The organism is Streptomyces sp. NPDC059897, assembly GCF_042730865.1.
In the GTDB taxonomy this organism is placed as follows: Bacteria; Actinomycetota; Actinomycetes; order Streptomycetales; family Streptomycetaceae; genus Streptomyces.
Window position 1 is genome coordinate 112,789 of the sequence record NZ_JBHWKQ010000017.1, and the last position, 43,125, is coordinate 155,913.

40 protein-coding genes (1 of these 40 only partly in view) are annotated in these 43,125 nt (G+C 71.9%); 26 read left to right on the plus strand and 14 right to left on the minus strand.

Annotation, left to right across the window (positions count from 1 at the left end; translation table 11 throughout):
- The 10 genes from ACFV9W_RS20610 to ACFV9W_RS20655 form a co-directional block, all read left to right on the plus strand.
- Positions 1-311, plus strand: the end of a protein-coding gene (locus tag ACFV9W_RS20610; protein WP_385762854.1) for a Rossmann-like and DUF2520 domain-containing protein. The gene continues 634 nt to the left of window position 1, outside the view; the window shows 311 of its 945 coding nt (coding positions 635-945); its start codon lies beyond the left edge, outside the window; the stop codon is at positions 309-311.
- 71 nt (positions 312-382) lie between these two features.
- Positions 383-1,342: a pantoate--beta-alanine ligase gene (gene panC, locus ACFV9W_RS20615; RefSeq protein ID WP_385762938.1), complete on the plus strand. Its 960-nt coding sequence runs from the start codon at positions 383-385 to the stop codon at positions 1,340-1,342.
- The gene (locus ACFV9W_RS20620; RefSeq protein WP_385762856.1) at positions 1,339-3,054 is read left to right on the plus strand and encodes an L-aspartate oxidase; all 1,716 of its coding nucleotides are present in this window, start codon (positions 1,339-1,341) and stop codon (positions 3,052-3,054) included. The genes panC and ACFV9W_RS20620 overlap by 4 nt, the downstream gene beginning before the upstream one ends.
- Entirely contained in the window at positions 3,051-4,049 is a 999-nt protein-coding gene (gene nadC, locus ACFV9W_RS20625; RefSeq protein WP_385762858.1) for a carboxylating nicotinate-nucleotide diphosphorylase, read from the plus strand. Before ACFV9W_RS20620 ends, nadC begins: the two co-directional genes overlap by 4 nt.
- Positions 4,049-4,846: a type III pantothenate kinase gene (locus ACFV9W_RS20630; RefSeq protein ID WP_385762860.1), complete on the plus strand. Its 798-nt coding sequence runs from the start codon at positions 4,049-4,051 to the stop codon at positions 4,844-4,846. Before nadC ends, ACFV9W_RS20630 begins: the two co-directional genes overlap by 1 nt.
- A gap of 88 nt (positions 4,847-4,934) precedes the next feature.
- Entirely contained in the window at positions 4,935-5,534 is a 600-nt protein-coding gene (locus tag ACFV9W_RS20635; protein ID WP_385762862.1) for a hypothetical protein, read from the plus strand.
- A 13-nt stretch (positions 5,535-5,547) separates the two neighbouring features.
- Complete coding sequence (locus tag ACFV9W_RS20640) at positions 5,548-5,736, plus strand: hypothetical protein (protein ID WP_385762864.1); 189 nt, start codon at positions 5,548-5,550, stop codon at positions 5,734-5,736.
- A gap of 126 nt (positions 5,737-5,862) precedes the next feature.
- Positions 5,863-6,279: a BlaI/MecI/CopY family transcriptional regulator gene (locus ACFV9W_RS20645; protein ID WP_385762866.1), complete on the plus strand. Its 417-nt coding sequence runs from the start codon at positions 5,863-5,865 to the stop codon at positions 6,277-6,279.
- Positions 6,280-6,288: 9 nt separating this feature from the next.
- Positions 6,289-6,849, plus strand: a complete 561-nt coding sequence (locus tag ACFV9W_RS20650) for an amino-acid N-acetyltransferase (RefSeq protein ID WP_385762868.1) — start codon at positions 6,289-6,291, stop codon at positions 6,847-6,849.
- A 248-nt stretch (positions 6,850-7,097) separates the two neighbouring features.
- Complete coding sequence (locus tag ACFV9W_RS20655; protein WP_266711306.1) at positions 7,098-7,433, plus strand: Lsr2 family protein; 336 nt, start codon at positions 7,098-7,100, stop codon at positions 7,431-7,433.
- Here ACFV9W_RS20655 and ACFV9W_RS20660 read toward each other — a convergent pair.
- Entirely contained in the window at positions 7,412-8,059 is a 648-nt protein-coding gene (locus ACFV9W_RS20660) for an SCO3374 family protein (protein WP_385762871.1), read from the minus strand. The two genes, ACFV9W_RS20655 and ACFV9W_RS20660, sit on opposite strands and share 22 nt — an antisense overlap.
- A 430-nt stretch (positions 8,060-8,489) precedes the next feature.
- On the opposite strand from ACFV9W_RS20660, the gene ACFV9W_RS20665 reads away from it, so the two are divergent.
- The gene (locus ACFV9W_RS20665) at positions 8,490-11,018 is read left to right on the plus strand and encodes an ATP-dependent Clp protease ATP-binding subunit (protein WP_385762873.1); all 2,529 of its coding nucleotides are present in this window, start codon (positions 8,490-8,492) and stop codon (positions 11,016-11,018) included.
- 73 nt (positions 11,019-11,091) lie between these two features.
- Here the strand turns inward: ACFV9W_RS20665 and ACFV9W_RS20670 are convergent, their stop codons facing one another.
- On the minus strand, positions 11,092-14,121 hold the full coding sequence (locus ACFV9W_RS20670; RefSeq protein ID WP_385762875.1) for an NACHT domain-containing protein: 3,030 nt from the start codon (positions 14,119-14,121) through the stop codon (positions 11,092-11,094).
- 432 nt (positions 14,122-14,553) lie between these two features.
- On the opposite strand from ACFV9W_RS20670, the gene ACFV9W_RS20675 reads away from it, so the two are divergent.
- On the plus strand, positions 14,554-15,261 hold the full coding sequence (locus tag ACFV9W_RS20675; protein ID WP_385762877.1) for a M23 family metallopeptidase: 708 nt from the start codon (positions 14,554-14,556) through the stop codon (positions 15,259-15,261).
- Between the two features lie 22 nt (positions 15,262-15,283).
- Here the strand turns inward: ACFV9W_RS20675 and ACFV9W_RS20680 are convergent, their stop codons facing one another.
- Positions 15,284-15,865: a TetR/AcrR family transcriptional regulator gene (locus tag ACFV9W_RS20680; RefSeq protein WP_385762879.1), complete on the minus strand. Its 582-nt coding sequence runs from the start codon at positions 15,863-15,865 to the stop codon at positions 15,284-15,286.
- A 141-nt stretch (positions 15,866-16,006) separates the two neighbouring features.
- On the opposite strand from ACFV9W_RS20680, the gene ACFV9W_RS20685 reads away from it, so the two are divergent.
- Positions 16,007-17,557, plus strand: coding sequence for an MDR family MFS transporter (locus tag ACFV9W_RS20685; RefSeq protein WP_385762881.1), 1,551 nt, complete (start codon positions 16,007-16,009; stop codon positions 17,555-17,557).
- A 101-nt stretch (positions 17,558-17,658) separates the two neighbouring features.
- On the opposite strand, the gene cseC is transcribed toward ACFV9W_RS20685, so the two are convergent.
- The 5 genes from cseC to ACFV9W_RS20710 all read right to left on the minus strand — a co-directional run bounded on the left by cseC (position 17,659) and on the right by ACFV9W_RS20710 (position 22,167).
- Positions 17,659-19,035, minus strand: a complete 1,377-nt coding sequence (gene cseC, locus ACFV9W_RS20690; RefSeq protein WP_385762883.1) for a two-component system sensor histidine kinase CseC — start codon at positions 19,033-19,035, stop codon at positions 17,659-17,661.
- 31 nt (positions 19,036-19,066) lie between these two features.
- Positions 19,067-19,795 (minus strand): two-component system response regulator CseB, encoded by a 729-nt coding sequence (gene cseB, locus ACFV9W_RS20695; protein WP_385762940.1) that lies wholly within the window; start codon positions 19,793-19,795, stop codon positions 19,067-19,069.
- Between the two features lie 45 nt (positions 19,796-19,840).
- A complete protein-coding gene (locus ACFV9W_RS20700; protein WP_385762885.1) occupies positions 19,841-20,509 on the minus strand; it encodes a hypothetical protein in 669 nt (222 codons plus the stop codon).
- A 32-nt stretch (positions 20,510-20,541) separates the two neighbouring features.
- Complete coding sequence (locus ACFV9W_RS20705; RefSeq protein WP_385762887.1) at positions 20,542-21,093, minus strand: SigE family RNA polymerase sigma factor; 552 nt, start codon at positions 21,091-21,093, stop codon at positions 20,542-20,544.
- 174 nt (positions 21,094-21,267) lie between these two features.
- Positions 21,268-22,167, minus strand: a complete 900-nt coding sequence (locus ACFV9W_RS20710) for an A/G-specific adenine glycosylase (protein ID WP_385762889.1) — start codon at positions 22,165-22,167, stop codon at positions 21,268-21,270.
- Between the two features lie 137 nt (positions 22,168-22,304).
- Between ACFV9W_RS20710 and ACFV9W_RS20715 the strand changes: the two genes are divergently transcribed.
- Positions 22,305-23,882 (plus strand): sensor histidine kinase, encoded by a 1,578-nt coding sequence (locus ACFV9W_RS20715; RefSeq protein ID WP_385762891.1) that lies wholly within the window; start codon positions 22,305-22,307, stop codon positions 23,880-23,882.
- Positions 23,870-24,547, plus strand: a complete 678-nt coding sequence (locus ACFV9W_RS20720; RefSeq protein WP_385762893.1) for a response regulator — start codon at positions 23,870-23,872, stop codon at positions 24,545-24,547. The genes ACFV9W_RS20715 and ACFV9W_RS20720 overlap by 13 nt, the downstream gene beginning before the upstream one ends.
- A gap of 12 nt (positions 24,548-24,559) precedes the next feature.
- On the opposite strand, the gene ACFV9W_RS20725 is transcribed toward ACFV9W_RS20720, so the two are convergent.
- Entirely contained in the window at positions 24,560-25,225 is a 666-nt protein-coding gene (locus tag ACFV9W_RS20725) for a phosphatase PAP2 family protein (RefSeq protein WP_385762895.1), read from the minus strand.
- Between the two features lie 186 nt (positions 25,226-25,411).
- On the opposite strand from ACFV9W_RS20725, the gene ACFV9W_RS20730 reads away from it, so the two are divergent.
- The gene (locus ACFV9W_RS20730; RefSeq protein ID WP_385762897.1) at positions 25,412-26,218 is read left to right on the plus strand and encodes a hypothetical protein; all 807 of its coding nucleotides are present in this window, start codon (positions 25,412-25,414) and stop codon (positions 26,216-26,218) included.
- 79 nt (positions 26,219-26,297) lie between these two features.
- Here the strand turns inward: ACFV9W_RS20730 and disA are convergent, their stop codons facing one another.
- On the minus strand, positions 26,298-27,422 hold the full coding sequence (gene disA / locus ACFV9W_RS20735) for a DNA integrity scanning diadenylate cyclase DisA (RefSeq protein WP_385762899.1): 1,125 nt from the start codon (positions 27,420-27,422) through the stop codon (positions 26,298-26,300).
- 93 nt (positions 27,423-27,515) lie between these two features.
- Positions 27,516-28,922 (minus strand): DNA repair protein RadA, encoded by a 1,407-nt coding sequence (gene radA, locus ACFV9W_RS20740; RefSeq protein WP_385762901.1) that lies wholly within the window; start codon positions 28,920-28,922, stop codon positions 27,516-27,518.
- Positions 28,923-29,119: 197 nt separating this feature from the next.
- On the opposite strand from radA, the gene ACFV9W_RS20745 reads away from it, so the two are divergent.
- Positions 29,120-30,799, plus strand: coding sequence for a hypothetical protein (locus tag ACFV9W_RS20745; RefSeq protein ID WP_385762903.1), 1,680 nt, complete (start codon positions 29,120-29,122; stop codon positions 30,797-30,799).
- A gap of 25 nt (positions 30,800-30,824) precedes the next feature.
- On the opposite strand, the gene ACFV9W_RS20750 is transcribed toward ACFV9W_RS20745, so the two are convergent.
- Positions 30,825-31,694 (minus strand): hypothetical protein, encoded by an 870-nt coding sequence (locus ACFV9W_RS20750; protein ID WP_385762905.1) that lies wholly within the window; start codon positions 31,692-31,694, stop codon positions 30,825-30,827.
- Between the two features lie 80 nt (positions 31,695-31,774).
- Here ACFV9W_RS20750 and ACFV9W_RS20755 point away from each other — a divergent pair, with 80 nt between their 5' ends.
- The 4 genes from ACFV9W_RS20755 (at position 31,775) to ilvD (ending at position 36,273) form a co-directional block, all read left to right on the plus strand.
- Positions 31,775-32,707, plus strand: a complete 933-nt coding sequence (locus ACFV9W_RS20755) for a Ppx/GppA family phosphatase (protein WP_385762907.1) — start codon at positions 31,775-31,777, stop codon at positions 32,705-32,707.
- Between the two features lie 143 nt (positions 32,708-32,850).
- A complete protein-coding gene (locus ACFV9W_RS20760) occupies positions 32,851-33,675 on the plus strand; it encodes a sugar phosphate isomerase/epimerase (protein ID WP_266711285.1) in 825 nt (274 codons plus the stop codon).
- The gene (locus ACFV9W_RS20765; protein WP_385762909.1) at positions 33,672-34,280 is read left to right on the plus strand and encodes a TetR family transcriptional regulator; all 609 of its coding nucleotides are present in this window, start codon (positions 33,672-33,674) and stop codon (positions 34,278-34,280) included. The genes ACFV9W_RS20760 and ACFV9W_RS20765 overlap by 4 nt, the downstream gene beginning before the upstream one ends.
- A gap of 139 nt (positions 34,281-34,419) precedes the next feature.
- Complete coding sequence (gene ilvD / locus ACFV9W_RS20770; RefSeq protein ID WP_385762911.1) at positions 34,420-36,273, plus strand: dihydroxy-acid dehydratase; 1,854 nt, start codon at positions 34,420-34,422, stop codon at positions 36,271-36,273.
- A gap of 33 nt (positions 36,274-36,306) precedes the next feature.
- Here ilvD and ACFV9W_RS20775 read toward each other — a convergent pair whose 3' ends face one another.
- The gene (locus ACFV9W_RS20775; RefSeq protein WP_385762913.1) at positions 36,307-38,421 is read right to left on the minus strand and encodes a PQQ-binding-like beta-propeller repeat protein; all 2,115 of its coding nucleotides are present in this window, start codon (positions 38,419-38,421) and stop codon (positions 36,307-36,309) included.
- A gap of 126 nt (positions 38,422-38,547) precedes the next feature.
- Between ACFV9W_RS20775 and ACFV9W_RS20780 the strand changes: the two genes are divergently transcribed.
- The 5 genes from ACFV9W_RS20780 (at position 38,548) to proC (ending at position 42,559) form a co-directional block, all read left to right on the plus strand.
- On the plus strand, positions 38,548-38,862 hold the full coding sequence (locus ACFV9W_RS20780) for a peptidase (RefSeq protein ID WP_385762915.1): 315 nt from the start codon (positions 38,548-38,550) through the stop codon (positions 38,860-38,862).
- Positions 38,863-38,920: 58 nt separating this feature from the next.
- Complete coding sequence (locus tag ACFV9W_RS20785) at positions 38,921-39,421, plus strand: EamA/RhaT family transporter (protein ID WP_385762917.1); 501 nt, start codon at positions 38,921-38,923, stop codon at positions 39,419-39,421.
- A gap of 643 nt (positions 39,422-40,064) precedes the next feature.
- Complete coding sequence (locus tag ACFV9W_RS20790; RefSeq protein WP_385762919.1) at positions 40,065-40,829, plus strand: ABC transporter ATP-binding protein; 765 nt, start codon at positions 40,065-40,067, stop codon at positions 40,827-40,829.
- A 61-nt stretch (positions 40,830-40,890) separates the two neighbouring features.
- Positions 40,891-41,628, plus strand: coding sequence for an ABC transporter permease (locus ACFV9W_RS20795; protein ID WP_385762921.1), 738 nt, complete (start codon positions 40,891-40,893; stop codon positions 41,626-41,628).
- 106 nt (positions 41,629-41,734) lie between these two features.
- The gene (gene proC / locus ACFV9W_RS20800) at positions 41,735-42,559 is read left to right on the plus strand and encodes a pyrroline-5-carboxylate reductase (protein ID WP_385762923.1); all 825 of its coding nucleotides are present in this window, start codon (positions 41,735-41,737) and stop codon (positions 42,557-42,559) included.
- A gap of 249 nt (positions 42,560-42,808) precedes the next feature.
- Here proC and ACFV9W_RS20805 read toward each other — a convergent pair.
- A partial coding sequence (locus ACFV9W_RS20805; RefSeq protein WP_385762925.1) for a hypothetical protein occupies positions 42,809-43,125 on the minus strand: 317 nt, incomplete at its 5' end.

A 43,125-nucleotide genomic window follows, 5' to 3' on the forward strand; every position in this document is an offset into this window, starting at 1 on the left:
CCATGGAACTGCTCCGCGAGGCGGGCGTCGGCGCCCCCGACCGGATGCTCGGCCCGCTCCTCGGCGCGGCGCTCGACAACGCGCTCAGGTCCGGCGACGCGGCCCTCACGGGCCCGGTGGCGCGCGGCGACGCGGGCACCGTCGCCGCCCACATCACGGAGCTGCGCAAGCACGCCCCGCAGACGGTGGCCGGGTATCTCGCGATGGCCCGTGCGACCGCCGACCGCGCGCTCGCGCACGGACTGCTGAAGCCGGAGCTCGCCGAGGACCTCCTGGGCGTCCTCGCGACCGGTGCGGAGGAGACCCGATGAGCCCCACCGATTCCATGGCGGCGAGCCCCGCGAGGACGTCGCGCACGCGGCTCCTCCACAAGGGCGCGGACATGCGGGCACGCACGCGTACCGGGCAGCGCGTCGTCGTCATGACGATGGGCGCCCTGCACGAGGGCCACGCGACGCTGATCCGCTCGGCCAGGGCCCGCGCCGGGGCGGACGGCGAAGTGGTCGTCACCGTCTTCGTGAACCCGCTGCAGTTCGGCGCGGGCGAGGACCTCGACCGCTACCCGCGCACCCTCGACGCCGACCTGAGGATCGCCGAACGGGCGGGGGCGGACGCCGTGTTCGCGCCCTCCGTCGACGAGGTCTACCCCGGCGGGCAGCCCGAGATCCGCATCACGGCGGGCCCCATGGGGGAGCGGCTCGAAGGCGCCTCGCGCCCCGGCCACTTCGACGGCATGCTCACCGTGGTCGCCAAGCTGCTGCACCTCACGCGCGCGGACGTGGCCCTCTTCGGCCAGAAGGACGCGCAGCAACTGGCCCTGGTGCGCCGCATGGTGCGCGATCTGAACTTCGACGTGGAGATCGTCGCCGTGCCCACGGTCCGCGAGGACGACGGGCTCGCGCTCTCCTCCCGCAACCGCTACCTGTCCCCGGCCGAGCGGCGCACCGCGCTGGCCCTCTCCGACGCGCTGTTCACGGGCCGCGACCGGCATGCGGCGCAGGAGGCCCTGCGCGCGCGTGCCGCCGAGAACCCGACCCCGCGCACGCGGGCGAAGGCGCTCGGCAAGATAGGCGAGGCCCGGGCGGCCGCCGACGCGCACGCCGTCGCCACGGCGTCCCCGGGCCGGCCCTCGGCCGTCCTCGCGGCGGCCCGCCTGATCCTCGACGAGGCGAAGCGGCTCCAGCCACCGGTCGAGCTCGACTACGTGGCCCTCGTCGACCCGCGCGACTTCACCGACGTGACCGACGGCTTCGAGGGCGAGGCGGTGCTCGCGGTCGCCGCGCGCGTGGGCAGCACCCGCCTCATCGACAACCTGCCGCTGACCTTCGGAGGCCACGAGTGAGCAGCACCGGCATAAGGCTCCACGCCCCCGCCCCCGGCTGGAACGTCGCGGCGGACGTCGTGATCGTCGGCTCCGGCGTCGCGGGACTGACCGCGGCGCTGCGCTGCCAGGCCGCGGGCCTGCGCACCGTGGTCGTCACCAAGGCCCGCCTCGACGACGGCTCCACGCGCTGGGCGCAGGGCGGCGTCGCGGCGGCCCTCGGCGAGGGCGACACCCCCGAGCAGCATCTGGACGACACCCTGGTCGCCGGCGTCGGCCTGTGCGACGAGGCGGCCGTGCGCACCCTCGTCACCGAGGGCCCCGACGCCGTACGCCGCCTGATCGAGACGGGCGCGCACTTCGACGAGTCCGCCGGGGGCGACCTGGAGCTGACCCGTGAGGGCGGCCACCACCGTCGCCGCATCGCGCACGCGGGCGGTGACGCGACCGGAGCCGAGATCTCCCGCGCGCTGGTCGAGGCAGTACGCGCGCGTGGTGTGGAAACCGTCGAGAACGCCCTGGTCCTCGACCTGCTGACGGACGCCGAGGGCCGCACGGCCGGTGTCTCCCTGCACGTCATGGGCGAGGGCCAGCACGACGGTGTGGGCGCCGTCCTGGCACCCGCCGTGGTCCTCGCGACCGGCGGCATGGGCCAGGTCTTCTCGGCCACCACGAACCCCCACGTGTCCACGGGCGACGGCGTCGCGCTCGCCCTGCGCGCGGGCGCCGAGGTGAGCGACCTGGAATTCGTCCAGTTCCACCCGACCGTGCTGTTCCTGGGCGCGGACGCCGAGGGCCAGCAGCCGCTCGTCTCCGAGGCCGTGCGCGGCGAGGGCGCGCACCTGGTGGACGCGGACGGCGTGCGCTTCATGGTGGGCCAGCACGAACTCGCCGAGCTGGCGCCCCGCGACATCGTCGCCAAGGGCATCACGCGCCGCATGCAGGAACTCGGCACCGAGCACATGTACCTGGACGCGCGGCACTTCGGCGCCGAGATGTGGGAGAACCGGTTCCCCACGATCCTCGCCGCCTGCCGGGCCCATGGCATCGACCCGGTCACCGAGCCCATCCCGGTCGCCCCCGCCGCGCACTACGCCTCCGGAGGCGTCCGCACGGACCTCTCGGGCCGCACCACGGTGCCGGGCCTCTACGCGTGCGGTGAGGCCGCCTGCACGGGCGTCCACGGGGCGAACCGGCTGGCCTCCAACTCCCTTCTGGAAGGCCTCGTCTACGCGGAGCGCATCGCGGACGACATCACGCGCCTGCACGCGGAGAACGCCCTCCACGCGCGCGTGCCCGCACCCGTGGAGCACCCGCCGACGCCGACGCACCCGCTGCTTCCCCCGGAGGCACGGTTCGCCATCCAGCGCGTGATGACGGCGGGCGCGGGCGTCCTGCGCTCCGCCGACTCCCTCGCCGAGGCCGCCGCCCAGCTCGGCCGCATCCATGCCGACGCGGTCAACTCCCTGACGGAGAACGGCAAGACCGCGGAGCCGGGCGTCGACACGTGGGAGGCCACCAACCTCCTGTGCGTGGCCCGCGTCCTGGTCGCCGCCGCGCGCCGCCGCGAGGAGACCCGCGGCTGCCACTGGCGCGAGGACCACCCGGACCGCGACGATGCCACGTGGCGCCGCCACATCGTCGTACGCCTGAATCCGGACCGGACCCTGGCCACGCACACCACACCCACAGCAGACTTCCCGGCAACGGCCAAGAACCCTCAGGAGCAGTGACCGACGTGAGCGCCACCCCCGACCTCCCCCTGGCAGCCGCCGGCAGCGAAGGCTGCGGCGACAACTGCGGCTGCGCGCAGGGAGATTCCGACGACGTCATGGAGTGCGGCCTCGACCCGTCGCTGGCCCAGCTGCTGCTCGACGCGGGCCTGCACCCGGTCGAGATCGAGGACATCGCCCACATGGCGATCACCGAGGACCTGGACGGCGGAGTGGACGTCACGACCGTCGCCACGATCCCCGAAGAGGCCGTCGCCACCGCCGACTTCACGGCCCGCGAGGCGGGCGTCGTGGCGGGCCTGCGGGTCGCCGAGGCGGTCGTCTCCGTCGTGGCCACGGACGAGTTCGAGGTCGAGCGGCACGCGGAGGACGGCGACCGGGTCGAGGCGGGGCAGAAGCTGCTCTCCGTCACCACCCGCACCCGCGACCTGCTCACCGCCGAGCGCACCGCGCTCAACATCATGTGCCGCCTCTCCGGCATCGCGACCGCCACGCGCGCGTGGGCGGACGTTCTGGACGGCACCAAGGCGAAGGTCCGCGACACCCGCAAGACGACGCCGGGCCTGCGCTCCCTGGAGAAGTACGCGGTCCGCATGGGCGGCGGCGTCAACCACCGCATGTCCCTGTCCGACGCGGCCCTGGTCAAGGACAACCACGTGGTCGCCGCCGGTGGCGTCGCCCAGGCCTTCCAGGCCGTACGCGACCGCTTCCCCGGCCTGCCGATCGAGGTCGAGGTGGACACCCTGCACCAGCTGCGCGAGGTCCTCGACGCGGGCGCCGACCTGATCCTCCTGGACAACTTCACGCCGGGCGAGACCGAGGAGGCCGTGGCGATCACCGACGGCCGCGCCCTCCTGGAGTCCTCCGGCCGCCTCACCCTCGAGAACGCCGCCACGTATGCGAAGACGGGCGTCGACTACCTCGCCGTGGGTGCCCTCACCCACTCGTCCCCGATCCTCGACATCGGCCTCGACCTGCGCGAGGCGGACGCCTGATGCTGCTCACCATCGACGTCGGCAACACCCACACCGTCCTCGGCCTGTTCGACGGCGAGGAGATCATCGAGCACTGGCGCATCTCCACGGACGCGCGCAGAACCGCCGACGAACTCGCCGTCCTGCTCAAGGGCCTGATGGGCATGCACCCGCTGCTCGGCGAGGAACTCGGCGACGGCATCGACGGCATCGCCATCTGCTCGACCGTCCCCTCGGTCCTGCACGAACTGCGCGAGGTCACCCGCCGCTACTACGGCGACGTGCCCGCCGTCCTGGTCGAACCCGGCATCAAGACCGGCGTGCCGATCCTCATGGACAACCCCAAGGAGGTCGGCGCCGACCGCATCATCAACGCGGTCGCGGCCGTCGAGATGTTCGGCGGCCCGGCGATCGTCGTGGACTTCGGCACGGCGACGACCTTCGACGCGGTCTCCGCGCGCGGCGAGTACGCGGGCGGCGTGATCGCCCCCGGCATCGAGATCTCCGTCGAGGCGCTCGGCATGCGCGGCGCCCAGCTCCGCAAGATCGAGCTGGCCAGGCCGCGCAGCGTCATCGGCAAGAACACCGTCGAGGCCATGCAGGCGGGCATCGTCTACGGCTTCGCGGGCCAGGTCGACGGGGTCGTGAACCGGATGGCCAAGGAGCTCGCGGACGATCCGGACGACGTGACCGTCATCGCGACGGGCGGGCTCGCGCCGATGGTCCTCGGCGAGTCCACGGTGATCGACGAGCACGAGCCGTGGCTGACGCTGATCGGACTCCGTCTCGTGTACGAGCGGAACGTTTCGCGGCTCTGACAGGCGGGGCGGACCGGGCGGACCGGCGAGGCACGCCGGAAATTGCCGGTTAAGCGGATTTGTCCGTAATTGGCCTTACCGTCATTTCATGCCCACGCCCTACGGAAACCGTGGCGGCATGGCGTTCGGTGCAGAAGAGCTGCGTGTGCTCCGACGCGCCCTCGCCCTCGCCCTCCACCCCAGCCCCACCTCGGACGAGGACGTCCGGGCCTGTCTGCGACTCGCGGAGTCGGTCGACGAAGCGGCCCGGGAAGGCATCCGCATGCGGGCCTTCCTCCGCTCCGACCTCGACCGCTACCGGGCCGCCCTGCCCGGCTCCGCTCCCGGCTATCTGAGCCTGCTCAAGGAGGCCCTGGCGGCGGGCCACAGGCCCGGCGCCGACGACCTCGCGGCGCTGCGCGCGCTGCCCGGGAACCCCGGCGCGGCGGCCCTGCTCGCCCGCTGCCGCGACCTGGCGGAACAGGGCGTACGCGACAAGCTCGACGAGCGGCACCGGCCCCGCGTCCCGGCGTCCCGCGGCTACCTGCTCGCCCTGCCCGGCGGCCTGTCGGCGGCGGACGGCGACAAGCCCGCGAGGCCGGCCCCCGAGACGCCTCAGCGCCCGGTCCCCACCCCCGCCGAGGTCTTCCCGCCCAAGCGCCGCCCCGCCCAGCCCCCGGCCCCGTCGCGGAGACTCGCGGTCGGGTAGCTACTCTGGGGGCATGGACTACGTCTCCGCGCTCGTGCCCCCGGTCGTGATGGCCGCGTTCTTCGTCGGCCTGATCGTGACCATCGTGAAGTCGCAGGGCGGCGACAAGAAGACCAAGGAAGACGCGGCCGTCGACGCCGCCATCGCGCGCGCGGAGGCCGCCCGGCAGGGCGGCGGCACGCAGCGGGACGCGACCGCCTGACAGCGGCCGCGACCGGCACGGAAACCGCAGTGAGGGGCGCCCATCGGGCGCCCCTTTTGTCATTGCTTGGCGATCGTCGCCACGTCCCGCGTTGAATTACCGACTTCTCCCACTATTGTGCTTCTCGTGCCGCGCCCCTTGGGAGAACTCGAAGACGCAGTGATGACGCGGGTGTGGAAGTGGAACCGCCCGGTCACCGTGAGGGAAGTCCTGGAGGACCTCCAACAGGAACGGTCCATCGCCTACACAACCGTCATGACCGTATTGGACAATCTCCATCAGAAGGGCTGGGTACGCCGCGAAGCGGAAGGCCGGGCCTATCGATATGAGGCGGTCTCCACGCGGGCCGCGTACTCGGCCGCCCTGATGAACGAGGCCTGGGCGCAGAGCGACAACCCGGCCGCGGCGCTCGTCGCGTTCTTCGGGATGATGTCGCCGGAGCAGCGCGAGGCCCTCAGGGATGCCATGCGGATCGTCTCGCCCGAACTGCCGGCGGAAGTCCCCTCGGCCCCCGAGGAAGCGGGCGACGGGGCCGGGCGATAGCGTCCGGACATGCCAGCAGAGCTCCCCGAAGTCGGGCCGACCGTCGAATCGCCCCGTAAAGCAGTGACCGTACGCAGGGCGCGGACGGCCGATGTGCCGGAGGTGCGCCGGCTGCTTGACGCGTACAGCCGACAGGGGATCCTGCTCGACAAAGCCACCGTGACGCTTTACGAGGACATCCAGGAGTTCTGGGTCGCGGAACGCGACGACAACGCCGCGGTCGTCGGCTGCGGCGCACTGCACGTCATGTGGGAAGACCTCGCGGAAGTCCGCACCCTCGCGGTGGACCCGCAGGTCAAGGGATCGGGCGTCGGACATCTGCTGCTCGAGAAGCTTCTTCAGACCGCGCGCTGGATCGGTGTTCGGCGGGTTTTCTGCCTCACCTTCGAAGTCGAGTTCTTCGCCAAGCACGCCTTCGTGGAGATCGGCGAGACACCTGTCGATACGGTCGACACCGATGTCTACAGTGAGCTCCTGCGTTCCTATGACGAGGGCGTGGCTGAGTTCCTCGGTCTCGAACGAGTGAAACCGAACACCTTGGGCAACAGCCGGATGCTTCTGCATCTGTGATCGCCGCCGGGCGTTATTCCGGCATGCGTGCTTGCAACGGTTCCCTATGTCCGAATCGCGCATGTTTTTGGTCCCGGTGGGCAGTGTTCAACTCCGGGATCTCTCCCTGATCTCAGCCAGGGGTTTGTGTTTTTCGGGCAAAAGCGGTTTGCTTTCGGCGTACTGCAGTACTGCATATAACAAGGGGACGGCGAATCAGCGGCCGTGGTCGCGGGGCCGCCCTTCAGATTTCGATGAAAGGAAATCCGGTGGCACAGAAGGTTCAGGTCCTTCTTGTCGATGACCTCGACGGTGGCGAGGCGGACGAGACCGTGACGTTCGCGCTCGACGGCAAGTCGTACGAGATCGACCTCACCACCGCCAATGCGGACAAGCTCCGCGGCCTCCTTGAGCCGTACCTCAAGGGCGGTCGTCGCACCGGTGGCCGCTCGAGCGGCCGGGGCAAGGCGCGCGCCACGTCCGGCGGCGGCAACCAGGACACCGCGCAGATCCGCGCGTGGGCCAAGGAGAACGGCTACGAGGTCAACGACCGCGGCCGTGTTCCCCAGTCGATCCGTGAGGCCTACGAGAAGGCCAACGGCTGACGGGACGGCCGCATTGGTCGCTTTGTTGACGTGGTCGCGGGCGCGCCGGCGCCGCGACGCAGCCGGGCCCGGTGGCAGTACGTCGCCGCCGTGTCCACGAGGCGTACGAGATCGGGGGCGCCCCCACCGCCCCCCACGACCGACCAGGTCGAGACGGCCGTCAGGGTCGTCAGGGCCGGTAGCACCGGTTCCACCTCGCAGCCGGGCTCGGGGGGCCGCACCCAGGCGGCGGCCTCCTGCGAGCCGGACCAGCCCGGAGGCGTCGGCGCGTCGATGAGACCACCCGCCCCGACGGCGACGAGGTCCAGGGGCAGCGCCCCCCACTCCAGCCAGTCGAGCAGCCCCGGCAATTCGTCCGCGCTGCCCGCGGCGACGAGCAGCCGCATCGTTTCCCCGCACACGGCCACCGGTGACCGGGGATCGAGTCTGCGCAGCATCGCGAAGCCGGCGTCGGCCGGCACCTCCAGGACGTCGAAGCGCAGCCCGGTGTGCAGCAGCGCGCCGTCGGGCCCTGCCGCGGTCGCCCAGCCGAGCTCGTCCTCGTACCACTGCCGGGCCGGATCGCGTCCGGGGTCGGTCAGTGGTTGCCGGGGAGCGGGAACGGTCGTGCCGGAGGTGGTGACCATGCCAGGAGCAACAGCCACCGACGCCCCGGGGTTACGCACTGTCGCCGAGTGCATGCGTAGTGTGTCCGGAAAAGGGGCGTACGGAGGCGTTGGGCGGCGCAAAGATGTTCGCCCGTAGCGGAGGGAACCGGGGCGCGCCGCATGGAGTGTCAGTCCGTACGGGTAAGACATCCCTAGTGGGAGGGGCGACACGTGCGGGACGGGCAGTCTGCGTTCGCCATCGGCGTACTGATGGTGGGGGTATCTGCCTGGCCTGCGGGAACATCGTCTCGCACCATCGGGTTGGAGCAGTTGTCGGCGTTCGGGGCAGGAGACCATGAACGGGTGTCGGCAGATGGAATGAGCGGTCCCCGCTTGCGGGACTAAGCTGCGGAAGGACAGGGAGGGGACCGACCCCTAACTGCCTGACCGCTCTGAGGAGCGATTAACGATGTTCGAGAGGTTCACCGACCGCGCGCGGCGGGTTGTCGTCCTGGCTCAGGAAGAAGCCCGGATGCTCAACCACAATTACATCGGCACCGAGCACATCCTCCTGGGCTTGATCCACGAGGGCGAGGGTGTCGCCGCTAAGGCCCTGGAGAGCCTCGGGATTTCGCTCGAGGCGGTCCGCCAGCAGGTGGAGGAGATCATCGGTCAGGGCCAGCAGGCCCCGTCCGGCCACATCCCCTTCACCCCCCGTGCCAAGAAGGTCCTGGAGCTGTCGCTCCGCGAGGCCCTTCAGCTGGGCCACAACTACATCGGCACGGAGCACATCCTGCTCGGCCTGATCCGTGAGGGCGAGGGCGTCGCCGCCCAGGTCCTGGTCAAGCTGGGTGCAGACCTCAACCGGGTGCGGCAGCAGGTCATCCAGCTGCTCTCCGGTTACCAGGGCAAGGAGACCGCCGGCGCCAGTGGCGGTCCTGCCGAGGGCACGCCCTCCACGTCCCTGGTGCTCGACCAGTTCGGCCGCAACCTGACGCAGGCCGCTCGTGAGTCCAAGCTCGACCCGGTCATCGGGCGCGAGAAGGAGATCGAGCGCGTCATGCAGGTCCTGTCGCGCCGGACCAAGAACAACCCGGTCCTGATCGGTGAGCCCGGCGTCGGCAAGACCGCCGTCGTCGAGGGCCTCGCTCAGGCCATCGTCAAGGGCGAGGTGCCCGAGACCCTCAAGGACAAGCACCTCTACACCCTCGACCTCGGCGCGCTGGTCGCCGGCTCCCGCTACCGCGGTGACTTCGAGGAGCGCCTCAAGAAGGTGCTCAAGGAGATCCGCACCCGCGGCGACATCATCCTGTTCATCGACGAGCTGCACACGCTGGTCGGTGCGGGTGCCGCCGAGGGCGCCATCGACGCGGCTTCCATCCTGAAGCCGATGCTGGCCCGCGGTGAGCTGCAGACCATCGGTGCGACGACGCTCGACGAGTACCGCAAGCACCTGGAGAAGGACGCGGCCCTCGAGCGCCGCTTCCAGCCGATCCAGGTCGCGGAGCCGTCGCTGCCGCACACGATCGAGATCCTCAAGGGTCTCCGTGACCGCTACGAGGCCCACCACCGCGTCTCGATCACGGACGAGGCCCTCGTCCAGGCCGCGACGCTGGCTGACCGGTACATCTCGGACCGCTTCCTGCCGGACAAGGCGATCGACCTGATCGACGAGGCCGGTTCCCGGATGCGCATCCGCCGGATGACCGCGCCGCCGGACCTCCGCGAGTTCGACGAGAAGATCGCGGGCGTGCGTCGCGACAAGGAGTCGGCCATCGACTCCCAGGACTTCGAGAAGGCGGCCTCTCTCCGCGACAAGGAGAAGCAGCTGCTCGCCGCGAAGGCCAAGCGCGAGAAGGAGTGGAAGGCCGGCGACATGGACGTCGTCGCCGAGGTCGACGGCGAGCTGATCGCCGAGGTCCTCGCGACCGCCACCGGCATTCCGGTCTTCAAGCTGACCGAGGAGGAGTCCTCGCGTCTGCTGCGCATGGAGGACGAGCTCCACAAGCGGGTCATCGGCCAGAAGGACGCCGTCAAGGCGCTCTCGCGGGCGATCCGCCGTACGCGGGCCGGTCTGAAGGACCCGAAGCGTCCGGGTGGTTCGTTCATCTTCGCCGGTCCGTCCGGTGTCGGTAAGACCGAGCTCTCCAAGGCGCTCGCCGAGTTCCTCTTCGGTGACGAAGAGGCGCTGATCTCCCTCGACATGTCGGAGTTCAGCGAGAAGCACACGGTCTCGCGTCTCTTCGGTTCGCCCCCCGGTTACGTGGGCTACGAAGAGGGCGGTCAGCTGACCGAGAAGGTGCGGCGCAAGCCGTTCTCGGTGGTTCTTTTCGACGAGGTCGAGAAGGCCCACCCGGACATCTTCAACAGCCTTCTGCAGATCCTGGAGGACGGTCGCCTGACCGACTCCCAGGGCCGCGTCGTGGACTTCAAGAACACGGTCATCATCATGACGACCAACCTTGGAACCCGTGACATCTCGAAGGGCTTCAACCTCGGCTTCGCGGCCCAGGGCGACTCGAAGTCCAATTACGAGCGCATGAAGAACAAGGTGTCGGACGAGCTCAAGCAGCACTTCCGCCCCGAGTTCCTCAACCGTGTCGACGACGTCGTCGTCTTCCCGCAGCTCAGCCAGGGCGACATCCTCGAGATCGTCGACCTGATGATCTCGAAGGTGGACGAGCGCCTGAAGGACCGCGACATGGGCATCGAGCTCTCGCAGTCCGCCAAGGAGCTGCTCTCGAAGAAGGGCTACGACCCCGTGCTCGGCGCGCGTCCGCTGCGGCGCACGATCCAGCGCGAGGTCGAGGACAGCCTGTCGGAGAAGATCCTCTTCGGCGAGCTGCGCCCGGGCCACATCGTGGTCGTGGACACGGAGGGCGAGGGCGAGAACAAGACCTTCACCTTCCGCGGCGAGGAGAAGGCGGCCCTGCCGGACGCCCCGCCGATCGAGGACGCGGCTGCCGGTGGCGGCCCGAACCTGAGCAAGGAGGCGTAACCCCTCCGGGGCGAGCCTGATCCGGGTGGGCCCGAGCTGTTCCTGAGGGAACGGTTCGGGCCCACCCGTTTTTTCAGGCCGGGAGGACGGTGACGCCGGCGTCGGGGAAGAGGCGGGCGTACGGAGCCCGGTCCCGCGATGCCTCGCGGGGAACGTAGAACGTGACCGCGCGTACGGCGGGGAAGCCCGGGGCGTGGACGGCGAACTGGTCCGGACCCCGGGACACCATGACCTCCAGGGACGAGATGCGCGGGAAACGGGGCAGCGGGGCGGTCGGCAGGTCCTCGGCGACGACGAAGAGCTCGCGCAGCGACCGGTGGTCCGCGGCCAGTGCCCAGTCGTCCTGGTCCAGTGGGCCGACGCCGCGGCCCAGGCTCAGGAAGGTCAGCTCCGGGAAGGCGTCAAGCCCTCGCAGGCCCGTGGTGGCGAGGGAGCCGGCGGAGAAGTAGAGGCGTTCGAGCGGGGCGGACGCGGGCAGGTGCTCGACCAGGGAGCGGCCCGGAACCGACTGCAGCACCGAGAGCGAGCGCAGGCCCGTCAGCGCGCTCAGTCCGCGCAGCTCCGGCAGCCCGGCGAGCACGTTCAGGGTGAGGTGGCGCAGGGGGCTCCCGGCGAGCGGGGCCAGATCGGTGATTCCCGGGCAGCCGGAAAGCACCAGCAGTTCGAGCGAGGGGAGCGCGAGCAGCGGACGCAGGTCGTGCACGGCGGGGTTGTTGCTCAGGATCAGATCGGTCAGGGGCCCCGGATCGACACCGGCGACGAGTTCCTCGAGCGGGAGGTCGTAGTCGACGTGGAGCCGGCTCCAATGGGGCAGACGCCTCGCGGAGTCCCACTGGTCCGGGTTCTTCACGAGGAGGTCGACGCCCTGTGGGTCGACGTGGGCGAGGACGTCGTCCGCGTACTCCCGCGCGTCGAACCGGTGCCAGGTGCCCACCAGTTGACGTCGTACGTCCAGTGCGGGATGGGAACGGAACTTCTTCAGGACCGGGAGCGCGCCTTCCTGCCCCAGCCGCGACGCGGTGACCACCACCGCGTGCGCCTCCTCGTCGCTCAACCCCTCAGGCCCCGGCAACAGCTCCAGCACGAACGGCCCCGCCTCGGCGAGCCGCTCCGCCTCGTACTTGTCGCGCGGCGGGATCAGCTCGGCCGCGCGCGCCCGCACCTCCTCCACCACCTCCTGGTCCACCGAAGCCGCGTCCTGGAGGCAGGCCAGGGCGAGGAGCGTGAGCCGCGGCGCGTCCGCCGCCAGCAACCCCCGCAACAACCGCCCCCGTTCCCGCGTCCGCGCATGCGCCACCGCCATCCGCAGCACGTCCTCCCACTGGGTGTCCTCGGCGTGGCCGAGCAGGACGTCGAAGTGGCCCTCCTCGACGGCGTAGCGGGCACCCAGGTGGTCGAGGAACGTGCGGTGGGCGAAGTCGACGACGCCGGGGGCGGGGCTGCGCAGCACTCCGCTGCGCAGGAGGAGCTGGCGAAGGATCGTCCTCGCGTCGCCCTGCGCGGACGCGGCGGGGACGGAGGGCAGGGCGCGCTCCAGGAGCATCAGCGCCGTGTCCTCGTCCATTTCGGTGCGGCCCGCCAACACCAGGGAGTAGGCGAGGCGTTGGAGGAGTTCGACCTGGTCCTCGGTCTCCAGGTCGATGCCGTCGAGGCCGCTCATGCCGCGCTGCCGGTCCCGTTCGGTGAGGATCATCTGGAGCGCGGCGTCGTAGAGGGCCTTGCGGCGCGGCGGGAGGTAGCCGCGGCGGGCCCGGTGCAGGGCGCAGATCAGGCCGCACATCAGCGGGTTGGTGGCCAGGCGCGCGAGGTCCGGCTTGGTGCGCAGCGTGTCGAGCAGCGGCTCCTCGTGCTCGGGGGCGTGCGCCGCGGCGTGCCAGCGGCGTACGAAGGCCGTGACGCGGGGGCGGTCCATCGGGGCGAGGGCGAGTTCCGTGAAGCCGTCGGCGGCCAGCCAGTCGGGGCGTACGGCGGTGGGGCGCGCGGTGAGCAGCCAGCGGTTGCCCGGGTAGCCGCGGACCAGGGCAAGGAGCCAGTCCCGTACGCGGGCGCGGTCGGCGGACGGGACCTCGTCGAGGCCGTCGACCATGACGAGCGCGCGCCCGTCGGACAGGACGCGCTCCGCCCAGCCGTCCGGCGGCGAGTGCGGGCAGTCGGTGCCGGCGAGGAAGTCGTCGGGGGCCGGGAGCCGGGCGGCCCGGATCAGGCTGCGCAGCGGCAGGACGTACGGGATGCGCTCCTCGGCGGTGAGGGCGAGCCACTGGATCAGCGTCGTCTTCCCGGAGCCCGCTTCGCCGCGCAGGAGGACGCGCTCGTGGCCCGGGCCGGTGAGCGCGTCCTCGGCGGCGAGCCGGACGGTGACGGGTGCGGTGGCGCCGGGCCCCTCGCCCGGTTCACGGGCGGTGTCCCGGGTCGCTTCGAGGCTCAGGTAGGCGACGTCCAGGGCCCAGCTGTCGGCGGTGTCACGGGCGTCGAGGCCGAAGATCGTCAGGTGGTTGTGGCGGATGGCCAGATAGCCCCGGTAGCGCTCCTCGAAGGCGCGGTCCCGGCCGGGGCCGTCGTCGCGGGCGAGGAGCGCGTCCATCTTGGCGAGGGCCTCGGCCTGCCCCCGGCTCTGCTCCACCAGCGTGCGCGCCACGAAGGTCGACCGCTGGGTGAAGAAGTGCAGGATCTGGACGCAGGACCACTCCGTGAGCGAGTCGAGGAAGTACGACGCGTCGGCGGACAGGTCGGGCGCGGGGGCCGCGCGGCGCAGGGTGCGGGCCAGGGCCCCCGGGCCGAGGCGGACCGCCTGGACGTCGTCCATGGTCAGGTCGCCGAGCGCGTGCAGGGTGCGGGTGAGGGCGAGGACGACCGGTTCCCGTTCCTCGTACGGGAACGGGGGCTCGCCGGGCCCGGCCACCGCCGCGTCGACCAGCTTGCGGGCGAGCCGATCGAGGTCGGCCTCCGTGAGGGTGCGCTTCTCGCCGCGGAAGGAGACCAGGCCGGAGACGCGTACCGGCCTGTCCGTCAGGCCCGCGCCCGGGCCCTCCTGGACGAGGAGCTTCTTGAGCGCCGGGGCGATCAGGCTCGAGGCCAGCCGGGTGCCGAGGGCAGCGGGATCCATGGTTCGGGAGCGTAGCCCCGGTCACATCCGCGGGGGGTTGGATCTTGCCGGCCGGTGACATGCCGCACAGGACGTGGATCACGTACTAACGGAAATAGTGCGACAGATACGGATCGCGCCTCTCGTTACACAGTCGATGGGTTCCGGTGAATTGTCCGTTTGACCGGAAGGGTGTCGTCGGCAGGCGTGCGCGGCCCGGGCGTACGGCGATGAAGTGGGGTTAAACCCGGGATGAGGTCATAAAACGGACGACCTTCGACCCGGCCCCGCGAGGCTTCGGTCGGCGTGATCGTCCGGGGCGGACTACGAAGACATGTCGTAGATGGGTGTTTTGGGCGGTGATGGGGGGTGGGGTTACCAAGGGATGGCCGGCCCGGCAGCACGAGGCAGTGCGCCGGGCCCCGTTACGTCCCCGTTGAAAGGTCTGCCCATATGTCGAAGCGCACCCAGTCCCACCGCCCCGGTACGTCGATGCTCCGTAAGCGGGCTGCCGTCGTGGCCGCCGGATTCGGAGTGTCGGCGCTGCTCGGGACCGGGGCCGCGGTCGCCGACTCCGCAGACACGGCCGCGCTCCCCGGTATCGCCGCCTCCTCCGTCGAGGCCCAGGCCAACGCTCAGGCCAAGGCCGCCGACAACGCCGCGAAGGCGAAGAAGAAGGCCGAGGCGGAGAAGAAGAAGGCCGAGGCCAAGAAGAAGGCGGCCGAGGAGAAGAAGGCCAAGTCCTGGATCGACCCGGTCGAGGACTACGAGCTCTCCGCCGGCTACTCGCAGGGCGGCGCCATGTGGGCCAGCGGCCACCACTCCGGCCAGGACTTCGCGGTGCCGGTCGGCACCGATGTCTCCGCCGTGCACGGCGGCACCGTCGTCAAGGCCGGCGGCAACGGCGCCGGTGACGGCCCCGCGTACGGCAACGCCATCGTCATCAAGCACAGCAACGGCACGTACTCGCAGTACGCCCACCTGTCCCGGATCGACGTGAAGGTCGGTGACACGCTCACCACCGGCGACCACATCGCGAAGTCCGGCAACACCGGCAACTCCAGTGGCCCGCACCTGCACTTCGAGATCCGTACGTCGGCGGAGTACGGCTCGGCGGTCAACCCCGTCAACTTCCTGAAGAAGGAGGGCGTGCGCGTCTGACGGCGCCCGCGCCGGTGGCCCGTCAGCCGTGATGGGCCCGCGTGACCAGGTCGGAGGCGACCTCGAGGATGGCCTTGCGCTTCTCCTCGGGGTCGCCTTCGACGTCTTTCAGGACGAACATTCCGGCGTGCATCGAGATCAGCGCGCTGAGGCAGCGCACCCGGTCGGTCAGCGTGACGTCCGGCGGCAGCAGATGGTCCAGCAGGGACGTCATCCGCTCCTTGAAGTTCTCGCCGATGCTCAGCTCGCGCATCGTCGCCTGGTTCTCCTGCATGAAGCGGAAGAGCGGGGCGGCGTCGGCCAGTGCGTTCGAGTAGTGGCCGAGGATTTCGAGCTTGGCCTCGAGGGTCGGCGGCTGCTCGGCGGCCCAGGTGATCACGTCGTCGATCGGCCTCATCAGGTCCGTGAAGAGGCTGACGAGGATGTCTTCCTTGGTCTTGAAGTGGTAGTAGAGCGCGGCCTTCGTCACGCCGAGGCGCTCGGAGATCTCCCGCAGGGACGTCTTCTCGTACCCCTGCTCGGCGATGAGCTCCAAGGTCACGTCCTGAATGCGCTGGCGGGTGTCCCCGCGGCGCCGCTGCGGCTTGCTGCTGCCCGTGACCATCGGCTGGCTGCCCTTCGTGCCTGGTCTTTCCCTTGGGAAAAAACTTACTTGACGCCCGGCTAGTTGGCGCTCTACTTTCCTCATTGTAGAGAACTAGCCGGGCGGCAAGTAAGTCCGGGTGAGGCAGGGGGAGTGGGGACCATGACGCAGGCGGCGGTGCAGCCCGCGATGTCGGACCAGGAGCCGGTGAAACAGCCGCGCAGCGTGCGGGTGGTGCTGCTCGCGCTGATGCTCGCCATGCTGCTGGCCATGCTCGACAACATGATCGTGGGCACCGCGATGCCCACCATCGTCGGCGAGCTGGGCGGCCTCGAACATCTGTCGTGGGTGGTCACCGCGTACACGCTCGCGACCGCCGCCTCCACGCCGATCTGGGGGAAGATCGGCGACATGTACGGCAGGAAGGGCGCCTTCCTGACCTCCATCGTGATCTTCCTGCTCGGCTCCGTGCTCAGCGGAATGGCCCAGGACATGGGCCAGCTGATCGGGTTCAGGGCCGTGCAGGGGCTCGGCGCGGGCGGACTGATGGTCGGTGTCATGGCCATCATCGGCGACCTGATCCCGCCCCGTGAGCGGGGCAAGTACCAGGGCATGATGGCCGGCGTGATGGCGCTCGCCATGATCGGCGGGCCGCTCGTCGGCGGCACCCTCACCGACCACCTCGGCTGGCGCTGGGCCTTCTACATCAACGTGCCGCTCGGCATCCTCGCCCTCGTGGCGATCACCGCGGTGCTGCACCTGCCGAAGAAGCGGGCCGCGCACTCCATCGACTACTTCGGTGCCGCGCTGCTCACCGTCGGCATCACCTCGATCGTCCTCGTGACCACGTGGGGCGGGACCGAGTACGCCTGGGACTCCGCCGTGATCATGGAGCTGATCGGGATCGGTGTCGCCGCGCTCGTCGGGTTCGTGTTCTGGCAGACCAAGGCCGCCGAGCCGATCGTGCCGCTGCACATCTTCCGCAACCTCAACTTCACGCTGATGTCCGTGATCGGCTTCATCACCGGCTTCGTGATGTTCGGCGCGGTGCTCTTCCTGCCGCTGTACCAGCAGTCCGTGCAGGGCGCGTCCGCGACCAACTCCGGTCTGCTGCTGCTTCCGATGCTGCTCGCGATGATGGTCGTCTCGCTGATCGCGGGGCGGGTCACCACCAACACCGGCAAGTACAAGGTGTTCCCGGTGGCGGGCAGCGTCCTGATGATCGCCGGTCTGTTCCTGCTCGCGCAGATGGACACCGGGACGTCCCGGTTCACGTCCGGGCTCTACATGGCCGTGCTGGGCGCCGGGATGGGCTGTCTGATGCAGATCACGATGCTGGTCGCGCAGAACAGCGTCGAGATGAAGGACATGGGCGTCGCCTCCTCGTCGACGACCCTGTTCCGTACGCTCGGGTCCTCGTTCGGCGTCGCCATCATGGGCGCGCTGTTCAACAACCGGGTGCAGGACGTCATGGCGCAGCGGGCCGGGGCGCTCGGCGGGAAGATCACCGAGCAGTCGGCGCAGCTGGACGCGGCGAGCCTGGCGAAGCTGCCCGAGCAGGCGCGGGACGCCTACCAGTTCGCGGTCTCGTCCGGCACGCACTCGGCGTTCCTGCTCGGCTCGATCGTCGCGCTCGGCTCGCTGCTCGCGGCGGTCTTCGTCAAGGAGGTCGTGCTGCGGGGCGCCGCCCCATCGAGCCCCTCCGGCGATTGAGGAGCGGGGTCTGGGGCGGCGTCCCAGGGCGGTGGCCGGTGCAGGTGGTGGCGGTCTCGGGGCTCTGCCCCGGTCCCCGCGCCTCAATCGCCGGCGGGCCTCTATTTGCCCGGCAGCTTCACCATCGGGAAGCTCCCGGTGTTCGTCGGGGCGTGCTCCGGCAGCCACAGCACCGCCACGGCGCCCTCGGAGGGGGCGTCGTGGTCCGCTCCCTGCGGGCGGATGTTGCGGAACGTGAGCCGGGCGCCGAGCACCCGGGCCTGGCCCGCGGCGATCGTCAGGCCCAGGCCGTGCCCGTGCCCCGCGCGGTCGGCGGCGCCGGTGCGGAAGCGGCTCGGCCCCTCCTCCAGGAGCTCCTCCGGGAAACCGGGGCCGTGGTCGCGGACCCGCAGGACCCGGCCCTCGACGCTGACCTCGATGGGCGGGCGGGCGTGCTTGGAGGCGTTGGCCAGCAGGTTGAGGAGGATCCGCTCCAGGCGGCGCGGGTCCGTCGTCACCTCGGACTCGTGGACGACCCGGACCGTGACGCCGTCGCCCGCGCGGGCCGCGATCCGGCGCTCCACGAACTCGCCCAGCATGATGTCCTGCAGCTCGGCCCGCTCGGCGGCGCTGTCGAGGCGGGCCACTTCCAGCACGTCCTCGACGAGCGTACGCATCGCCTGCGCGCGGTCCTTGACGAGTTCGCTGGGCCGCCCGGGCGGCAGCAGCTCGGCCGCGGTGAGCAGCCCGGTGACCGGCGTGCGCAGCTCGTGCGCGATGTCGGCGGTGACCCGGCGCTCCGCCTCCAGACGCTGCTTCAGGGCGTCGGCCATCGCGTCGACGGCCAGCGCGAGGTCGTCCGTCTCGTCGCGTACGACTCCGCCGATGGCGTGGCGGACGCGGACATCGCTCTGGCCGGCCGCGACATCGCGGGCCGCGCTCGCCGCCTTGCGCAGCCGGCGGGAGAGCTGCCCGCCGATGAGAACGCCGAGCGCGCTGCCGCCGAGGACGACGGAGATCGAGCCGATGAGCAGCGCCTTGTCGAGGTCCATCATCACGGTGGCGCTGCGGTCGGCGAACCGGGTGTGCACCGAGAGGATCCCGCCGTTGCTCAGCGGGACCGCGGCCCAGATGTCGGGCACGCCGCTCGCCGCCTCCGACACGTAGGTGACGCGACGCCCCTCGCGGGCCTTCAGGCGCAGATCGTGCGGGAGCGCCGGGTCGTCCACCTTGAAGCCGACGGGCAGATTGCCGCCGCGCGCCTCGTACTGCCGCTGCACGAACTGGATCCGCTCGTCCTGCACGTCCCGCGCGTTGTCCAGCATCGAGACGCGGGCCGCGTTGTGCACGACGAGGCTGAGCGCCACGGCGACGAGCGCGCCCACGAAGGCGATGGCGACGCTGATCTTCCACCGCACGCCGGTCCGCAGCCCGTACGGAATCCATGAGCGGGTCGGCCGGGCCGCCGCGGGAGCGGCCCCGGTGGTCCCCTTTCTCATATGTGCTGTCCCATCAGCCCGGTCGTCCCGGTCACGCCTTGAGCTTGTAGCCGAAGCCGCGGACCGTCTCGATCCGGTCCTGGCCGATCTTCGTGCGCAGGCGCTGCACATGGACGTCGACGACGCGGGTGTCGCCGCCCCAGCCGTAGTCCCAGACCCGCTCCAGGAGCTTGTCGCGGGACAGCACCGAGCCGGGCGCGGAGGAGAACTCGAGGAGCAGGCGCATCTCGGTGGGCGTCAGGGCCACCGGCTGCCCGGCCTTCCTGACCTCCATGCCGTCGGTGTCGATCTCCAGGTCGCCGAAGCGCAGCTCTCCGTGGTCGGGCGCGGGGAGTTCCTCGGCCGCGCCGGAGGCGGCCGCCGCGCCGCCCGCGTGCCCGAAGCGGCGCAGCACGGCGCGGATCCGGGCCACGAGCACCGCCCCGTCGAACGGCTTCGTCACATAGTCGTCGGCCCCCGCCTCCAGGCCGAGCACGACATCGATGGAGTCCGCACGCGCGGACAGCATGATCACCGGGACCGTCGACTCGTCCCGGATGCGGCGGCACAGGGAGACCCCGTCGAGCCCCGGCACCATCACGTCGAGCAGCGCGATGTCCGGCCGGTCGGACCGGAAGGCCTCCAGGCCCGCGAGCCCGTCCGGCATCGCGGTCACCACGAAACCGTCGCGCTCCAGGGCGAGCTGGGTGGCCTCGCGGATGACGTCGTCGTCCTCGACGAACAGGACGTGCGTCGGCTCGCCCTTGCGCTCACCGCCCATGCCGGCCATCCGTTCTCTCCTCCACGTCTGCCTTCACCATGCCGCTCAGCCGGCGTCGTCGTCCGAGGGCGCCGGGCTCTCGCCGTCCACCGCGTTGCTGTAGTCGTTGTGCGTGCGGCTCTCCTGGGCGAAACCGTGCCCGCTCCACCGGTAGGTGAGGATCTCCTCGCCCGACGGTGAGGCGACCGAGTCACCCTTCTCGTACACCTGCTTGGTGACCACGAGATCACCCCGGTCGATCTCCGCGTACACCGGGGGCTCCTCGGCCTTGAACACATTCTTGTACGTGCCGCCCTCGTCGCGATACACGTACGTGCCGATGCCGACCGCGTCCCCGCAGGTCATCACGTTGACCAGGACGTCGCTCCGGGAGCCGCCGGTCAGCGTTCCGTAGCTCACGTCCACCGGGTACTCGTCCGCGACGCACGGCTTCAGGTCGCGCTTGATGTCGGCGCTGACCGCCGGGTCCTTCTTCACCATCCGCACCGCTTCGGCGGAGCTCGGGGCGCTCGGCGACGCGGCGGCCGAGGGGCTCGCGCTGCCCGCCGCCGTCGACCCGACCGGGTCCGTGCGGGCCGGGCCCTCGTCACGGGGGCCGGTGCCGCCGGTCGAGCACGCCGCGAGGACCCCGGCGAACAGCCCGAGGGCGGCGAGCCCGGCGATCACCGCGCTCCCCGCCTTCATGCCCCGCATCAGGGCGGACCGCCCCCGCATCAGGGACCTACGAATCCCCGAGGCACGTATGCCTAGGCCGCGCAACGCTCCCGCTCCTTCACGTCGAGCGCGCGGCCGGCCAGTTCCTCGCGCTCCCGCTTCTCCAGCTCCTCACGGAGCCGGGCAAGGGCCCGGTGCAGCGTGCTCTTCACGGTTCCGGCCGACATTCCCAGCGCGGCGGCCGTCTCCTCGGTGGACATCTGCTCCCAGTGTCGCAGCACCACGACGCTGCGCTGCTTCGGAGCGAGCACCTTCATGACGTCCATCAGCAGGGCGCGGTCCGCGTGCTGCTCCGTCGAGTCGTCGATCGAGGACTCCGGCAGCTGCTCGGTGGGCACTTCCTCCAGCTTGCGGGCGCGCCACCACTCGGTCCGCGTGTTGATCATGACGCGGCGCAGATACGCGTCGGCAAGCCGCTTGTCCGCTATGCCGTCCCACCGCCCGTACGTCCGCACGAGCGCGGTCTGCAGCAGGTCCTGGGCGTCGACCGGGTCGGGCACCAGACGCCGGGCGCTGCGCAGCAGGGCGTCCTGCCGCGTCCGCACGTACTCTTCGAACCCGAGCACCTCACCGGCGTGCGCCATGATCAACTGCCTCCCGCTTCCCGCAATCCCCGTGGTCCGCACAGATCCTGTGCGGTTACGAGGAAGAAGTTACGGAGGAGTTGTCACGGCGTTGTCCGTTCCGGCCAGCGGCCAACGCACGACTACCCGTCGGTTGTGTAACGAACGTAAGGGCCGCCTAAAACCGGGCCCGGATCAGCCCTGCGGAAGCCGGTAGAGGCCACCCGCGAGCGGCTCCACCAGACCGTCGTCGACCAGGCCGTCCAGGGCCCTGGCCCGCTGCACCGGCTCGTCCCACACCCGGTCGAGCGCCGCCTGCGGCACCGGGGCCACGGCCTCCCGCAGCACGGCCAGCAGCTTGCCGCGGACCTGCCGGTCCGTGCCCGCGTACGTCTGGCCGCGGCGCGGCGGGCCCTCGTGCGCGGGCTTGCCCGCGAGCCGCCAGGAGCACATCGCCGCGATCGGGCAGCGGTGGCACTCCTCGTTCTTGGCGGTGCACACCAGGGCGCCCAGCTCCATGGAGGCGGCGGCCCACTTGGCGGCGGTGTCCTCCTCCTCGGGCAGCAGCTCCCGGGCCAGCTTGCGCTCGGCGGCGGTCGTCGCGTTCGGCGGGTACTGCACGCCGGCCACGGCGCGGGCGAACACCCGCCGCACGTTCGTGTCGAGCACCGCGTGCCGCTGCCCGTACGCGAACGAGGCGACGGCGGCGGCCGTGTACTCGCCGATGCCCGGCAGCGCGAGGAGCTGCGCGTGGCCGGTCGGTACGTCACCGCCGTGGCGCTCCGTTATGGCGACGGCGGCGCCGTGCAGGCGCAGGGCACGGCGCGGATAGCCGAGCCGGCCCCAGGCGCGGACGGCCTCGCCGGGGGCCTCCGCGGCGAGGTCGGCGGGGCGGGGCCAGCGGGCGAGCCACTGCTCGTACACGGGGAGCACGCGGTTGACCGGGGTCTGCTGGAGCATGAACTCGCTGACCATCACGCCCCACGGGCCCGCGTCGCGGCGGCGCCAGGGCAGGTCGCGGGCGTGCTCGGTGAACCAGTCGATGACCGGTGCGTGGAGATCGGCGTTCTCGGGGTTCTTCGTGAGCGCAGTCATGGCATGTCCGATCCTGCCACGTGCGGGGGGCGGGGCGGGGGAGCGCGGGGGCTGGCGGTGCGGGGGCCGTCGTCCGGGGGCGGGACCTGACGATCGGCAGGGGTGCTGCCCGGCGGCCCGCTTGTAGCGTCGGTGGGGTGAAGCCCCGACGACGTGCCCTGCTGGTCGACCTGGCGCTCTGGTCGGCGCTCGCCGTTCCCGTGCTCGCCGTCGAGTGGCTGCATCTGCACGAACCCGACAGCGCCTGGCAGCAGCTCGCCGGGATCGCCGCGCTCGGCGCCGCCGCCGCGCTGCACCGCAGGCTCCCCGCCACCGCGTTCCTGCTCGCGGCCGCGCCGGGGCTCGCCGCCGCCTCGTCCCTGTTCACGCTCTCGTACGGGTGCGGGCTCGCGGCCTTCGCGTATCTGATGGGGCTGCGTTCGCCGGCCGTGCGGTCCGCGCTGCTCGGGTTCGGGGCGGTCGCCGTCGCAGGCACGCTCAAGATCGGCATCCGGCAGGTCGACCCGGCCGCCGAGTGGCTGGTGCTCATGGGGACGCTGTTGTTCGGCGCGGTCTTCCCCTGGCTCATCGGCCGCTACTGGCGCCAGAGCCGGGAGCTGACCGCCGCCGGCTGGGCCAGGGCCGAGCAGTTGGAGCGCGAGCACCTGATCGTCGCGGACCGCGCCCGGCTGCGCGAACGGGCCCGGATCGCACAGGACATGCACGACTCCCTGGGCCACGAACTCAGCCTGATCGCCCTGCGCGCAGGCGCCCTCCAGGTCACCCCCGGCCTCGCCGAGGCGCACCGCACGGCCGCCGCCGAACTCCGCTCCGCCGCCTCCGACGCCACCGACCGGCTGCGCACCATCATCGGGCTGCTGCGCGAGGCGGACGACGAGCAGGCCCCGCTCGCCCCGCCCGGCGAGACCGTCGCGGAACTCGTCGAGCGGGCCGCCGGGTCCGGTCTCCCGGTGCGTCTGGTGAGCGCCCCCGAGAACACTCCGGAAGCCGACGACCGCACCGCCTACCGCGTCGTCCAGGAAGCCCTGACGAACGCCGCCAAGTACGCGCCGGGCGTCCCCGTCACCGTGGAGGCGCGGCAGGACGGCACCACCACGACCGTCACCGTCACCAACGCCCGCCCGGCGAACGGGGCCGCCGCACCGTCCGGCAGCGGCACCGGACTGCTCGGCCTGCGGGAGCGCGTCACCGCGCTCGGCGGAGGCTTCGATGCGGGACCGCACGACGGCGGCTTCCGGGTGAGCGCCCGCCTCCCCGCGCCCGGCGCCGCCCGCGCGCCCGTCGCGGACGCCGGTTTCGTGCACGCCCGCCGCACCGCAAGACGCCGGGTGGGCCTGGCCTTCGGAGCCGCCGCGGTCGTGGGAACCGTCCTGATCGGCGGGGCGTTCACCTGGTACGCGTACACGAAGACGCACGCCGTCCTCAGCCCGCAGGCGTACGCGCAGCTGCGGACCGGCGACCCCCTGGCCGACGTCGAACCGCGGCTGCCCGAGCGCACGATCAGCGATCCACCGGTCGAGCGCGCGCCCACGCCGCCGCCCGCCCGCGCCGACTGCCGCTACTACCGGGCGAGCGGCGAACTGTTCGTGACGGTCGACCACTTCAGGCTCTGCTTCGCCGACGACGCGGCGCACACGCTCATCGACAAGGCGGTGATCCCCAAGGCGGGCACCGCCGACCAGGTACGGGAAGAGGAGCGGGAATGGGCGCGCTGAGCGAGCCGGGCGGCCGGATCCGGGTGCTGCTCGCCGACGACGAGGCGATGGTCAGGGCCGGCGTCGCCGCGATCCTCGCCGCGGGCGGCGACTTCGAGGTCGTCGCGGAGGCCGCCGACGGCCGGGAGGCCGTGCGCCTCGCCCAGGCCCACCGCCCGCACGTGGCGCTCCTCGACATCCGCATGCCCCGCCTGGACGGGCTCGCGGCGGCCGAGGAGATCACGGCGACGGTGCCCGGCACTGCGGTGGCGATGCTGACCACGTTCTCCGAGGACGCCTACGTGGCGCGGGCCCTCGGCGGCGGCGCGACCGGCTTCCTGCTCAAGTCCGGCGACCCGCACGAACTGATGGCGGGCGTACGGGCGGTGGCGGACGGCGCCGCGTTCCTGTCGCCGAAGGTGGCCCGGCACGTCATCGACGGGCTCGGCGGCGGCCGGCTGACCCGCGAGGCCGCGGCCCGGCAGCGGGTCGCGGCGCTCACCCCGCGCGAGCGCGAGGTGCTCGGCCTGGTCGGCGCGGGCCTGTCGAACCCGGAGATCGCCGGGCGGCTGCACCTCGTGGAGGGCACGGTGAAGGCCTACGTCAGCGCGGTCCTCGACCGGTTGGAGGTCAAGAACCGCGTGCAGGCGGCCATCGTGGCGTACGAGGCGGGGCTGCTGACGTAGACGGCGGCGGGTTCAGCGCCGGTGCGAACCGCGCCGCGAGCGGCCCTCGGACGCCGAGCCGTACCCGGCCCCCGCGGGCCCCGGCCCGGCGAACCACTGCACCAGCCCGTTCCCGGACCCCCGCATCGCCTCGGTCACCCGCGCCCCCGGCCGGGTCAGCAGGCGGACGACGAGGAACGCGACCAGGGTGCCGAGCAGCAGCCCCGCGGCGACGTCGTGCGGATAGTGCACGCCCACGAAGACGCGCGAGAACGCCATGAGGATCGCCATCGGCACGGTCAGCCGGCCGATCTTCGGCCAGGCCAGCGCGAGGCCCACTGCCGCGGCGGCGGCGATCGTGGCGTGGTTGGAGGGGAACGACCAGTCTCCGTAGACCGGGCAGTCGATCAGGGGCGGCAGGGCGCCCGAGACGGCTCGGCAGGGCCGCTCCTCGTCGATCCCCGACTTGACCGTCTCGCTGATCACGTACGCCACAGCGGTGACCAGCGGGGCGAGCACCGCGACGGCCAAGGCCTTCGGGTCGCTGCGCCGGGCCCGCCACCAGGCGACGACGAAGAGCACGGCGAACAGCAGCAGGCCGACTTCCGTCCACACCTCCATGAGGTGCTGGATCCACGACGGCGTGTCGTGGGCGAAGTCGAGGATGCCGCGATAAAGGTCGGAGTCGATGGTTCCCATGGTGACGGACAGTATGCAATACCGAAGGCTTGTCACATCCGGCGATGGTCCCGGCCCGCACCTGACGATCGACAGGGGTCCCGGAGCCCGTTCGGGCGCCCGCGCGTGATGATGATCCGGAAAACTTGGGGTCCGAGGCGGCGGGTGGCACCGGACAACGGCCCGATCTCTCGTAAGGTTTGAGCCGTGGGATCTCTGCGCAATCCGATCGGGCCGCTTCCCTCCTCCATCTATTGGCGACGGAGGGCTGTTCTGCTGTCCGTTGTGGCGCTGCTCGCCCTGCTGATCGTATGGATCGTCAACTTGGGCGGTGGCGCCGGGAAGAACGGCGCCGGCGGCTCAGGCGGCAAGAGTCCGACGGAGTCCATCACGCCCGGCCCCTCCGGAACGGGGCCCGCGATCAGCGAACACCCCGGCGGGCGCGACGAGTCGGGCGGCTCCGGCGGTTCGGGCTCGGGCTCCGGCGGTTCGGGTTCCGGCGCGGGCTCCGGCGGTTCGGACGACGCGGCGGGCGGCGACTCCGGTGACGGCACGGGCGGCGGCAGCGGGGGCACGGCCTCCGGGGACCAGGTCCCGGCCGGCTCCAGCCTCCCGGACTGCACGGCGGGCGGCGTGACCCTGAAGGTGCGCAGCGTCCACAACTCGTACGCGCCCGGGGACAAGCCGAAGTTCCAGCTCGTCGCCAAGAACACGGCGGACAAGTCCTGCAAGGTCGACCTCGGGCCGAAGACCGCGGTGGTCACGATCACCAAGGCGGAGGGCGACAAGCCTTTCTGGTCCTCCGACGACTGCCCGGCCGGGGCGGGCAGCATGGTGCTGCGGGCCCCCGCGGGCGGCACGGTGCAGCGGGACTTCACGTGGGACCTGCGGCCGAGCGAGCCGCGCTGTGCGACGCCGCCCGCGGGTTCCGCGACGCCGGGGACCTACCTGGTCGAGGTCAAGGCGGCGCAACTGCCTGCGGCGCAGACGTCGTTCGTGCTGAAGGAAGACTAGGTTCGACGCCGTCCGGCGCTGGGGTCTCGGGGCTCTGCCCCGGACCCCGCGCCTCAAACGCCGGCGGGGCTGGAATCGGCTACACGTACCGCTCGAGGATCGACGACTCCGCCAGCCGCGACAGGCCCTCACGGACACTGCGCGCCCGCGCCTCGCCCACGCCGTCGACCGTCTGCAGGTCGTCCACGCTCGCGGCCAGCAGCTTCTGCAGGCCGCCGAAGTGCTCCACGAGGCGGTCGATGATGGCGCCGGGAAGCCGCGGCACCTTGGCGAGGAGCCGGAAGCCGCGCGGGGACACCGCCGAGTCGAGCGCCTCGGGGGAGCCGGTGTAGCCCAGGGCCCGTGCCACTATCGGCAGTTCGAGCAGTTCCGCGTGGCTGAGCGCGTCCAGCTCGACCAGGGCCTCCGCGACCGTGCGGGAGCGCTTGGCGGTGGGCTCGGGCACGTAGTCCCGCGCGACCAGTTCGCGCTCCGGCTCGACGCCCGCGATCAACTCGTCGAGCTGCAGCGCCAGAAGACGGCCGTCCGTGCCCAACTCGACGACGTACTCGGCGATCTCCGTGGCGATGCGGCGCACCATCTCCAGGCGCTGCGCGACCGCCGTGACGTCCCGGACCGTGACCAGGTCCTCGATCTCCAGGGCGGAGAGCGTGCCCGCCACCTCGTCGAGGCGCAGCTTGTAGCGCTCCAGGGTCGCGAGGGCCTGGTTGGCGCGGGACAGGATCGCCGCCGAGTCCTCCAGGACCCGGCGCTGGCCGTCCACGTAGAGCGCGATCAGGCGCATCGACTGGGAGACCGAGACGACGGGGTAGCCGACCTGCTTGGAGACCCGGTCCGCCGTGCGGTGCCGGGTGCCGGTCTCCTCGGTCGGGATCGTCGGGTCCGGCACCAACTGGACGCCGGCCCGCAGGATCTTGTCGAGGTTCGAGGAGACCACGATGCCGCCGTCGAGCTTGCACAGCTCGCGCAGGCGCGTGGCCGCGAACTCCACGTCGAGGATGAAGCCGCCCGTGCACATCGACTCGACCGTCTTGTCGGAGCCGAGGACGATGAGGCCTCCGGTGTTGCCGCGGAGGATGCGCTCCAGACCGTCGCGCAGGGCGGTTCCGGGCGCGACGGCGCTGAGCGCGGCGCGCATCAGGCTGTCCGCGCCGGAGCTTCCGCCGGACTTGCCGGGAGTTGCCGCCCGGTCATTGGCTGCCACTGCACTCCTCCGGATCGCAGACTTTGGGGTGCCCTGTGGGCTCGGGGCCTTCGCACCTCGCGTTCGCACGCGCGGGCGAGACCAGGGCAAAGTCTACCGGCGCTGCTCCGGCTCCTGCGGGGCGTCTCGGCGACGGCCCTTCGGCAGCACCCGCAGAGCGTCCCCTATATCGGCGACTTCCAGGACCTTCATACCGGCCGGGACCTTTCCGGGATCGGCCGGGACCAGGGCGTGCGTGAACCCGAGCCGGTGTGCCTCGGCGAGCCGGCGCTGCACGCCCGTGACCCTTCTGACCTCGCCCGCGAGGCCTACTTCTCCGATCGCCACGAGGTTCTTGGGCAGCGGGGTGTCGCTCGCCGCGGAGGCGAGGGCCAGCGCGACGGCCAGGTCGGCGGCGGGCTCGGAGAGCTTCACGCCGCCGACCGTCGCGGAGTAGATGTCCCGCTTGCCCAACGCGCTGATCCGCCCGCGCTGTTCGAGCACCGCCAGCATCATGGAGACGCGCGAGGTCTCAAGCCCTGATGTGGTGCGCCGGGGCGAGGGGATCTGCGAGTCCACCGTGAGCGCCTGGACCTCGGCGACCAGCGGGCGGCGGCCCTCCAGGGTGACGGTCAGGCAGGTGCCGGGCACCGGCTCGTCGCGCCGGGTCAGGAACAGGCCGCTGGGGTCGGCCAGGCCCGTGATGCCCTCGTCGTGCAGCTCGAAGCAGCCGACCTCGTCCGTCGTCCCGTAGCGGTTCTTGACGCCTCGGACGAGGCGCAGGCGCGCGTGCCGGTCGCCCTCGAAGTTCAGGACCACGTCGACCAGGTGCTCCAGGAGGCGGGGGCCCGCGATGGTGCCCTCCTTGGTGACGTGCCCGACCAGGAGGGTGGACATGCCGCGCTCCTTGGAGGCGCGGATGAGCGCCCCGGCCACCTCGCGGACCTGGGACATGCCGCCGGGCGCCCCGTCGATCTCCCCGGACGCGATCGTCTGTACGGAGTCCAGGATGAGCAGCGACGGCTTCACCGCGTCCAAGTGGCCGAGGACCGTGGCCAGATCGGTCTCCGCCGCCAGGTACAGGTGGTCGTCGAGCGCGTGGATGCGGTCGGCGCGCAGGCGGACCTGGGAGGCCGACTCCTCGCCCGTCACGTAGAGGGTCTTGTGCTCCTCGCTGGCCGACTTCGCCGCCACGTCCAGCAGCAGCGTGGACTTGCCGACGCCGGGCTCGCCCGCGACCAGCACCACGGCGCCGGGCACCAGGCCGCCGCCGAGGACCCGGTCCAGCTCGGGCACGCCGGTGGTCCGGGCCGTCGCCTGCTTGCCGTCGACCTCGCCGATGGGCAGCGCGGAGGTGGTGACGCGGCCCGGTGCGGTGGTGCGCACGGCGGGCGCGCCGTACTCGTCGATCGTCCCCCAGGCCTGGCACTCGGGGCAGCGGCCCAGCCACTTGGCCGTCTGCCAGCCGCACTCGGTGCAGCGGTAGGACGGACGGTCCTTGGTCTTGGTACGGGCAGCCATGAACGAAACCGTAGCGGGCAGGACTGACAACGGGCCGCCGCGGCCCGTGCCGCCGCCGCGGAAGTCGCCCCGCGTAGCCGTGCTGGCCACGGAATGACGGCTTCCTGTCCTCTTTTGAGGGATCGTTTCACCCGTAAGGATTAAATGTGCTCAAGGGGGAGGAAGCCCCCGCGCGGTGAGCCTACGGTCGCACGGTGATGAGCAGCAGGCCGGAAACTCCCACACAGACCACCGGCGCACACCGGGCGCACCGCGCCGGGGCGAGGCGGCAGGGGCCGCGTACCGCCCCGCAGCGCCCGCCCGCCCGGTACGAGTCGTGTCTGGACGGCCTGTTCACCTACTGCCTCTCCGTGCTCTGCGACCACGAGGAGGCGACCGAGGCCCTCGGCGACGCCCTCGCGCTCGCCGAGCGGCGCGGCTCCCGCGCCCCGTCGGGCGACTCGCCCGCCGAGCGCAGGGCCTGGCTCTACGCGCTGGCCCGCTGGTCCTGCCTGCGCCGTCTGGCGGAGGCCAATCGGCGGCGGCAGAGCGCGCAGGACAGCGGCAGGGCCGAGGACGGCCTCCTCCAGGAGGAGCGCAGGCGGCAGCTGGCCCAGCTCGCCTGGCCGGAGGCCGCGGGCACGACCCCGGAGCAGCGCGAGGCCCTGGAGCTGGCCGTGCGCCACCAGCTGTCGCCGCGCGAGGTCGCCGCCGTCCTCGGCACCGACCCCACCGCCACCCGTGAGCTGCTCTCGGCCGCGGCCTGCGAGGTCGAGCGGACCCGCGCCGCACTCGCCGTCGTCGAGACCGGCACCTGCCCCAGCGTCGCCCGCCTCACCGGGGACAACCAGGTGCTCCTGTCGGCCGCCCTGCGCCGCGAGCTGGTCCGGCACGTCGACGACTGCCCGCGCTGCCGCCGCACCGCCGAGCGCGCCGCGCCCCGCGCCTGGCCCGGCACCTCGGTGACGCCCGCCGCGCTGCCCCTCGTGGAGGCCCCGCGCCCCGCGCTGCACTTCGCGATGCACGGCAGGCACCCTGGCGCCCCGCGCTTCGACCGGCGCGGCTACCCGATGGACCCCAAGGACCGCGCCGCCCGCCGCGACCGGCTGCGCTCCCGCGCCGTGACGACGACGGTGGTGGCCACCGTCGTCGCCGCCCCGGTGCTCGCCCTGTGGGCCGCCTACCGGGGCGCCCCGCTGACCGGCGAGGCAGCGGACGGCCGCTCCGTGACGGCCAGCGAGGACGGCACGGCCGACAGCCTCGACGGGGAGCGCACCGGAGGCGCGTACGAGAACGCGGGGAACGCGCGGACGAGCCCCGACCCCCGCTTCACCAAGGGCAGCCGCTCGCCCGACGTCTCGGTGGAGGTCACCTCGCCGCCCGGGCACGCGGGCCGCGGCCCCGGCCGCATCACCGTGGAGGCGCAGCCTGTCGGGAACGCGACGGCGATCACGCTCACCGCGTCGGGCCGCTCGCCCGTCGACTGGACGGCCTCCACGGACGCGTCCTGGCTGTACCTGAGCCAGGCCGCGGGCACGCTGCGCCCTGGGGAGTCGATCACGATCCACGTGTACGTGAACGAGTACCGGGAGCCGCGCGGGCACTGGACGGCGCACGTCGGGATCGACCCCTCCGGAGCGATCATCTCCCTTGAGGGCTACGGGAGTTCCGGTTCCGGCGGCGGCGGTGGCACCTCGCGTCCCTCGCCGACCCACTCCGTCCCGACGTCCCCGTCCGAGCCGACGCCCACGCCGACGCGCACCTCGCCCGGGCCGACGCAGGAGCCGACCACGTCGCCGAGCCCGAGCGACCCCGAGCCCACTGACTCGGCGTCGCCGACGGCCTCGCCCTCCGGGACCGGCGGGTCCGGATCGGGCTCGCCGTCAGGGACCCCCTGACGGCCACCCGTCCCGGATGTGCGCGTTACGCGGGGTCGGCCGGGTGCGGGGCGATCAGCGGCAGGCCCTTGGGCGCGGCCGCGAGGCGCTCCTCGCACAGCTCGACCAGCTTGTCGTAGCCGGCCTTGCCCATCAGCTCGGTCAGCTCGGGACCGTACGAGACGTACACCGGGTCGCCCGCGCCGTGCGCCGAGGTCGCCGACGTGCACCACCAGTGCAGGTCGTGGCCGCCCGGACCCCAGCCGCGCCGGTCGTACTCGCCGATCGAGACCATGAGCACCTTGGTGTCGTCCGGCCGCTCGACCCACTCGTACGTACGCCGGACCGGGAGCTGCCAGCACACGTCCGGCTTCGTCTCCAGGGGCTCGCGGCCCTCCTTGAGCGCCAGGATGTGCAGCGAGCAGCCCGCGCCGCCCTCGAAGCCCGGCCGGTTCTGGAAGATGCACGAGCCCTGGTACGGGCGGGTCTGGCGCTCCCCGTCCTCGTCCGTCGACACCCAGCCGGTCTCGGTGCCGATGTCGTGGTGCTGCCAGATGTCCGGCGTGAGGCGTGCCACGTGCTCCGCGACCCGCTTCTCGTCGTCCTCGTCGGAGAAGTGCGCGCCGAGCGTGCAGCAGCCGTCGTCGGCGCGGCCCGCCTGGATGCCCTGGCAGCCGCTGCCGAAGATGCAGCTCCAACGAGAGGTCAGCCATGTCAGATCGCAGCGGAAGATCTGCTCGTCGTCCGCCGGGTCCGGGAACTCGACCCACGCGCGCGGGAAGTCGATCGGCTTCTCGTCCGCCTTGGCCCGCTGCTTCGCTTGCTTCTGGAGATCCTTCTGCTGCTTCAGCTCCTGCTTTGCCGACTTCGTCTTCTTGTCGCTCTTGTCGGCCTTGGCCTTTTTCGTCTTTGGCACCGTTCCAGAGTAAAGGCGTCGCGGCCTTCAACAGGACCTTCCTGGACGGGCACGCCGCCCGGATGGGTAGCGTTCCCTACATGAGACTCGGTGTCCTCGACGTGGGTTCGAATACGGTCCACCTGCTCGTGGTGGACGCGCACCCCGGCGCCCGCCCGCTGCCGGCGCATTCGCACAAGGCGGAGCTGCGGCTCGCCCAACTCCTCGACGCCCGCGGGGCGATCGGCCCCGACGGCGTGGACCAGCTGATCGGAACGGTCAGAGGGGCCCTGGAGGCCGCGGAGGACAAGGGCGTCGAGGACCTGTTGCCGTTCGCGACCTCGGCGGTGCGCGAGGCGAGCAACGCCGACGACGTCCTCGCCCGGGTCAAGGAGGCCACGGGCGTCGAACTGCGGGTGCTCAGTGGCGAGGAAGAGGCACGGCTCACGTTCCTGGCGGCCCGGCGCTGGTTCGGCTGGTCGGCGGGCAGGCTCCTGGTGATCGACATCGGCGGCGGCTCCCTGGAGATCGCGTACGGCATCGACGAGGAGCCGGACGCCGCGGTGTCGCTGCCGCTCGGTGCCGGCCGGCTGACGGCGGGCTGGCTGCCGGGGGACCCGGCGGATCCGGACGACGTGAAGGCGCTGCGGCGGCACGTGCGGGCGCAGATCGCGCGCACGGTCGGCGAGTTCGCCCGGTTCGGGGCGCCGGACCACGTGGTGGCCACATCGAAGACGTTCAAGCAGCTCGCACGTCTCGCCGGGGCGGCGCGCTCCGCGGAGGGCCTCTACGTCCAGCGGGAGTTGAAGCGGAAGTCCCTGGAGGACTGGGTGCCGCAGCTCGCCGCGATGACCGCGCAGGAGCGCTCCGAGCTGCCGGGAGTCTCCGAGGGCCGCTCCGCGCAGCTGCTCGCCGGGGCGCTGGTGGCGGAGGGCGCGATGGACCTCTTCGGCGTGGAAACCCTGGAAATCTGCCCCTGGGCCCTCCGCGAGGGCGTCATCCTCCGCCGCTTGGACCATCTGCCGGCTGGCTAGCCAAATAAAGCCCCGCCGGCGATTGAGGCGCGGGGTCCGGGGCAGAGCCCCGAGACGTAGGCGCGGCTGGCCGCAACGATCCGGACCGGCGTGATCCCCCGGGTGGGCGCCCCACCGGAACGACGGGGCCGTACCCTGTCCCCGTGGCAGAACCAGTGGTGCGCATCCCGGATGCGAAGGTCGCGCTGTCCACGGCCTCCGTGTACCCGGAGTCGACGGCGACGGCCTTCGAGATCGCCGCGCGCCTGGGCTACGACGGCGTAGAGGTCATGGTCTGGACCGATCCCGTCAGCCAGGACATAGAGGCCCTGCGCCGCCTCTCCGACTACCACCGCATCCCGATCCTCGCCGTCCACGCGCCATGTCTGCTGATCACGCAGCGCGTGTGGTCGACGGACCCGTGGGTGAAGCTCCAGCGCGCGCGGGCGGCCGCGGAGAAGCTGGGGGCGTCGACCGTGGTCGTGCACCCCCCGTTCCGCTGGCAGCGCCAGTACGCCCGCGACTTCGTGCAGGGCATCTGGCGGATGGCGGGCGAGACCGATGTGCGGTTCGCCGTCGAAAACATGTACCCGTGGCGCTACCGGGACCGCGAGATGCTCGCGTACGCCCCCGACTGGGACGTGACCAAGGACGACTACCGGCACTTCACGGTCGACCTCAGCCACACCGCGACGGCCCGCACCGACGCGATGCAGATGATCGACCGGATGGGCGACCGCCTCGGCCACGTCCACCTCGCCGACGGCGGCGGCTCCGGCAAGGACGAGCACCTGGTGCCCGGCCGCGGCACGCAGCCCTGCGCCGAGCTCCTGGACCGTCTCGCCGTGAACGGTTTCGACGGGCACGTCGTCATCGAGGTCAACACCCGGCGCGCCATGTCCAGCGCCGAACGCGAGGCCGATCTGGCGGAGGCCCTCGCCTTCGCCCGCCTGCACCTGGCGTCGGCCGCGCGGGTGCCGCGTTCATGACCCAGCCGGTGCGCCGCAGGGGCCGCCCCGCCCGTACGGAGACCGGGGACACTCGGGCCCGGATCCTCGACGCGGCCCGCGAGGAGTTCGCCGAGCGCGGCTACGACAAGGCCTCGGTGCGCGGCATCGCCAAGGCCGCCGGGGTGGACTCGGCCCTGGTGCACCACTACTTCGGCACCAAGGAGCAGGTGTTCGCCGCGTCGATCGAGGTGGCGCTCGCCCCGGCGCTCGACGCCCCCGCCGCCCTGGCCGACGGGCCCCTGGACGAGGTCGGCGAGCGCATGACCCGGTTCTTCTTCGGCGTGTGGGAGGCGCCCGAGACCCGGGTCCCGCTGCTCGCGATCCTGCGCTCCGCCGTGAACAACGACGTGGCCGCGGGCGTCCTGCGCCGGCTCGTCGCCTCCCGGCTGCTCGCGCGGATCGCCGAGCGCGTCGACCTGCCGCGGGACGAGGCCGAGCTGCGGGTCGCGCTGGCCGCCGCGCAGCTCGTGGGCACCGCGATGATCCGCTACGTGATGCGGGTGGAGCCCATCGCCTCCGCCGACCCGGAGCGGATCATCGCCCGGATCGCCCCCGTGGTGCAGCTGCACCTGACCGGCCCGTGAGGAACGCCCGCTGAGCAGCAGGTGAGACGGCCGTCCCGGCATTCGGACACCCTGTCCGGTGCTTGGATCGGCGGCGTAGTCTCGGGAGACAGTCTTGATATCCCTCTGACTTGATATCCCTCTGAAGGAGCGAGCGACGATGCCCGAGCTGAGGTCCCGCACAGTCACCCACGGCCGCAACATGGCGGGCGCCCGCGCCCTTATGCGTGCCTCCGGTGTACCCGGTGCGGACATCGGCCGGAAGCCGATCGTCGCGGTCGCCAACTCCTTCACGGAGTTCGTGCCCGGCCACACGCACCTGTCGCCCGTGGGCCGCATCGTCAGCGAGGCCATCACGGCGGCGGGCGGCATCGCCCGCGAGTTCAACACGATCGCCGTCGACGACGGCATCGCGATGGGCCACGGCGGCATGCTGTACTCGCTGCCCTCCCGCGACCTGATCGCGGACTCGGTCGAGTACATGGTCGAGGCGCACTGCGCGGACGCGCTGATCTGCATCTCGAACTGCGACAAGATCACGCCCGGCATGCTGAACGCCGCGCTGCGCCTCAACATCCCGACCGTCTTCGTCTCCGGCGGCCCCATGGAGGCCGGCAAGGCCACGCTGGTCGACGGCACCGTCCGAAAACTCGACCTGGTCAACGCGATCAGCGACGCGGTGAACGAGAGCGTCTCGGACGAGGACATCCTCCGCATCGAGGAGAACGCCTGCCCGACCTGCGGCTCCTGCTCCGGCATGTTCACCGCCAACTCGATGAACTGCCTGACCGAGGCCATCGGCCTCTCCCTGCCGGGCAACGGCTCGGTGCTCGCCACCCACACCGCCCGCAAGGCGCTGTACGAGAAGGCGGGCGCCACGGTCGTCGAGATCGCCAAGCGCTACTACGACGGCGACGACGAGTCGGTGCTGCCGCGCAACATCGCCACCCGCGCCGCCTTCGACAACGCGATGGCGCTCGACATCTCCATGGGCGGCTCGACGAACACGATCCTGCACCTGCTGGCCGCCGCCCAGGAGGCCGAGCTCGACTACACGCTGGCCGACATGGACGCCGTCTCGCGCCGCGTCCCGTGCCTGTCCAAGGTCGCCCCGAACGTGGCGCCCGGCGGCACGTACTACATGGAGGACGTGCACCGCGCCGGCGGCATCCCCGCGATCCTCGGCGAGCTGTACCGCGGCGGGCTGCTCCACGAGGACGTGCACACCGTCCACTCCTCGTCGATCAAGGAATGGCTCGACGACTGGGACATCCGCGGCGGCTCGGCCACCGAGGAGGCGAGCGAGCTGTGGCACGCGGCCCCCGGCTGCAAGCGCTCCGCCGAGGCCTTCTCGCAGTCCGAGCGCTGGGACACCCTCGACACCGACGCCGCGGGCGGCTGCATCCGCGACGTCGCCCACGCGTACTCGGAGGACGGCGGCCTCGCCGTCCTCAAGGGCAACCTCGCCGAGAACGGCTGCGTCGTGAAGACCGCCGGTGTCGACGAGTCCATCTGGACCTTCGAGGGCCCGGCCGTCGTCTGCGAGTCGCAGGAGGAGGCCGTCGAGAAGATCCTGCTCAAGCAGGTCAAGGAGGGCGACGTCGTCGTCATCCGCTACGAGGGCCCCAAGGGCGGCCCCGGCATGCAGGAGATGCTCTACCCGACCTCGTACCTGAAGGGCCGCGGCCTCGGCAAGGCCTGCGCGCTCGTCACGGACGGCCGCTTCTCCGGCGGTACGTCGGGCCTGTCCATCGGCCACGCCTCGCCCGAGGCCGCCGCCGGCGGCACCATCGCGCTCGTCGAGGACGGCGACCGCGTGCGCATCGACATCCCGAACCGCGGCATCGAACTCCTCGTGAGCGAGGAGGAGCTGGCCGCCCGCCGCGAGGCACTCGGTGGCGTCTACGCCCCCAAGTCCCGCGAGCGCAAGGTCTCGGCCGCGCTGCGCGCCTACGCCGCGATGGCCACCAGCGCCGACACGGGCGCGGTCCGCGACGTGTCGCAGCTCGGCTGAAGCCCGCCCTTCCAACGCCCTTCCAACGCCCTTCTAAGGATCGTCCGCCGTGGCGGCACCGGAGACGGTGCCGTCCGGCGCGCTCCCGTACACCCGGCCGCCGCTCACGACGGGCGCCGGGATCTCGGCCACCACCCGGTCGGAGCGGCCCGCGGGCCTGGGGCCGCTCTGGCCGACGGGACGCCCCGTACGCCGGTCCACCGCGAGCAGCCGCCCGTCGGGGGCCGTCACGTAGACCCGGCCCGACGCGGCGTCGACGGCGGGCGCCGAGCCCCGGCTCACGGAGGTCTCCGACCGCCACAGCTCCTTGCCCGACGCGAGGTCCTGCGCCACCAGCGCACCGCCCGCCGCGAGCAGATACGCGGTGTCCCCGTGCAGCGCCGCCGTCGCGGCGGGCAGCGGCAGGGCCAGCCGTACGCGACGCGCCACCGCCCCGTCCGCGAGGCGATGCCCGACGAGCGCGACGGTCTCTCCCGACGCGTCCCGCTCCGTGCACCACACGACCCCGCCGGACACCCCGATCGGGGTCGCGGTGCCCGGCGACCGCTGCCGCCAGCGGACCTCACCCGTCCTCGGATCCACCGCGCTCACCTGGGTGTTCGCCCCGTCGGGCGCGGGCGCCGTGGCGTAGGCCAGGCCGCCACCGACGTACGAGAGGGCGGACTGCGGCCCCAGGGCCTGGCGACGGCTCCACTCCTGTCGCCCGGTCGCGCTGTCGACCGCGCTCAGCGTGCCGTCCGGCGCCGCGAGGAGCACCCGCCCGGCCGCCTGGCGCACCTGCCCCTGGAACCGGGACACGTCCATCGACCAGCGGGACCTGCCCGTATCGGCCGCCATCGCGACGAGCCGCGAGCCGTCCGGGGTGAGCGCGTGCACCAGGCCGCCCGACACCACGGGCGCCGCCCCGCCGACGTCACCCGCCGCGCCGGACGCCTTCCGCTTCCACCGCACCGAACCGTCCCGCGGATCCAGCGCCACGGCCAACGTGCCGGGCACGGCGCAGTTCAGGCTCCCGGCCCCGTACGAGCAGGCGGGCGCGGGACCGGGGCCGAGCTTGCTCCGCCAGGGGTGGAACGTGGCGGGGGAGCCCGCCGGGGCGCTCCGGGTGCCGGTGCCGGAGTCGCCTCCCGTGAGCAGCGTCGCGGTGAGCGCGCCGCCCAGGGCGAGGGCCCCGGCGAGGGTGAGGAGGGTACGGGGGCGGGGGCGGGGGCGCCGCGGCGCCGGTGAACGGGGCTCCTCATCGGCGGGGCTGACGGGGTCGGCGGTGGCCGGCTCGACCGGCTCGCGCTGCGCCGGGATGAACGCCTGCGTGTCGTACCGCGCAGAGACGCTCCGCAGCTCCGCCATCAGCTCGTCGGGCGTGGGCCGGTCCTCCGGCTCCTTCGCCAGGCAGGCGAGGACGAGCGGCGCCAGCTCGTCGGGCACACCGGACACATCCGGTTCGTCGTGCACCACCTGGTACGCCACCAGGTAGGGGCTGTCGGAGTCGAAGGGACCCCGCCCGGTCGCCGCGTGCACGAGCAGCGAACCGAGCGCGAACACGTCGGCGGCCGGGCCGACCTCGCGCGGGCGGCGGAACTGCTCGGGCGCCATGAACGGCGGCGTACCGATCAACTTCCCCGTCTCGGTGCGCAGTTCGCTGTCCTTCGGCCGCGAGATCCCGAAGTCGATGACCTTGGGGCTGTCCTCGGCGAGCAGCACATTGCTCGGCTTCAGGTCCCGGTGCACGACTCCGGCGCGATGGATGTCGCGCAGCGCCTCGGCGAGGCCCGCCGTCAGGTGCCGCAGCTGGGCCGGGCCCAGGGGCCCGTTCCGCTTGACGTGCTCGGCGAGGGTCGGGCCGGGGATGAACAGCGTGGCCATCCAGGGCCGTCCGGCCTCCGGGTCGGCGTCGACGACCGGCGCGGTGAAGGCCCCGCTGACCCGCCGGGCGGCCGCCACCTCCTGCCGGAACCGTCCCCTGAACTCGGGGTCCTCCGCGAACTCGGCGTGCACCACCTTCACCGCGAGCGGCAGCCCCGCCGCCGACCGCGCCAGATGCACGACGCCCATGCCGCCGGCGCCGAGGCGCTCCTCCAGCCGGTAGTGCCCGGCATACTCCGGAAGTTCCGCTTCCGGTCCGCTCCCGATGCTGTTGTACGACGGCATGTCCACGCCCCCCGTGGCCGATGAACGGGCCTTGCTAGCCTGCGTGTTCGACATTCCAACACACATATTTCAACGGGCCCTCAATGAACGTTGAACGGGTCGGCCCGACGGGGGAGGCGCACGAAAATGGCACCAGAGGAGCAGTCCGTCCAGTCGGACAAGTCCGCTCAGTCCGTGGAAGCGGCGGCGGCGTCGATGTACTACTCGGTGGCCCCGGGCTACAACGTGAACGTCCGCAGCGGCCCCGGCACCCAGTACCGCGTGGTGCGCGTGCTGCCGCTGAGCGCGAAGGTGCCGATCTTCTGCCAGAAGCCGGGCCAGACGGTCGCGGGCCCGTACGGCACGTCGAAGATCTGGGACAACATCGGTGTCGGCGAGTACGTCGCCGACGCCTACGTGAAGACGGGCAGTGACGGCTACGTGGCGCCGCGCTGCGCCTGAGCCGCGCGAGCGGACCGGGCTGCGGGACGCGCGGCCCGGTCCGGTGATAATCGAGGGCGTGAGCGACGAAACCGGCACCCCCAGCACCTCCCCGGCCCCGGGGCCCCAGCCCGAGGAGATCCGCTTCTTCGGCACGACCTGGGTCGACCACAGCGGCAACTACGGCCTGCGCCGGGCCGCGGTCGGAGCGGGCGCGCTCGTCCTGGCGGCGGCCGGCTGCTTCGTCCTCCGGTTCGCCTACGAGGGCCTGGCCATCGCCGACGTCGGCTCCCTGGTGAACCTGCTGCTCATCGTGATGTTCGCGGTCTGCAGCGCGCTCGCCTTCGCCCGCACCCGTACCGGTTTCACGGAGCGCCACGACCCCGAGAAGCAGGCGTCGCTGCGCGGCTTCCTGGCGATCGGCTTCGTCGGCGTCCTGATCGCCTACGCGCTGCGCTGCCTCGTCGAGGCCCCGGGCGAGAAGCTCCGCCGCGAGGAGTACGAGGCGGCTCGCGCCCAGTACGCCCGCCGCACCTCACGTCGCACAGGCAACCCCTCCAAAAAGAAGCGCAACCACTGACCCCACCGGGTCCCGGCCCCGCGGCACCGTCATTGCGCCCTCGGGACTGATCTTGTGCTGCACCGCTGTCACGGCCACGGGGCTCCGCCCGCCGGGTCTGAATCTGCCCACCGCTGTCACGGCCACGGGGCTCCGCCCCGGACCCCGCTGCTCAATCGCCGCAGGGGCTTGATTTACCTGCCCGCACCGCCCCGCCAGGCCCCCGTTCCCCGGCCCGTTCCCCCGCCCAATCTCCCACCCACCCGCCCCCTCCAGGGGCGTAGGCCCCACGGGGTCTCGCAACGGCTACGGGCAGCCGTCCCAGCTGTGGGCAATCTGCCGCCGCCCCGGTTCCCCACCCGTGACGGCTGGGTGCCGCCCCGCCTTGGGCAATCTGCCGCCTTGGGCGGCAGGGTGGGCAAGGCGGCCCCCGGTGCCGCGCACCCATGCCAACGGGCGCCGCCCCGGCAAAGCCCCGCTCCTGGCGCCGCGCACCCCTGACGACGGGCGCCGACCACGGCAAGAGCCCCGCCCCGGCTCGCGCACCCATGCCGACCGGCCCCACCCCGGCAAAGCCCCACCCCCCGTCGCCGCCCACCCAAAACCCCCACCCCCGACCCACCCCACCTTGACGCCCCCACCCCTCCGGAGGATTATTCATCGCATGATGAATAAAACCCCGCCACCCGCCGTGAACGCCACCGCCCTATCCGTCACCCGCGGCCCCCGCCCCGTCCTCCACGCCCTCGACTTCACCGTCCCGCGCGGCCAGATCACCGGCCTGCTCGGCCCCTCCGGCTGCGGCAAGTCGACCCTCATGCGCGCCATCGTCGGCACCCAGGCCAAGGTCACCGGCACCCTCACCGTCCTCGACCACCCCGCAGGCCACCCCAAGCTGCGCTCCCGCGTCGGCTACGTGACCCAGGCCCCCTCCGTCTACCTCGACCTGTCCATCCGCCAGAACCTCGCCTACTTCGCCTCCGTCCTGCTCCCCGGCAGGTCCGCCGCCGCCCACCGCAACTCCGAGGTCGACCGCGTCCTGACCGACGTAGACCTCACCTCCCACGCGGACGCCCTCGCCGGAAACCTCTCCGGCGGCCAGCTCAGCCGCGTCTCCCTGGCCGTCGCCCTCCTCGGCACCCCGGAACTCCTCGTCCTCGACGAGCCGACCGTCGGCCTCGACCCGGTCCTCCGCCGCGACCTGTGGATCCTCTTCCACGACCTCGCCGCCCGCGGCACCACGATCCTCGTCTCCTCGCACGTCATGGACGAGGCCGAGCGCTGCCACCGCCTCCTCCTCATGCGCGAGGGCGAACTCCTCGCCGACGACAGCCCCGACGCCCTGCGCGAGCGCACCGCCTCGCCCACCGTCGAAGAGGCCTTCCTCCACCTGGTCGACGAGGCGAACGCGACGACCACCGCCCGCTGACGCACGCACAGACGCACCCACGCATCCACCCACGCATCCACAGACGCCCTGGGAACCCACCATGAACACATACCGCACCACCGCCACCGCGCTCCGCGTCCTGCGCCAGCTCCTCCACGACCCGCGCTCGATCGCCCTGATGCTGCTCGTCCCGTGCGTGATGCTCTTCCTGCTCCGCTACGTCTTCGACGGCAGCCAGGCCACCTTCAACTCCATCGGCGCCTCGCTCCTCGGCATCTTCCCGCTCATCACGATGTTCCTGGTGACGTCCATCGCCACCCTTCGCGAACGCACCAGCGGCACCCTGGAACGCCTCCTGTCCATGCCCCTCGGCAAGGCGGACCTGATCGGCGGCTACGCACTCGCCTTCGGCACCGTGGCCGTCGTCCAGTCGGTCCTCGCCACGGGCCTCGCCCTCTGGGCCCTGGACCTCGACGTCACGGGATCGGCCTGGCTGCTCCTCCTGGTCGCCCTCCTCGACGCCCTGCTCGGCACGGCCCTCGGCCTCTTCGTCTCGGCCTTCGCGGCATCGGAGTTCCAGGCGGTCCAGTTCATGCCGGCGGTGATCTTCCCGCAGCTGCTGCTCTGCGGCCTGTTCACCGCGCGCGACCAGATGCAGCCGGTCCTCGAGGGAATCTCCAACGTCCTCCCCATGTCGTACGCGGTCGACGGCATGAACGAGGTCCTCAGGCACACCGACCTCACCGCCACCTACATCCGCGACGCCGTGATCGTCGCCGGCTGCGCGCTCCTGGTCCTCGCCCTCGGCGCCGCAACCCTGCGCCGCCGCACGGCGTGACCCCGGGGCCTGCGCCCCGTTCCGCCCACCGGACACCCCGCGAACCCCGGGCCCGCCCGATGCGAGGATGCCTGCGGACGGACGACGCACACGGAAGGCCCCGCTCATGAGCCAGCACCCCCGCCACAAGGTCGCCGTACTCGGCACGGGCAAGATCGGTGAAGCCCTGCTCAGCGGAATGATCCGCGGCGGCTGGGCACCGGGCGACCTCATGGTCACGGCCCGCCGCCCCGAGCGCGCCGAGGAGCTCCGCACCCGTTACGGCGTCACCCCGGTCAGCAACCAGGAAGCCGCCAAGCAGGCCGACACCCTGATCCTCACGGTCAAGCCCCAGGACATGGGCACCCTCCTCACGGAGCTGGCCCCGCACGTCCCCGCCGACCGCCTCGTCATCAGCGGCGCGGCCGGCATCCCCACCACCTTCTTCGAGGAGCGCCTCCCCGAGGGCACCCCGGTGGTCCGCGTCATGACGAACACCCCGGCCCTGGTCGACGAGGCGATGTCCGTCATCTCCGCGGGCACGCACGCGACGGCGGAGCACCTCTCCCACGCCGAGGAACTCTTCGGCTCGGTGGGCAAGACCCTCCGCGTCCCCGAGTCCCAGCAGGACGCCTGCACCGCCCTCTCCGGCTCGGGCCCCGCCTACTTCTTCTTCCTGGTGGAGGCCATGACCGACGCGGGCATCCTCCTCGGCCTCCCGCGCGACAAGGCCCACGACCTCATCGTCCAGTCCGCCATCGGCGCCGCCACGATGCTCCGCGACAGCGGCGAGCACCCGGTCAAGCTCCGCGAGAACGTGACGTCCCCCGCCGGCACGACCATCAACGCGATCCGCGAACTCGAGAGCCACGGCGTACGCGCCGCCCTCATCGCCGCCCTCGAAGCGGCCCGCGACCGCAGCCGCGAACTGGCCTCCGGCAACAACAGCTGACCTGCGTACGGGCCCGAGGCGTGAAGTTGACACGCCACGGGCCCATCCGTAGTGTTCTCCGAGTTGTCCGCCGTGAGCGCCGACTCCGGTCGGTCCCCGGGCAACCATTCCGCAAGACCTCTCATATGCACGACGACTGGCTTCTGCTCGGTCGTCGTCTGTATTTACGTGCGTCTTTGCGAAATGAGGAATCCACGTTCGAAAGGACGCGACCCCGATTAGCTCGGGGGCCGGGAATCCGCTAAAGTCTCACTCGTCGGAACGGCCCAACAGCCGCGAAGACAAGCCCCCCTGACTGGGAATCAGGCCCGAGAGGATCTGATAGAGTCGGACTCGCCGGAAAGCCGAAAGGCCGGAAAGCGGAGCGGGACCGAGGAAAACGGATCGGAAAACGATCTGATAGAATCGGAAACGCAAAACAGCAAGAAAAGCAAGACTGAAGGGAAGCGCCCGGAGGAAAGCCCCAGAGAATGTTCTGCGGGTGAGTACAAAGGAAGCGTCCGTTCCTTGAGAACTCAACAGCGTGCCAAAAATCAACGCCAAAATTTGTTGATACCCCGTCTCCA

Excerpts from the sequence above, each read along its gene's own strand:
- panC (WP_385762938.1), top strand. The coding sequence starts at position 383 with ATGCGGGCACGCACGCGTACCGGGCAGCGCGTCGTCGTCATGACGATG.
- ACFV9W_RS20630 (WP_385762860.1), top strand. The coding sequence starts at position 4,049 with ATGCTGCTCACCATCGACGTCGGCAACACCCACACCGTCCTCGGCCTG.
- ACFV9W_RS20635 (WP_385762862.1), top strand. The coding sequence starts at position 4,935 with ATGCCCACGCCCTACGGAAACCGTGGCGGCATGGCGTTCGGTGCAGAA.
- ACFV9W_RS20640 (WP_385762864.1), top strand. The coding sequence starts at position 5,548 with ATGGACTACGTCTCCGCGCTCGTGCCCCCGGTCGTGATGGCCGCGTTC.
- ACFV9W_RS20650 (WP_385762868.1), top strand. The coding sequence starts at position 6,289 with ATGCCAGCAGAGCTCCCCGAAGTCGGGCCGACCGTCGAATCGCCCCGT.
- ACFV9W_RS20660 (WP_385762871.1), bottom strand. The coding sequence starts at position 8,059 with ATGGTCACCACCTCCGGCACGACCGTTCCCGCTCCCCGGCAACCACTG.
- ACFV9W_RS20665 (WP_385762873.1), top strand. The coding sequence starts at position 8,490 with ATGTTCGAGAGGTTCACCGACCGCGCGCGGCGGGTTGTCGTCCTGGCT.
- ACFV9W_RS20670 (WP_385762875.1), bottom strand. The coding sequence starts at position 14,121 with ATGGATCCCGCTGCCCTCGGCACCCGGCTGGCCTCGAGCCTGATCGCC.
- ACFV9W_RS20675 (WP_385762877.1), top strand. The coding sequence starts at position 14,554 with ATGTCGAAGCGCACCCAGTCCCACCGCCCCGGTACGTCGATGCTCCGT.
- ACFV9W_RS20680 (WP_385762879.1), bottom strand. The coding sequence starts at position 15,865 with ATGGTCACGGGCAGCAGCAAGCCGCAGCGGCGCCGCGGGGACACCCGC.
- ACFV9W_RS20685 (WP_385762881.1), top strand. The coding sequence starts at position 16,007 with ATGACGCAGGCGGCGGTGCAGCCCGCGATGTCGGACCAGGAGCCGGTG.
- cseC (WP_385762883.1), bottom strand. The coding sequence starts at position 19,035 with ATGAGAAAGGGGACCACCGGGGCCGCTCCCGCGGCGGCCCGGCCGACC.
- cseB (WP_385762940.1), bottom strand. The coding sequence starts at position 19,795 with ATGGGCGGTGAGCGCAAGGGCGAGCCGACGCACGTCCTGTTCGTCGAG.
- ACFV9W_RS20700 (WP_385762885.1), bottom strand. The coding sequence starts at position 20,509 with ATGCGGGGGCGGTCCGCCCTGATGCGGGGCATGAAGGCGGGGAGCGCG.
- ACFV9W_RS20705 (WP_385762887.1), bottom strand. The coding sequence starts at position 21,093 with ATGGCGCACGCCGGTGAGGTGCTCGGGTTCGAAGAGTACGTGCGGACG.
- ACFV9W_RS20710 (WP_385762889.1), bottom strand. The coding sequence starts at position 22,167 with ATGACTGCGCTCACGAAGAACCCCGAGAACGCCGATCTCCACGCACCG.
- ACFV9W_RS20720 (WP_385762893.1), top strand. The coding sequence starts at position 23,870 with ATGGGCGCGCTGAGCGAGCCGGGCGGCCGGATCCGGGTGCTGCTCGCC.
- ACFV9W_RS20725 (WP_385762895.1), bottom strand. The coding sequence starts at position 25,225 with ATGGGAACCATCGACTCCGACCTTTATCGCGGCATCCTCGACTTCGCC.
- radA (WP_385762901.1), bottom strand. The coding sequence starts at position 28,922 with ATGGCTGCCCGTACCAAGACCAAGGACCGTCCGTCCTACCGCTGCACC.
- ACFV9W_RS20745 (WP_385762903.1), top strand. The coding sequence starts at position 29,120 with ATGAGCAGCAGGCCGGAAACTCCCACACAGACCACCGGCGCACACCGG.
- ACFV9W_RS20755 (WP_385762907.1), top strand. The coding sequence starts at position 31,775 with ATGAGACTCGGTGTCCTCGACGTGGGTTCGAATACGGTCCACCTGCTC.
- ACFV9W_RS20765 (WP_385762909.1), top strand. The coding sequence starts at position 33,672 with ATGACCCAGCCGGTGCGCCGCAGGGGCCGCCCCGCCCGTACGGAGACC.
- ilvD (WP_385762911.1), top strand. The coding sequence starts at position 34,420 with ATGCCCGAGCTGAGGTCCCGCACAGTCACCCACGGCCGCAACATGGCG.
- ACFV9W_RS20775 (WP_385762913.1), bottom strand. The coding sequence starts at position 38,421 with ATGCCGTCGTACAACAGCATCGGGAGCGGACCGGAAGCGGAACTTCCG.
- ACFV9W_RS20780 (WP_385762915.1), top strand. The coding sequence starts at position 38,548 with ATGGCACCAGAGGAGCAGTCCGTCCAGTCGGACAAGTCCGCTCAGTCC.
- ACFV9W_RS20790 (WP_385762919.1), top strand. The coding sequence starts at position 40,065 with ATGATGAATAAAACCCCGCCACCCGCCGTGAACGCCACCGCCCTATCC.
- ACFV9W_RS20795 (WP_385762921.1), top strand. The coding sequence starts at position 40,891 with ATGAACACATACCGCACCACCGCCACCGCGCTCCGCGTCCTGCGCCAG.
- proC (WP_385762923.1), top strand. The coding sequence starts at position 41,735 with ATGAGCCAGCACCCCCGCCACAAGGTCGCCGTACTCGGCACGGGCAAG.